This window comes from Micromonospora sp. H61 (assembly GCF_018070325.1).
GTDB lineage: Bacteria > Actinomycetota > Actinomycetes > Mycobacteriales > Micromonosporaceae > Micromonospora > Micromonospora salmantinae.
Window position 1 is genome coordinate 1 of sequence record NZ_JAGPXY010000012.1, and the last position, 57,671, is coordinate 57,671.

Sequence of the window (57,671 nt, forward strand, 5' to 3'; positions counted from 1 at the left end):
CGCCCAGGTGGTCGGTGTGGTCGACGGCGCCCACGGTGAGCGCGGAGTTGGCGGCACCCGGGCTGCCGATGCTGGCCGGGCCGCTGTTGCCGGCGGCGATCACGAAGAGGGCGCCGGTCTCGGCGCTGAGTCGCTCGACCGCCTGGCTCATCGGGTCGCTGCCGTCGGTGGCCTCACCGCCCAGGCTCATGCTGACCACCCGGGCCTTCTGCTCGCGGGCCGCCCACTCCATGCCGGCGATGATCCACGAGTTCTGTCCGCTGCCCTCGCTGTTGAGCACCTTGCCGATGTGCAGGCGGGCACCCGGGGCGACGCCCCGCTCGGCGCCACCGGACGCGGCGCCGGTGCCGGCGATCGTCGAGGCGACGTGCGTTCCGTGGCCCTTGTAGTCGAGGATGTCGGGCTCCTCGGGCACGAAGCTGCTGGACTCGGCGATCTGGCCGACGAGATCCGGGTGTTCGGCGTCCGCACCCGAGTCGAGAACCGCCACGTCGACACCGGTGGCGGTGTTGCCCTCGGCCCACAGCTTCGGCGCGCCGATCTGCGCGGTGGACTCGGCCAGGTCCGCGTGCACCCGACCGTCCAACCAGACCTTGGCGATGCCGTTGGCCAGGGTCGGGGCGTCACCCGTACGCCGGGTCGAACCGGCGGTCAGCGCGGTCCAGAACCGGTCGGCGGTGGCACGCTGGCGGGTCAGCGCCGCGCCCTGCACGCTGTCCAACGGTCGGACCAGTTCGGCGCCGTCGACGGCGGGGCGGGTGCGGTTGCGGGCCGCCGCGTCGGTCATCGTGACGATCAGCGGAAGCGCGTCGGTGTGCGCGTCGTCGTAGCCGTCGGCGATGAGGTCGGTGACGTTGAACAGTTGCCGGTCCAGCAGGCCGCTGGTCACATAGGACAGCGCGGCGTCCGGGTAGACGTAGGTGTCGCCGTCGCGAACGCCACCGTCTTCGCCACCCCGAGCGCCTACTCCGGCTTCCAGGCGTGGCCGCAGCAGCCGGGCACGACCGTCGACCGTACGGTCACGTACACCAACCTCGGCAGCGCGTCGATCGACCTGAAGCTGGCCCTCGACGCGGCGACCGCGCCGGCCGGACTGTTCGCGCTCTCCGCCGACCGGGTCACCGTGCCCGCCGGCGGTACCGCCACCGTGACGGTGACCGCCGCGTACGACAAGCTGCCGGTGGAGAAGCAGGTCAGCGGCATGATCGTCGCCACCGACGACACCGGTGCGGTGCGTGGGCGCACCCTGATCGGCGCCGGCAAGGAGGGCCAGCGGCAGAACCTGACGCTGGTCGCCAAGGACCGCGACGGCAAGCCGCTCGTCGGCAAGGTCATCCTCACCGCCGACACCCTGTTCACCGCCGTGGACCTGCCCGAGAGCGGCACCGCCACGCTGCGGCTGCCGGTGGGAAGCTGGAACGGTTGGATTTCCACGGACGTGCGCGGCGCGCACGGGCCGCATTCCAAGGGCATGGCGATGCTCAGCTTCACCGACGTGAACCTGGACCGCGACCGCACCGTCACCCTGGACGCGCGCGCCGCCCGACAGGTGCAGGCCCGGTTGCCGCAGGAGGCCACCGCCAGCGCGTTGCGGATGGACATCCACCGGTCCACGAAGAACGGTCTCACCGAGAGTCAGGTGCTGCCCGACGACTCGTACGACAGCATGTGGGCGTTGCCGACGAGCCGTCCGGTGACCGACGGCGAGTTCGAGTTCGGCGCCCGGTGGCGGCTGGAGCAGCCGGCGTTGACCGTTTCGGCGGGCGGTCGCTCGTACGACGATCTGTTGGTGAAGCGGGCGACCCCGGCGCTGCCGGCCGGTCGTCGCCAGCTGGACGCGGTCTACGTCGCCGACGCGTCGGCGGCGGGGCTGGCCAAGCGTCCGGTCCGGGACCGGGCCGTTGTGGTGCGCCGCAGTGACAGTGTGGACATCGCCACCCAGGCGCAGGCCGCCGCGGCGGCCGGAGCGAAGCTGCTGCTCGTGGTGAACGACGGCGTCGGTCGGCTCCAGCCGTGGGACGAGGCGGCGTGGAGCCCGGAGAGCCCGGCCCCGGTCACAGTGGCAACCCTCGGCGCCGACGAGGGTGGGCAGCTCATCGCCGCACTGGAGCGTGGTGCGGTGCGGCTCACCGTCGAGTCGCACCCGGAGACCACCTACCTGTACGACGTGGCGCACCACTGGACCGGCACGGTGCCGGCCGACCCCACCTACCGGCCCACCAAGCGGCAGTTGGCCCGGGTCGACGTGGAGTTCCGCAACTACCGGCAGGGCAAGGCGCTGGAGTTCCGCACCGACGTCTGGCGCGGCTGGGCGTCGAGCAACCAGGAGCCGGCCCCGGCGCAGGGCCGACGCACCGACTGGGTGAGCGCCGACCAGCGGTGGATCGACGACGCGTTCATCGCCGGCGAGACCGGTCAGCACCTGATGGCGGTGACCACGTACCCGGCCGGCAAGCCGAGCGCCGTCACCTGGTTCGGGCCGATCCAGCGCCCCCGGATGGGCGGCAGCTACGTGCCGGTCCGGTACCTGGACACCGTCTACCTGCCCGCGCCCGGGTGGGGCGACGGAGGCGGGCACATCGGTGAGGCGTACGCGAACTACGACATGGTCAACCGGACCACCCTCTACCAGGGCGACAAGGAGCTGAACTGGGGTAACGCCGAGTACCTCCAGGTCTCCGGGCTGGCGGGGCAGCGGCTGCCGTACCGGCTGGTGGTGGAGAACGACCGGGCCGCGTGGACCAACCCGTACTCCCGGCAGACCCGCACCGAGTGGGGCTTCCACTCGGCGGTCACCGGGGAGGAGTCGGCCGAGGTGCTGCCGATGATCCAGCTGGACTACCAGGTGGCCATCGACTCCGCCGGCAGGGCGTCGCGGCGGGCACCGCTGACCGTTGTCGCCTCCCACCTGCCCGACGTCACCGGCACGATCGGCGCGGTGACCGTCGAGGTGTCCTACGACGACGGGGCGACCTGGCAGAAGCAGCGGCTGACCCGGCACGGCGACGGCTGGCGTACCTCGCTGGCCGCACCGGCGAAGGCCGGCTTCGTGAGCCTGCGCACCACGGCGCGGGACAGCGCCGGCAACACCGTGAGCCAGCGCATCAGCCGGGCGTTCGGCCTGCGCTGACAGCACTGCGGCCGGCCGCCGTCCGGGGGTGCGCGAACACCCCGAGCGGCGGCCGGTGCCGTCAGTGGAGTTCCTCGGCGAGCCGGTCCCACTCCGTGACGACCGGCAGCAGGTCCCCGGCCAGCCAGGCGGCGCTCTGGTCGTCGTGGTGCGGGTCGCCGGGCACCCCGCAGGCGCCGAGGGGGACCACCCAGCGGCTGTCCGAGCGGCGGGCCAGGTCCCAGACGAAGCGCGCCGCCGGCCCCCGGAAGCACCAGTGGGTGACCCCGGGAACGCTGGAGGTGGCCAACACGCAGTCGTGGTCACCGTCGAGCCGGGGGCCGGGCCCGGTGTCCGGCCCGGGCAGGGCCCGCCACGGCGCCAGCCGGTGCAGGTCCCCCCAGGGCACCTGCCCGGCCGCCGCGTCGGCGACCTCCTCGGCCGCCTCGCGTACCAGCGCGGTGATGTCCACACCGGGCAGCGGGGTCGCGCCGAGCAGGTGCTCCAGCGCGTGACCGACGCGCGGCGTCAGCGCCAGCCAGGGCGCGAACACCTCGGGGTACGCGGGCGGCTCGGCCAGCGCCGCCAACGCCGGGTGGGCGGCCATCCGGCGTACGACAGCCGCCCGCAGGATGGCGTAGGCCGCCGCGTCAGTGCTGTCGGCGGCCATCCGGCGATCCCAGCGCAGCAGTCGTTCACGCAGCGCGGCGGCGGCCGGACCGAGCCCCGTCGACTCGGCGAGGACCGCCAGCAGCGGCCCGGCCGCGCCCAGGTACGTGTCGGTGTGCACCGAGGCCATCTCGTCGGCCGTCCAGGCCGAACGGGCGTCGAGCAGCTCGGCGATGCGATGCGCCCGGTGCGGTGGGGCGAACTCCACCCCGAGTGGCGCCGCCAGCCCGCGCTCGTTGGCCATCACCGACCGACCGATCACCTCGGCGCGGGGCATCGGCGCGTGCCAGCCCTGCCAGGCGTACTCGGCGTCCCATCCGGGGACCACCCGCCGGCCGTTCTCCGGGTGCCGTACCGGCACCGCCCCGGCGACCCGGTGCAACAGCCCTCCGGCGGTGTCCGCCGCCTGCACCACGTTGACCGGCTCCACCCAGTGCCGCAGCGCGTGGTCCACATCGGCCACGGTGCGGGCGCGCAGCAGCTCCGGCAGCGTCGCGAAACCGAGGTCACCCCGGACCCGGGGCGGGTAGCGCAGGCTGACGGCGGTCTCGTCGTCCGGCCCGCCGGCGATCACCGGACCACGATCGGTCTCCACCACCTCGACCTCGACCGGGTCGGCCCCGGCCACCTCGATCGTCTCGACGTGGCGGTGCGCCGGTCGCCAGCCGTCCGGGCCGAGCGCCTGCACCCGGGGGCCGTCGCGGCGCAGCCGCTCCGCGTACACGTCCTGGTAGTCGGCCATCGCGTTGGTGATCGCCCAGGCCACCGGACCGGTGTGCCCGAAGTGCGCGATGCCCGGCACACCCGGCACCGCCAACCCGAGCACGTCGTACTCCGGGCAGGCCAGCCGGATCTGCTGGTAGACGCCGGGATCCTCGATGAACCGGTGCGGATCACCGGCGAGCAGCGCGGCCCCGGTGCCGGTGCGCTCGGCGGCGAGCAGCCACCCGTTGCTGCCGGCCACGGCCGGCCCGTCGGTGGCGAACAGGTCGACCGCGTCCGGCCCGAGCCGCTGCGCCACGTGCTCGCGCCAGAGCTTGCCGGGGAACCCGGCGAACAGGATGTGGTGGCCCAGCCAGATTGCGAGCGGCGTCCACGGCTCCCACCGACCCGGTCGCAGCCCGGTGGCGGCGAACTCCGGTGACCGGGCCGCCCCGGCGGCGAGAGCGGCGTTGACGCCGTCCACGTAGGCGCCCACCCACTCGGCGGTCGCCGGGTCCAGTGCCGCGTGGCAGCGGCGTGCGGTGTCGTCGAGCCGGACCTGCCGGACGAACCGGTCCCAGTCGAGCGCGTCGGGGCCGAGGAACGCCGCGCTGGTGCCTTGGGCGCGGTGCCGTTCCACCTCGATCTGCCAGGCCCGGTCGTACGCGGTCACCCGGCCCTGCGCCGCCGCCAGCGCGATCGGGTCGTCGGCCCGCAGGTGCGGAACCCCCCACGGGTCGCGGAAACGCCGCTCGCCGTTGGCTCGCTCGCTCCGCTCGCTCACGCCGGCTCCGGGGCCAGTGTGGTGGCGCGGCGTCGGGCCGCGGGGACGACCAGCGGGGTGCCCGTCTCCGGGTCGTCGATCACCCGGCAGGGCAGCCCGAACACCTCCGCCACCAGGTCGGCGGTGACCACCGACGCCGGCTCCCCGGCGGCCACCACTCGGCCGTCGCGCATGGCGATCAGGTGGGTGGCGTAGCGGGCCGCGTGGTTCAGGTCGTGCAGCACCGCGACAAGGGTGCGGCCCTGCTCCTCGTGCAGCCGGGCGCAGAGGTCCAGGATCTCGATCTGGTGGGCGATGTCGAGGTACGTGGTCGGCTCGTCGAGCAGCAGCAGGGGCGTCTGCTGGGCCAGCGCCATGGCGATCCAGACCCGCTGCCGCTGCCCGCCGGACAGCTCGTCCACCGCCCGGTCGGCGAGGTCGTCGACCCCGGTCGCGGCCATCGACTCCTCGACCACCCGCTCGTCCTCGCGGGACCACTGCCGCAGCAGCCCCTGGTGGGGGTAGCGACCCCGGGCGACCAGCTCGGCGACGCTGATGCCGTCCGGTGCGATCGACGACTGCGGCAGCAGGCCGAGCGTACGGGCCACCTTGCGGGCCGGCAGATCGTGAATGTCCCGTCCGTCCAGCAGCACCGCACCGGCGCTGGGGCGCAGCATCCGGGACAGGGCGCGCAGCAGCGTCGACTTGCCGCACGCGTTCGGGCCGATGATCACCGTGAAGGACCTGTCAGGCACCGCCACTGTCAGGTTCTCGGCGATGGTGCGCTGGTCGTAGGCGAGGGTCAGCGCGGTGCCGCCGAGTCGGGAATCGCCGGGTCGCATGGGTGCTCCTTCGAGGGCGTCACGGGTGTTCACAGCCGGCCCGCCCGACGTTCCATCGCCAGCAGCCAGACCAGGTAACCGCCGCCGATCACGCCGGTCACCACGCCGACCGGGAGTTGGTGCCCGGCGAACGCGCGCTGCGCAACCAGGTCGGCCCCGACCAGCAGCGCCGCGCCGACGGCCATCGACGGCAGCAGGTTCGGACCCGGGGCCCGGGTCAGTCGTTTCGCCACGTGCGGGGCGACGAGCGCCACGAAGGACACCGGCCCGGCGGCGGCCGTCGCGAACGAGACCAGCAGCACGGCGGCAGCGAGCAGCACCAGCCGCAGCCGGCGTACCGGCACGCCCAGGGCGCTGGCCGCGTCGTCGCCCAACTCCATCATCCGCAGCGCCGGGGCGCAGCCGACGAGCACCAGCGGCGCCAACACGACCAGGACGGCGAGCAGCGGCCCGGCGTTGGCCCAGCCTCGCCCGTCCAGGCTGCCGGTGAGCCAGAGGACCGCGCGGGCGGCTTCCATCAGGGGCGCCCGGGTCAGCAGGTAGCCGTTGACACCGGTCAGGATCGCGGACACCCCGATACCGACCAGGATGAGCCGGAAGCCGTGCACCCCGCGCCGCCAGGCGAGCGTGTAGATCACCAGACCGGTGCCGAGACCACCGACGACCGCCGCGCCGGCCAACGCCAGGCTGCTGCCACCGAGGACGACCACCACCAGCGCCCCGGTCGACGCGCCCTGGGTGAAGCCCAGGATGTCCGGGCTGCCCAACGGGTTGCGGACCAGCGACTGGAACACCGTGCCGGCGAGAGCCAACGCCGCACCGACCAACAGGGCGGTGACCAGCCGGGGCAGGCGCAGCTCGAGCACGATGAACTGCTCCGCCACGGTGCCACCGCCGGTCAACGTGCGCAGCACGTCCGCCGGCCCCATCGGGTAGTCACCACTGCCCAGGGCCACCAGACCGAACCCGGCCGCGAGCACCGCCGCGCCGGCCCCGACGCCCAACGCGCGGGGCCGAAACCGCAGCGACAACCCCCATGAAGTACGCAGAACAGTCACGGCTGAGCCACCGGTCGGCGGGTGACCAGCCACAGGAAGAGCGGACCGCCCAGCACTGCGGTCACCATGCCGACCTGGAGTTCACCGGGGCGGCCCAGCACCCGGCCGAGCACGTCGGCGCCGAGCAGCAACGCGGGCGAGAGCACCGCGCAGTACGGCAGCAGCCAGCGCAGGTCCGGGCCGGTCAGGGCGCGGACCAGGTGCGGCACCAGCAGCCCGACGAAGACGATCGGGCCGCACGCGGCGGTCGCCGCACCGCAGAGCAGGGTGACGGCGACGATCACGGCGGCGCGGATCAGCGCGGGTCGAGCGCCCAGGGCTCGCGCCGCGTCGTCGCCGAGCGCCAGCGCGTTCAGCGGTCGGGCGGCACCGAGCGCGACCAGCAACCCGATGAGGATGAACGGCAGCACCCGGGTGACTGTCGCGGAGTCCGCGCTGGCCAGTGAGCCGACCGTCCAGAAACGCAGCCGCTCCAGCGACGCGGTGTCCAGCAGCATCACCGCGCTCACGTAGGAGTAGAGGGTGGCGTTGAGCGCCGCCCCGGCCAGCGCGAGTCGGGCCGGGGTGGCGCCGCGTCCGCCGCCGACGGCGTAGACGAGCGCGGTCACCGCCGCCGCGCCGAGCAGCGCGAACCAGACGTACCCGCCGACGGCGGTGACGCCCAGGAACGCGGCGGCGGTGGCGACGGCCGCGGACGCGCCGGCGTTGATGCCGAGCAGCCCGGGGTCGGCGAGTGGGTTGCGGGTGAGGGCCTGCATGACCGCGCCGGCCACACCGAGGGCGGTGCCGGCGAGCAGCCCGAGCAGGGTGCGGGGCAGGCGCATCCGGTGCACCACGGCGTACTCGGTGGCGTCGCGGTGCAGTAGTCCGGACCAGACGTCGGCGAGCGGCATGGCCTTCGCGCCGACCGCGATGCTGAGCACCACGATCACCGCGAGCAGTGCCACGGCGGTGACCAGGCCGGCGGCGCGGGCCGCCCGGCGGCCACGCCGGCTCGGGGGTGCTGCCGTTTGCCTGGCCGGCACGGGCGGTGCCGGTCGGGTGACGGTGGGTGTGGCGTCCAGTGTGGGCTCCGGGGTGGTGGCGACACGGCGTACCGCTGTTGACAATGACCGAGGTTAGGCTAACCTAACCCCGCTGCCCTGGTCGACCCCGGCCAACCCTTGATCGAAAGACAACACCATGCCCGATGCCCTGTCCGCCCGCCGCCTCTCCCGCCGTGGCCTGCTGGCCGCCGGTGGCGCTGCCACCCTGGCCACCCTGCTCGCCGCCTGCGGCAAGGACGACGCCGCGAAACCCGCCGCCGGCAACGGAAGCGGTCCCTGGTCGTTCACCGACGACCGCGGCACGAACGTCGAGGCGCCGGCCCGTCCGACTCGCGTGGTGGCCTTCACCGGCGTGGCGGCGGCCCTGATCGATTTCGGTCTCGACAAGCAGCTCGTGGGCGTGTTCGGTGAGACCAAGCGCGCCGACGGCACGGCCGAGCCGCAGGCCGGCGACCTGAACGTCGAGGGCGTCGAGATCCTCGGCAACGTGTGGGGCGAGTTCAGCCTGGAGAAGTACGCGGCGCTGCGCCCCGAACTGCTGGTCACCCACATGTACGACCCCGACGCGCTCTGGTACGTGCCGGACGAGAGCAAGGCCAAGATCCTCCCGCTGGCGCCCAGTGTGGCGATCACCACCGCCCGGGTGCCGATGACCAAGCCCATCGAGCGGTACGCGGCGCTGGCCGAGTCGCTCGGCGCGGACCTGTCCGCGAAGAAGGTCACCGACGCAAAGGCCCGCTTCGCCGCCGCCGCCGAGGCGGTCCGGCAGGCGGTCAAGGCCAACCCCGGGATCAAGGTGATGGCCTGCTCCGGCAGCCCCGACCTCTTCTACGTCTCCAACCCGAAGGTCAGCACCGACCTGATGTACTTCGCCGAGCTGGGCGTCGACATCGTGGTCCCCACCAAGCTCGAAGCCGGCGACTACTTCGAGGCGCTGAGCTGGGAGAGCGCCGGCAAGTTCCCGGCCGACCTGATCCTGCTGGACAACCGCAGCACCGCCTTGCAGGCCAAGGACCTCACCGCCAAGCCGACCTGGCAGCAACTGCCGGCGGTCAAGGCCAACCAGGTGAGCCCGTGGGACGCGGTACCCCGCTTCTCGTACGCCGGCTCCGCGCCGCTGCTGGAGAACCTCGCCACCGCCATCCGGAACGCGAAGAAGGTCAGCTGACGCCATGAGTACGAGCGCCGCCGCACCGATCGCCTCGCAGTACCGCTTCTACGCCGCGCACGTCGTCCGGGCCCACCGGGTCGGCGCCTCGCTGATCCGGGTCACCTTCGGTGGCGCGGAGCTGGCCGACTTCGCCGGCGGCGGCCGGGACCAGAGCGTCTCGCTGTTCCTGCCGCATCCCGGGCAGCACGCCCCGGTGGTCCCGGTCGAGCAGGGCGAGGACTGGTTCGGCGGCTGGCGGGCACTGCCGGCGGACGTGCGCGCGGTGCTGCGCTCGTACACCATCCGGGAGCACCGCCCGGCCGACACCGCTGTCGACATCGACTTCGTCAGCCACGGTGACACCGGCCCCGCCTCCCGCTGGGCGGCCCTGGCCGGCCCCGGCGACCGGGTGTTGCTGCTGGGCCCGGCGGTGCCCGACAACCGCAGCGTCTGCTTCCGCCCGCCGGACAGCACGGACCTCGTGCTGCTCGCCGCCGACGAGACCGCGCTGCCGGCCACCGAGGGCATCCTGGCCTGGCTGCCCGCCGGCACCCGGGTGCGCGCCTGGATCGAGGTGCCCGACGCCGCGGACATCACCGACCTGCCCACCGCTGCCGACGCCGAGATCAGGTGGATCGTGCGGGGCAGCACACCGCCCGGCAGTGACCTGCTGGTCAGCTCCGTTCGCGCCGCCCGGCTCCCCACCGGCGGCACCCCGTACGCCTGGATCGCCGGCGAGTCCGGCGTCGTGCGGGCGCTGCGCCGGCACCTCGTCGACGAGCGCGGCTTCGACCGCCGGAGGGTGACCTTCGCCGGCTACTGGCGACACGGACTGTCCGAAGAGGACCTGCGAGCCGAGGCGCTGGCCGGCGCCTCCGCCTGACTGACGACCCCAACCGATCGGCAGCACTGCCCCGAGGCGCACCGCCGCGCCGGGGAGGGTTCCGGCTGCCCCTCGTCGAGAACGTGGAAGGACATTCCGTGACCGTGCCGACGTACCCCGTCGAGACCACCACGCCGCCACCGGCGTCAACCGCCGCGCGGGCCCAGCTGCTGCACGCCGGCTCGGTCGAGCAGTACCGCCGGACGATCGCCGACGGCGTCGACCGGGTCGCCCGTCGGGTGGCCACAGTGGACCGTCCCGGCACCGGAATCACGCCGGCCGAGCTGGCCCCAGTGGTCGACCGGGTCGACCTGGACCGTCCGCTCGGCGACGCCGGAGCTGCCCTCGACGAGCTGGAGAACGTCTACCTGCGCGACGCCGTCTGGTTCCACCATCCCCGCTACCTGGCACACCTCAACTGCCCGGTGGCCATCCCGGCACTGCTCGGTGAGGCGGTGCTCACCGCCGTGAACTCCTCACTGGACACCTGGGACCAGAGCGCCGGGGCCACCCTCATCGAGCGCCGGCTGATCGACTGGACGGCCGAGCGGATCGGTCTCGGCCCCCGCGCCGACGGCATCTTCACCAGCGGCGGCAGCCAATCCAACCTGCAGGCGCTGCTGCTGGCCCGGGAGGAGGCGTGCGTCGACGCCATCGGCCCGGCAGAGCGCGCCGAACTGCTGCCCCGGTTGCGCGTGCTCACCTCCGTCGCCGGTCACTTCAGCGTGCAGAAGTCGGCCAAACTGCTCGGCCTCGCCCCGGACGCGGTGATCGCGGTACCCACCGACGCCCGGCGACGGATCCGGCCGGCCGCCGTCCGCGAGGAGATCGCCCGGTGCCGGCAGGCCGGGCTGGTGGTGATGGCCGTCGTCGGCACCGCCGGCACCACCGACTTCGGCTCGATCGACCCGCTCACGGACCTGGCCGGGATCTGCGCGGCAGCCGGCGTGTGGCTGCACGTCGACGCCGCGTACGGCTGCGGTCTGCTCGTCTCGCCGACGCGCCGGCACCTGCTCGACGGCATCGAGCGGGCCGACTCGGTGACCGTGGACTTCCACAAGTCGTTCTTCCAGCCGGTCAGCTCCAGCGCGCTGCTGGTCCGCGACCGGCGGACGCTGCGGCACGTCACCTACCACGCCGACTACCTCAACCCGGCCCGGATGGTGGAGCAGCGCATCCCCAACCAGGTCGACAAGAGCTTGCAGACCACCCGCCGTTTCGACGCGCTGAAGCTCTGGCTCACCCTGCGGGTGATGGGCCCGGACGCGCTCGGCGGGCTCTTCGACGAGGTCGTCGACCGGGCCGCCGACGCCTGGCTACTGGTCAGCGAGGACCCGCGCTTCGAGGTGGTGACGCGCTCGGAGCTGAGCACCGTGGTGTTCCGCTACCTGCCCACCGGCCCAGGCCGGGAGTTGGCCGACGCCGCCAACCTGCACGCCCGGGAGGCCCTCGCGGCGTCCGGTCTCGCCGTGGTCGCCGGGACCCGGGTGGACGGCCGGCATTTCCTGAAGTTCACGCTGCTCAACCCGGAAACCACAGTCGACGACGTCGGGTACGTCCTCGACCTGATCGCCACCCACGCCGGCCGGTACGTGCACGACCACGTCGACGCCGACCTGACCTGCACCGTCGGCTGACGCCGATGAGCCTGCCCCGTCGGCTGACGCCGGTGACCACGAACCCGCGCCTGGAGACCCCGATGTCCACCCACGACTTCATCGCCATCGGGTTGGGCCCGTACAACCTGGGCCTGGCCTGCCTCACCGCGCCGATCGACGAACTCGACGGGGTGTTCCTGGAGGCCCGGCCGAGCCTCGCCTGGCACCCCGGCATGCTGCTGGAGTCGGCCCGGTTGCAGACCCCGTTCATCGCCGACCTGGTCAGCCTCGCCGACCCGACGTCGCCGTACTCCTTCCTCAACTACCTCAAGGAGATCGGCCGGCTCTACCCGTTCTACATCCGGGAGAGCTTCTACCCACTGCGCAGCGAGTACGACGCGTACTGCCGGTGGGCGGCGGCGAAACTGCCGAACCTGCGCTTCGGTCAGAGCGTGACCACTGTGGAGTACGACGCCGCCGACGAGCGGTACGTGGTGCGGGCCAGCACCGGCACGGGGGAGACCGTGGAGTACCGGGCCCGGCATCTGGTGCTCGGCACCGGCACCCCGCCGCACCTGCCCCCGGCCGTGGCCGACCTGCCCGGCGACGCCGTGCACAACTCCCACTACCTGGAGCACCGCTCGGCGCTGCGCACCAAGCGCAGCATCACAGTGGTGGGCAGCGGGCAGAGCGCCGCCGAGATCTACCACGACCTGCTCGGCGACATCGACCGGTACGGCTACCAGCTCAACTGGGTGACCCGGTCGCCGCGGTTCTTCCCGCTCGAATACACCAAGCTGACGCTGGAGATGACCTCACCGGACTACGTGGACTACTTCCACGCGCTGCCCGAGGCGACCCGCTACCGGCTGGAGTCCGAGCAGAAGGGCCTGTTCAAGGGGATCAACGCCGACCTGATCAACGACATCTTCGACCTGCTCTACGCGCACAGCGTGGACGGGCCGGTGAACACCCGCCTGCTCACCAACACCGAGCTGGTCAGCGCCGAGCACCAGGACGGGCAGTACACGCTGGGGTTGCGTCAGGTGGAGCAGGAACGCGACTTCGCCCTGCGTACGGAGGGGTTGGTGCTGGCCACCGGCTACCACTACCGGGTGCCGGAGTTCCTCACGCCGGTGTCAGACCGGATCCGCTGGGACGCGCACGGCCGCTTCGACGTGGCCCGCAACTACAGCATCGACCACAGCGGGCGGGGCATCTTCCTGCAGAACGCGGGCACCCACACGCACAGCATCACCTCACCGGACCTGGGCATGGGCGCCTACCGCAACTCCTGGATCATCAGCGAGCTGCTCGGCCGGGAGCACTACCCGATCGAGAAGAGCATCACCTTCCAGCAGTTCGGGGTGTCGTCGTGACCACCGTCTTCACCCACGTCGACGACGGGCTCGGTGAGTTCGCGCTGCGGCCGCTCGATCCGGACGCCGACGCGGCGCCGCTGCACGCCTGGGTGACCCACCCGAAGGCGGCGTTCTGGATGATGCAGGACGCCGACCTGGCCCAGGTGACCGAGGAGTACCGGCGCATCGCCGAGCACCCGCACCACGACGCGTTCCTCGGCCTGTGGCGGGGGAGTCCCGCCTTCCTCGCGGAGCGCTACGACCCGGCCCACGTCGAGCTGGTCGGCCTGTACGACCACCAGCCCGGTGACGTGGGCATGCACTTCCTCTGCGCGCCGGTCGACGCACCAGTGCACGGCTTCACCCGGGCGGTGATCGGCACCGTCATGGCGTGGCTCTTCGACGACCCGACGACCAGGCGCGTGGTCGTCGAACCGGACGTGCGCAACACCGCCGTGCACGCGCTGAACGCCGCCGTCGGCTTCACCGTCGTCGGCCCGATCGCCAAGCCCGAGAAGGACGCGCTGCTCAGCGTCTGTACCCGAGCCCAGTTCCAGGCCGCTGCCGACCGCGCCACCGCCGACCGCGCCGTTGCCACCCGAACCGAAGGAGCCCCGGCGTGACCACCACCGCCGTCCCCACCCACCCGCCCGTCGCCACCGCGCACAACGCCTCCGGCGACCCGGTCGGGCACCTCACCCCGCAGCGCTGGGCCCGGGCCAACCGGCTGCTGGTCCGCAAGGCGCTCGCCGAGTTCACCCACGAGCGGCTGCTCGGCCCGGAGACCGTGGCCGGCCCCGACGACCGGCAGTGGTACGAGGTCCGCAGCGACGACGGCACCGTCACCTACCGGTTCGCGGCACGGGTGCTCGCCCTGGCGCACTGGCAGATCGACGCGGACAGCATCACCCGACACCGCGACGGCACCTCGCTGGCCCCGGACGCGGTGGACTTCATCGTCGAGCTGCGCGACACCCTCGGGCTCTCCGCGCGGGTGCTCCCGGTCTACCTGGAGGAGATCACCTCGACGCTGGCGGGTACGGCGTACAAGCTGGCCCAGGCCGCGCCGAGCGCCGCCGAGCTGGCCGAGGCGGACTTCCAGACCATCGAGACCTCGATGACCGAGGGCCATCCCTGCTTCGTGGCGAACAACGGCCGGCTCGGCTTCGGCGTCGACGAGTACCACCGGTACGCCCCGGAGGCCGCCGCGCCGGTGCGGCTGGAGTGGCTGGCCGCGCACCGGGACCACTCGACGTTCAGCAGCGCCGCCGACCTCGACTACGACACGCTCATCGAGAGCGAGCTGGACGCCGATACCCGGGCCCGGTTCGCGGCCACGATGGCCGATCTCGGGCTGGACCTCGCCGACTACCACCTGATCCCGGCGCACCCGTGGCAGTGGTGGAACAAGCTGGCGGTCACCTTCGCCGGGGAGTTGGCCGAGCGGCGACTGGTGCATCTCGGCCCCGGGCCGGACGTGTACCTCGCCCAGCAGTCCATCCGCACCTTCTTCAACGTCAGCCAGTCGGGTCGGCACTACGTCAAGACCGCGCTGTCGGTGCTGAACATGGGCTTCATGCGGGGGCTGTCGGCCGCGTACATGGAGGCCACCCCGGCGATCAACGACTGGCTGGCCGAGCTGATCGCCGCCGACGAGGTGCTGACCGGCACCGGCCTGACCGTCATCCGGGAGCGGGCCGCCGTGGGTTACCGGCACCGGCAGTACGAGGCGGCGACCGAGCGCACCTCCCCGTACCGCAAGATGTTGGCCGCCCTCTGGCGGGAGAGCCCGGTGCCCGAGTTGGCGCCGGGGCAGCGACTGTCCACGATGGCCGCGCTGCTGCACGTCGACGACGAGGGCGGCTCACTGGCGGCGGCGCTGATCGCCCGGTCCGGCCTGGCGCCCGAGGTGTGGCTGCGTCGCTACCTGGACGCCTACCTGACCCCGCTGCTGCACAGCTTCTACGCCCACGACCTCGCCTTCATGCCGCATGGCGAGAACGTCATCCTGGTCCTCGACGAGCAGGACACCGTCCAGCGGGTGATCTTCAAGGACATCGCCGAGGAGATCGCGGTGATGAGCGACAAGGTCGAGCTGCCGGCGGCGGTGGAGCGGATCCGCGTCGAGGTGCCCGACGACACCAAGCTGCTGACCATCTTCACCGACGTGGTGGACTGCTTCCTGCGGCACCTCAACGCCGTCCTGGTCGAGGCCGGCGTGCTCGCCGAGGACGACTTCTGGCGCACTGTCGCGGCCTGCGCCGCCGACTACTTCGACCGGGTGCCGCACCTGGCCGAGCGGGTCCGCCACTACGACCTGTTCGCCCCGGAGTTCACGCTGTCCTGCCTCAACCGGCTGCAACTGCGAAACAACCAGCAAATGATCGACCTGGCCGACCCGTCGGCGGCGCTCCAGTTCGTCGGCACCCTCACCAACCCGCTCGCCGCCCACGCTCCGGCCCGGTGACCGCTATCGCGTTTGGTCGGCGCGCACGCCAACGGGTGCAATAGGCGGATGGGAGTTCTGAGTACCGCCAGCCTGTTCGCCGCCACCCTCACCACCGGCCTGACCGCCGGGCTGTTCGCCGCCTTCGCGTACGCGGTCATGCCGGGTCTGGCCCGCACCGACGACCGGACGTTGGTGCTCGCCATGCGGCGGATCAACGAGTCGATCCTCAACGGGTGGTTCGCTGTGTGCTTCGGCGGCGCGCTGCTGTTCACGCTGCTGGCGGCGGCGCTGCACCTGGGGGCCGAGCGTCGGGCGGTGCTGCCGTGGATCGTCGCCGGGCTGGTGCTGTACCTGGTGGTGCTCGGCGTCACCGCCGTGGTCAACGTGCCGCTCAACAACGTGCTGGCCCGCGCCGGCGACGTCGACGACGCCACCGACCTCGCGGCGCTGCGGGCGCGCTTCGAGATCACCTGGGTACGCGGCAACGTGGTCCGCGCCGTCGCGTCGACCGGCGCCTTCGGATTGCTGGCGTGGGCGCTGGTCGCCGAGGGCCGGCTGCTCGGCTGAGACCGGATGGGCGAGCGACCGACCGGGCCGGCGTCGGCTCAGTCGGTCGGCTCTGCCGTGCCGGCCCGCTGGAACGCGCGGGCCAACTGGGCGAGGTCGAAGCCCTCGAAGTGCTGGAGGAACCGGCGGCGTACGGCGGCCAGGTGACTGGGCCAGGCTTCCTGCAGGCGGGCGTAGCCCGCGTCGGTGAGGACGGCGTTCCAGCCGCGCGCGTCCTCCTCGCACCGTTCCCGCCGGACCAGGCCCTGCGTCTCCAGCCGGATGATCGTGCGGGTCATGCCGCTCAGCGAGAGGTGGCAGAGCGCGGCGAGCTCGTTCATGCGCATCCGCCGCTCCGGTGTCTCGGAGAGGTTCATCAGCGCGGTGTACTCGGTGAGCGGTAGCTGACGGTCACCGACCATGTCCGCGTCGATCGCGCGGGGCAGGACGTGCATCACCTGGCCCAGGGCGCGGACCAGGGACTCCTCATCTGGGGTGAGGGGTTGCGGAGTCGCCGCAGAGGGGTTGGACATCCTCTTATCATACTTGTTTGACTGAGCAAGTGCTCACCCTCCGTGTGATCACGCCCATAGGTCGCATATTTGCTTGACCAATCAAGCGCCGGTTAGCGTTCCCGTCGTCAGGCAAGGACCTCTGAAAGGCGCCACACATGACCAGGATCGGGATCATCCTCGGAAGCACCCGCCCGGGGCGTAACGGCGAGGCCGTCGCCCGCTGGGTGCTGGAGATCGCCAAGCAGCGCTCCGACGCGGAATACGAGCTGATCGACCTGCTCGACTACCAACTGCCGCACCTCGACGAGGCGTACCCGCCCTCCATGGGCCAGTACAGCCAGCCGCACACCAAGCGGTGGGCCGAGACGATCGCATCGTTCGACGGGTTCGTCATCGTCACCCCCGAGTACAACCACTCGACCTCGGGCGCCCTGAAGAACGCGATCGACTTCCTCTACGCCGAGTGGAACAACAAGGCCGTCGGCTTCGTCAGCTACGGCTCGGTCGGCGGGACGCGCGCCGTGGAGCACCTGCGCCTGATCTCCGGTGAGCTCCAGATGGCCGACGTGCGCTCGCAGGTCGCGCTGTCGCTCTTCACCGACTTCGAGAACTTCAGCGTCTTCACGCCCAACCAGTTCCACCAGGACTCGCTGACCACCACGCTCGACCAGGTGGTCGCCTGGAGCATGGCGCTCGCTCCGCTGCGCAAGGGCTGAGCGTTTCGCGCCTTTCGGAAACGGCCGTGGGGGATCCCACGGTCGTTTCCGGGCGTTCAGGCACGCTCTGCGCCGGCGAGCAGATCCAGCGAGAGCTGCCACCGGCGCGCTGATGGCAGCAATCCACGGCCAACGTCGGAGGGGCGCGTTCACTAACCTTGGCGCGATGAGCCGATCCACCGCCGCTGGTCGGGCTCCGCTCTGGCGCGACCGGACCTTCGGCACGTACTGGGTGGCCCAGTCGCTCTCGGCGGCCGGCGACTCGTTCGCCTACCTGGCGGTGCCGCTGCTGGTGCTCCAGGCGACCGGGTCGGTGGCGCGGATGGGCCTGCTCACCGCCGTCGCGGGCGCGGCGTCCGTCGTCGCCGGGATCTTCGGTGGGGTGCTGGTCGACAGGTACGACCGCCGCACCCTGATGATCGTGGCGGATCTGACCCGGCTGGTGCTCTACGCCCTGGTGCCACTGGCGTGGCTCGCCGGCCCGCAGGTCTGGCTGCTCTTCGTCGTGCTGCCGATCTGCGAGGCGGCCGGCATGCTGTTCCAGGTCGCCGCGGTGACCGCGGTCCGCAACCTCGTGGCCTCCGACCGGATCACCGAGGCCAACGGCCGGTTGCAGGCGACGTACGCGGCGGCGGCCGTCCTCGGGCCGCTGCTCGCCGGTGTGGTGGCGGCGCGCTTCGGCCCGGCCACCGCCATCGCCGTCAACGCGGCGAGCTTCGCGCTCTCGGCGGCCGGCCTGTGGCTGATCCGACTGCGCCCCGTCACGACGGACGAGGGGGTGGCCCGGCAACGTCCGCTGGCCGAGTTCCTGGCCGGGGCGCGGTTCCTGTGGCGACAGCCCGTGCTGCGCGCGCTGACCGTCCTGCTGTCGGTCTTCATCTTCCTCACCTACGGCTTCGTCGACGTGCTGATCTACCACGTCACGCACGACCTCGGTGGCTCCGAGGGCGCCGTCGGTACGGTGCTCGGCCTGGCGGCGTTGGGCACTGTCGCCGGCGCGCTGCTGGTGGCGCCGCTGCGCCGCCGTCGCGGCTTCGGCCCCACCTGGATCGGCGCGCACGCGATCTGCGGTTTCGCCGTGGCAGGGGTCGGCATCGCCACCACGGTGCCCGCCGTCACCACGCTGACCGCCGTGTACCTGTGCTGTCTCAGCGTCGGCGGGATCTGTTCGATGTCCCTGCGCCAGGAGATCACCCCCGATCACCTGCTGGGCCGGGTCACGTCGGCGTTCTGGAGCACGCACTACGCCCTCGGTCCGGCCGGCGCTGTCGTGCTGACCTGGGCCGCCGGCCGCTACGGTGCTCCGGCGGTCACGCTCGCGGCGGGCGCGGGGTGCCTGTTGGTCGCGGTCGGCGCCCTCTTCACCCCGATCCGCCGAGCCGGCGCGGAGCCGGCCGCCGGGCAGCCCGGACTGCGCCCGGCCCCGGCCGGCGGCACCGTTGGTTGAGACGCTATGGAGCTGATGTCGTAAACGATTCAGGCTGCGGGGAGGCTCCAAGCGGTGGGGAAGGTGCGGACGGCCCGGCCAGCGGTCGATTCGTTTGTGACATCAACTCCAAAGGCGCCGACCACCACTGTGGCCTCCTGGGCGAGCGGAGCGGGCGCGGTCAGAACTCCTGGTACATCACGTGCAGGCCGACCCGGCCGAGGGTGGGGTGACGGAACGCGCCCGGCACGGTGCCGATCACCGCGAATCCCTCCCGCAGGTACAGCCGCACCGCAGACGTGTTGCTCTCCGCCACCGCGTTGAACTGCATGCCGGCGTACCCCTGCCGGCGGGCCCAGGTCAGGGCGTCACGGCACAGCGCGGTGCCCACGCCGCGGCCCCGCGCGTCGGCGGCGACCATGAAGCTGGCGGTGGACACATGCGCGCCCGGCCCGGGCCGGTTGGGGCCCATCTTGGCGGTGCCGAGCACCCGCTCGCCGTCGACCGCCACAACGGTCCGCCCCGGCGCCGCCTCGACCCACGTGCCGTACGACTGCTCGGCCGTCATCGCCGGGTCGTAGGGGAACGTCTCCTGTGCCCGGATCACCTCCTCGATGATCGGCCACACCTGCGACCAGTCCCGGTCGACGAACTCCCGAATCAGCACCCGGGGAGGTTAGGCCCGGGCAGGGGCCCCGGACAATCCGTTATCCGCTGGTGCATCTGTGCGGCCTACGTCCGACCACGCGCCCGGGCGGCACCCGCGCCGGGTCGTCAGCCCGAGGCGAGCGCGGCCAGCTCCTCGTCGAGCAGCGCCGCCAGCCGGGCGGACCGCCCGGGATGACTGCGCGCGGTCATCCCGCGGCTGGGCATCTCCACAGTCATCAGCAGGTACAGGTGCAACCGGTAGAGACCGAGCCGGCGGCGTGCCGAGGCGTTCAGCACCAGGGGTTCGGCTGCGTTGGCCTGATAGCCGCGCAGCAGGGGGTGCTCCGGCTCGTCCTCGACCCGTCGGAAGAGCAGCGGCGAGACCAGGTCCAGCAGCGGGTCGCCGTAGAGGAACCGCTCGCCGTCCACCAGGCCGCGCAGCCGCAACCGGCCGTCCCCGTCGGGCGCCGCCAGCACGTTGCCGTCCCAGCAGTCGAAGTGCAGCAGCGCCGGGCGGCGTACCTCGTCGAGCACGTCGGCGTGCCGCCCCACCAGCGCACGCAGGTGCTCCGGGGTCACCGGCAGTCGGACGTCCCAGTCGGCCGCGTCGGCCAGGAGGTCGTCGAGCATCGCGGTGAACGCTGCCCGCCAGGTCGGCCCGGCGGCCCGGTCGCCGTCGTACCCGAACCGCTCACCGGTCACCCGGTGCAACGCGGCGAGGGTCACCCCGAGGTCGTAGCGCGCCGGGCCGTCGTCGACCGCGACCCCGGCCTCGGCCAGGTCGGACAGCGACCGGCCGGGCAGCATCGCGGTGACCAACCACTCGCCGTACGCCGGGTCGGCGCCGCACCGCAGCACCGCGGGGACGGGCACCTGCGGCGCCCGCTGCGCGACGAGCCGGAAGTACCGCTCCTCGGCGGCGCAGAGCCCGCGCTCGTAGCGCAGCAGCGGCGTTCCGGCCGGCGGCGCCAGCTTCAGCACCACCCGACTGTCGTCGTCGAGCAGCGCCCACCAGACCGTGGCGTACCCGCCGCCGGTTAGCGGACCGGCGTCCCGGACCCGGGTGCCCGGCCCGAACGACGCACCGACCAGGTACGCCACATCGGCTCGCGTGAGGGGCCGCTGGGTCGGGCTGGCACCGGTCACGACGTGCTGTCACCTCGCCGTGCGCGTGGCGCGGAACCCGCTGTGGCGCGGGTGGACAGTGGGACGGGACCGGCGGTGTCGCGGCGGACCAGCTCGGCGGGGAGCACCTCGACCCGGGGCGTCGGGGCCCCGACGCCGAGCACCAGGGACATCGCCCGCACACCCATGTCGACAAGGGGCAGCCGCACGGTGGTCAAGGCTGGGGTCACGTCCCGGGCGATCGGCATGTCATCGAAACCCAGCACCGAGATCTGCTGCGGCACTGCCAACCCCCGCGCGCGCAGGGTGGCGAGCGCGCCGATGGCCATCGAGTCGTTGAGCGCCACGATCGCGGTCAGCTCCGGGTCGGCGTCGAGCAGTCGAGCGGTGGCCTCGGCGCCGCCGTCGCGGTCGAACTCGGCGTACCGGATGCGCCGTTCGGGCAGCTCGCGGCCCTGCTCGGTGAGAGCCTGCCGAAGCCCGGCGAGCCGGTCGGTGGTGGTGGTCAGGATGCGCGGGCCGGCGACCACGCCGATCGCCCGGTGCCCCAGACCGCACAACTCCTGCCCGGCGAGGTAGCCGCCGGTCCGGTTGTCCGGCATCACCGCGTCGCCGGAGTGCTCGTGCCGGCCGATCACCGCCACCCGCCCGCCGGTGGCCTCGTACGCGGCGAGCTTCTCGTTGAGCTGCCGGGTGAACGCCTCGTCGTGGTAGCCCGAGCCGGCCAGTATCAGCGCCGCCACCTGGTGGCCGCGCAGCAGCTCCACGTACTCCAGCTCGCGGTCCGGGTCCCGGTAGCTGTTGCAGATCATCAGCAGCCGGCCCTGGTCGGTGGCGACCCGTTGCAGCCCTCGGGTGATCTCGGCGAAGTACGGGTCGGAGACGTCGTGCACGATCACGCCGACCGCGCTGCGGTGCGAGCGGGCCAGCAGTTGGGCGTGCGCGTTCGGCACGTACTGCAGCTCGGCGACGGCGGCGAGCACCCGTTCGCGCAGCTCGTCGGTGACCGGCTTGCTGCTGCCGTTGATGACGCGGGAGGCGGTGGCGGGTGAGACGCCCGCCCGGCGGGCCACATCGGACAGGGTCGCCATGGCCCGCCCCCTCGATCTGTTGACGGCGTTTCGTCGTGCCGGCTAGCGTCACCGTACCGCAGAGAAAGCCCTTTCCCGCAGGGAGGCCCGGCCGTGTCCGAACGCTTCGCGGTACTTCAACTTGATGACCTTCCCGCCCGGCGCTGTTCGTGTGGGACCACCCGCCGGGGTTTCATCGCCGAGAGCGAGGGCCAGGCCAGCGTGCATCTGCTCCAGGTGCAGGACGCGGTGACGCACCACCACCGGATCGCCACCGAGTACTACGTCGTGCTCGCCGGTGAGGGCGAGATCGAGCTGGACGGGGTCCGTCACCCGGCTCGGCCGATGTCCGCGTTCCTGATCAAGCCGGGCTGCCGGCACCGGGCCATCGGCGACCTCACAGTGCTGCTGGTGTCATTGCCGGCCGCTGACGACACCGACGAGTACTTCGATGCGTGATCGGTCGGCGCCGCTGCCCGGCGGGGTCGGGGTGTCCCGGCTGCGCGTCTACGACACGGTGGCCCCGGACGGTCTGGTCGGCGGCACCCCGCACGTGCACCTGTGCTGCACCGAGGGGTACGTGGTGACCGGCGGCGAGGGTGCGGTGCAGACCCTCACCACTGCCGGGTACCGGGAGACGTCGCTGCGGCCGGGGGTGGTGGTCTGGTTCGAGCCGGGCACCGTGCACCGCCTGGTCAACACCGGCGGGCTGAGCATCGTGGTGCTGATGCAGAACAGCGGCCTGCCGGAGGCCGGCGACGCGGTGCTGACCTTCCCACCCGAGGTGCTGGCCGACCCGGCCGTGTACGCCGCCGCGGCGGCGTTGCCCGACGGGGGAGCGCCGGGTGCGGACGTGCACGCCGCGTACCGCCGTCGGGATCTGGCGGTGACCGGCTTCCAGGCGCTGCGCTCCGGTGGGCCGGCGGCGCTGGCCGCGTTCCACGCCGCCGCGGTAGCCCTGCGCCAGCCGCTGCTGGCGCGGTGGCGGCAGCGGTGGGAGGCCGGCGCGGGCCGTGCCGCCGCCGACACCGCCGCGCAGCTCGACGCCCTGGAGCGGGGGGATCCCGGCCACCTGGGCGACGCCGGCGTGTACGCGGTGAACGAGCCGGTCGAGCGGGGCCGGTTGGGCATGTGTGGCCTCCTCGACACCTACCCGGCGGCCGGCTGAGCGTCCCTTCGGGACACCCGTCGGGCGGTGAGGCATCGGTGGAAACAGATCGAGGAAAGGCCTTGCCCGGCGTGAGGGTGCCGCCTACGCTCCAGGAAAGCGTTTGCCTGATCCGCCGACCGGCCCGGTCCCTGGGCGTCGTGCCGGGCCCCGAGGAGGTTCCGCGTGACCGAGAACTCTTTGGACACGGCGGGCCGGCAGGCCGCCGCCGACGAGGCGAGCGGTGCGCAGGCAGCCGCTCCCACCCCCGGTGCCCCCCATGCCGTCGACGGCCGGTCTCCGTCCACTGTGGTTAAAGCGCCGCCCGACGGCGCGCGTCCACCACGTCGCACGCTCGGTCGCCGGGCGGTGACCTTCGCCGACTCGCTCTGGCGCCCGGCGCTTGTGCTCGCCGTCTTCTTCGCCGCCTGGTGGTTCGTGGCGGCCCGCGAGTACGTCCCGAACTACCTGGTGCCCACCCCCGGCCAGGTGTGGGAGACGATGACCACCCAGTGGTCCGAGCTGGCCCGGCACACCCTGGTGACCCTCTACGAGACGGTGCTCGGCTTCGTGCTGGCCGCCGCGTTGGGTCTGGTCACGGCGGTCGCCATCGCCTACTCCCGCACGCTGGACAAGGCGCTCTACCCGATCGTCCTGTTCGCACAGGTCATTCCGAAGATCGCCATCGCGCCGCTGCTGGTGGTCTGGTTCGGCCTCGGCCTCACCCCGAAGATCATCCTGGCGGTGCTCATCGCGTTCTTCCCGGTGGTCATCTCCGGCGTGGCCGGGCTGCGCTCCACCGACCCGGAGCTGCTCGACCTCGCCGCCACGATGGGCGCCGGGCCGTGGCGCACCTTCCGCAAGATCCGCTTCCCGAACGCGTTGCCGCACCTGATGGCCGGCCTGAAGGTGGCCGTCACCCTCGCCGTGGTCGGTGCCGTGGTCGGTGAGTTCGTCGGCGCCAGCGAAGGGCTCGGCTACGTCCTGTTGCTGGCCAACGGCAACCTCGACGCCCCACTGCTGTTCGCCGACCTGATCCTGATGTCGGCCATCGGCATCGTCCTGTTCGTCCTGGTCGAGATCGCCGAGGCACTGCTCATTCCGTGGCACGCCAGCCGCCGAGCCGGCGTGTCCCTCACCACCTCCTGACCGACCCCATCACGGAGGCACCGATGAAACGCACCGCCACCACCATCCTGGCCACCGCCGCCCTGCTCCTCGCCGCCACCGGCTGCGGTGGGGACGACCCCGGCGGCAGCACCAACGCCGACGGCAGCAAGCAGGTCACCCTCACCCTCAACTGGGTGCCCTACGGCGAGCACGCGCCCTTCTACTACGGCCTGCAGAAGGGTTACTACTCCGCCGAGGGCATCGACCTGAAGATCCTGCCCGGCAACGGCTCGGGCAACACCGTCAAGCAGGTCGCCCAGAAGCAGACCGACTTCGGTTGGGCGGACAGCCCGGTGCTGCTCAAGTCGGTGGCCAGCGGCATGCCGGTACGCAGCCTCGGCGCGTACCTGGAGAAGGGTCCCTCCTCGGTGGAGTTCTTCACCGAGGAGAACATCAAGACCCCGGCCGACCTCAAGGGCAAGACCGTCGGCGGCACTCCCGGCGACGCCCTCTACGCGACCTTCCCGGCCTGGCTGGAGAAGAACGGCCTCAAGAAGGACGACGTCAAGGTGGTCAACGTCGACGCCGCCGGCAAGATCGCCGCCCTGGCCGAGGGCAAGGTCGACGCCATCATGGGTTTCTTCCACGACCAGGCCCCCACCATCGAGAGCAAGACGGGCAAGAAGGTCGACGTGCTGCTCTTCGCCGACTACGGGATGAACCTGCTCGGCACCGGCCTGATCGCCAACACCCAGACCCTGCAGAAGGACCCGGAGCTGGTCCGCAAGTTCGTCCGGGCCACCCAAAAGTCCTGGGCCGACGCCGCCCGGGACCCGGCCGGCGCGGTGAGCGCGATGACGGCTCTGGCCGAGAACGAGCCGGCGCCCGAGGTGCTCACCAAGCAGCTCACGCTCAACATGCCGCTGATCGGCGCGGACGGCCCGCCCGGGGTGAACACCGAGGCCCAGTGGACCGAGACCATCGACCTGATGTCCCGCTACGCCGAGCTGAAGGACCCGGGAGCGCCCAGCGCGTACTGGGACTCCTCGTACGCGGCGCAGGGGTGACCCGGTGACCACCGCGCCGGCAGCCACCGGCACCGCCATCGGGATGTCCGGGCTGACCGTCCGGTTCACCACCCGACGGTCGCAGACCACAGCGTTGGACGACGTGTCGCTCGACATCGAGCCGGGCGAGTTCGTCACGATCGTCGGCCCGTCCGGCTGCGGCAAGTCCACCCTCCTGAAGATCGTCGCGGGATTGGTCAAGCCGACCAGCGGTGACGTGTCGCTGCTGGAGCGCCCGGTGCGCGGCCCGCAGAAGGAGATCGGCTTCGTCTTCCAGAAGGCCGCGTTGCTGGAGTGGCGCGGTGCGCGGGCCAACATCCTGCTCCAGGCCGAGATGCGCGGCATGGACCGGGCGCAGGCGGCCCGCCGCGCCGACGAGCTGATCGAGATGACCGGCCTGACCGGCTTCGAGAAGGCGCTGCCACACGAGCTGTCCGGCGGCATGCAGCAGCGGGTGGCGCTCTGCCGCGCGCTGCTGCACTCCCCGCCGGTGCTGCTCATGGACGAACCGTTCGGCGCCCTGGACGCACTGACCCGCGAGCAGATGAACGCCGAACTGCACCGGATCTGGCGGGAGACCGGGACCACAGTGGTGCTGGTCACCCACTCCATCGCCGAGGCGGTCTTCCTCGGCACCCGGGTCGTGGTGATGAGTCCCCGGCCCGGCCGGATCATCCGCACCTTCCCGGTCGAGCTGCCGGCGCACCGCGACTACGCGCAGGTGATGTCGGATCCCCGCTTCGACCGGCTCGCCACCGACCTGCGTGGGTTGCTCGGCAGCGCGGCCGCCAACCACTGAGCGCGGATCGGCACGACCAGCACGACGGAAGGAACACCATGACCCGCAGGTCGATCGGCATCATCGTCAACGGCGTGACCGGACGGATGGGCTACCGGCAGCACCTCGTCCGGTCGCTGCTGGCCATCCGCGAATCCGGCGGTGTGGCGTTGGCCGACGGCACCACCATCTGGCCGGAACCGGTTCTGGTCGGGCGCAACGAGACGAAGCTCCGGGAACTCGCCGAGCGGCACGGGCTGACCGACTGGACCACCGACCTGACCTCCGCGCTGGCCCGCGACGACGTCGAGATCTACTTCGACGCGCAGGTAACCCAGCAACGGGAGAAGGCGATCCGGCAGGCCATCGAGGCCGGCAAGCACATCTACACGGAGAAGCCGCTGGCCGAGGACACTGCGGCGGCCCTCGACCTGGCCCGGGCGGCGGACGCGGCCGGCGTCCGCACCGGTGTCGTGCAGGACAAGCTCTTCCTGCCCGGTCTGCGCAAGCTCAAGCGCCTCATCGACGGCGGCTTCTTCGGCCGGATCCTGTCGGTACGCGGCGAGTTCGGGTACTGGGTCTTCGAGGGCGACTGGCAAGCCGCTCAGCGGCCGTCGTGGAACTACCGGAGCGAGGACGGCGGCGGCATCGTGGTCGACATGTTCCCGCACTGGCACTACGTGCTGGAGGAGCTGTTCGGCCGGGTCACGGCCGTCTCCTGTGTGACCGCCACCCACGTGCCCGAACGGGTCGACGAGGCCGGTCGCCCGTACGCGGCCACCGCCGACGACGCCGCGTACGCCACTTTCGAACTCGACGGCGGGGTGATCGCGCAGATCAACTCGTCCTGGGCGGTGCGGGTCTACCGCGACGAGCTGGTGGAGTTCCAGGTCGACGGCACGGAGGGCAGCGCGATCGCCGGCCTGCGCAACTGCCGGGTGCAGCACCGGGCGGTCACCCCGAAGCCGGTGTGGAACCCGGACCTGCCGGCCACCGAGGACTTCCGCGCCCAGTGGGCCGAGGTGCCCGACAACGAGGAGTTCGACAACGGCTTCAAGGTGCAGTGGGAGGCGTACCTGCGGCACGTGGTGGCCGGCGAGCCGTTCCGGTGGGACTTCCTCGCCGGCGCGCGCGGCGTGCAGCTCGCCGAGCTGGGGCTGCGCTCCGCCCGCGAGGGTGGCCGCATCGAGGTGCCGGAGCTGCGCTCATGAGCGCCGAGGTGGTGCTGCCCGGTGGACGGCGGCACCGGATCGCCGGCGGGAGCGGCTTCACCCGACCGGCCGCGCCGGCGAGCAGCCGGATCGCGTACGCCGCCGCGCACGTCGTCGCCGATCCGGGCGCGGAGAACGTGCCGGGCGCCCCGGCGACGGTGGACTGGGACACCACCCTCGCCTTCCGGCGGCATCTCTGGTCGTACGGGCTGGGGGTCGCCGAGGCGATGGACACCGCCCAGCGGGGGATGGGGCTGGACTATCCGGCCACCCGGGAGCTGATCCGGCGCAGCGCCGCCGAGGCCCGCGCGGTCGGCGGGCGGATCGTCGCCGGGGTCGGCACCGACCAGATGCCGGTCGGCCCGGCCACGCTGGCGGCGGTCACCGCCGCGTACGCCGAGCAGCTCGACGACGTCCGCGCCGCCGGCGCCCGGCCGGTGCTGATGTGCAGCCGGCACCTGGCCGCCGCCGCACGCGGCCCGGAGGACTACCTGCGGGTGTACGACGAGCTGCTGAGCGCCGCCGACGAACCGGTGGTGCTGCACTGGCTGGGTCCGATGTTCGACCCGGCGTTGACCGGCTACTGGGGTGCTGTCGACCTCGACCTGGCCGCTGACACGGTGATCGAGCTGATCAAGGCGCACCAGTCCACAGTGGATGGAATCAAGGTGTCGCTGTTGGACGCCGACCGGGAGGTCGCGTTGCGCCGCCGCCTGCCGGCCGGGGTACGCCTCTACACCGGTGACGACTTCCACTACCCGGAGCTGATCCGGGGTGACGAGGTGGGCCACTCCGACGCGCTGCTCGGGGTGTTCGCGGCCATCGCGCCGGCCGCCGCCGCCGCGCTGGCCGCCCTGGATCGGGGCGACCTGACGGCGTACGACGAGATCTTCGGGCCCACCGTGCCGCTGGCCCGGCACCTGTTCGCGGCGCCGACCTGGCACTACAAGACGGGGATCGTGTTCCTGGCCTGGTTGGCCGGGCACCAGGACCATTTCACGATGGTCGGTGGCGCCCAGTCCGGTCGGTCCCCGGCGCACCTGGCCACGCTGCTCACCCTGGCCGACGCGGCCGGGCTGCTGCCCGACGCCGACCTGGCCGCCGCCCGCGCCCGAGCGCTGTTCACCGTGGCGGGGGTGGCCCAGTGAGCGGCGAACTCACGGTCGGCAGCGCCGACGGGCTGCGGCGCTTCTCGTTCAACCAGGCCACCGCCCAGCGCTGGCCGCTGCCCGAGGTGGTGGCCGGGTGCGTCGCGGCCGGTGTACCGGGCATCGGCCTGTGGCGGGAGCCGGTGGCCGAGTACGGGTTGGCCCGCTCGGCGAAACTGGTCCGCGACGCCGGTCTCGCCGTCACGTCGCTGTGCCGGGGCGGGTTCTTCTCCGCCGACGACTGGCGCGCGGAGAACCTGCGGGCCATCGAGGAGGCCGCCGCCCTCGGCGCTCCGGAGCTGGTGCTGGTCTCCGGTGGGCTGCCGGCCGGCAGCCGGGACGTCGACGGCGCGCGGCGTCGGGTCGCCGACGCGATCGGCGAGCTGGCCCCGCACGCCGAGGCGGCCGGGGTACGGCTGGCCATCGAGCCGCTGCACCCGATGTTCGCCGCCGACCGGTGCGTGATCGCCACCCTCAACCAGGCGCTGGACATCGCCGAGCGGTTCGACCCGGCGGTGGTCGGCGTGGTCGTCGACGCGTACCACGTCTGGTGGGACGACACGGTGTACGCGCAGATCGCGCGGGCCGCCGCCCGGATCGCCGCGTTCCAGGTCTGCGACTGGGTGACCCCGCTGCCCGAGGGGGTGCTGCTCGGCCGGGCGTTGCCCGGTGACGGCTGCATCGAGCTGCGTCGGCTGCGCGAGGCGGTGGACGCGGCTGGCTACGTCGGCCCGATCGAGGTGGAGGTCTTCTCCGCCGAGGTGTGGGCGCGTCCGGGCGCGGAGGTGCTCGACGCGGCGATCGCCGGCTACCTGCGCCACGTTGCCTGACGTCTCGGAACGGCGGTGGACGGCGGCGGTCGGCGCCTGGCTGGGCATCGGCACCGCACCCGCCACGCTGGTGCTCGGCGCGGCGATGGCCGCCCGACATGGCGGCGCGGTGCCGGTGGCCGGGCTGCTGGTCGGCGGGGCGCTGATGACGGCCCTGCTCTGGGGGCAGGGCCGGATCGGGCTGCGCCGGCCGCTCGGCGACGGCGGGACGTTGACCGCGGTGCTGCCCGCGTACCTGGGGGACACCTCGCGGCTGCTGCTGGCGGCGGTTCTGGCCGTGTCGATGATCGGTTGGAACGGGTTCAACGTCGGGCTCGGCGGGGCCTCGCTGGCCGCGTTGACCCACCTGCCGGGCTGGGCCGGGCCGGTACTGCTGGAGGTGGCGGTCCTCGCCGTCTCCTGGGCGCCGGCCCGGCTCGGCAACCGGGTCGCGGTGGTCACCACGCTCAGCGCGGTGGTGCTGGTCGGCTGGTGCCTGACAGTGCTGCCACCACCCGGTGCACCGGTCCGCCTCGGCGGCGGCGGGCTCGCCGACGCCGCCGCGCTGATCGGGTACGCGGCCGTGTTCGCGCTGCGCGCACCGGACTTCAGCGTGGGCCTGTCCCGAAGGCGGGACCTGGCCTGGTGCGTGGGGCTGCTGATCGGGCCGGCGCTGCTCGGGGTGCTCGCCGGGGCCGGCCTGTGGCTGCGGACCGGCTCGGCCGACGTGGTCGCGCTACTCGCCACCGGCTCGGGGCTGGCCGCGTACGCGAATCTGTTCGTCGCGGTGGCGGTCTTCGCGGCGGCGCTGACCACCACGTACTCCGGTTCCCTGGCGTTGCGTGGTCTGGCTCCCCGCCTGCCGGCGCGGGCGGCGATGCTGCTCGTCGCGGTGCTCGGCGGCATGTTGGCGGTGGCGCGGTTCGACCGCCTGGTGCTGCCCTGGCTGACCCTGCTGGCCGCCGCGTTACCGGTGCTGGTGGTGCCGATGGCAGTGGAAGCGGCGGCCCGTCGGCGCGGTCGTGTCCCGCGTACCGTGCCCGCCTGGTGCTGGATGCCGCCGGCGCTGCTCGCGGTGGCCTGCACGCTTGCCGGGGTGGGTGTCGCCCCGCTGCTCGGGCTGGCCCTGGCCGCGGCGTGCACTGTGCTCTGGCGGCGACGCGCAGACGTGCTCTAGCTAGTCGCTCCGGTTCGTGGCCACCCAGTCGCGGGAGGCGGTGAACTTCTCGACCGGGTCGCCGAGGACCGACCACGGCCACTCGGTGACCATCCCGTCGAGCAACGCGAACACGTGCGCGGCCGCATCGAACTCCTCGGCCAGTTCGAAGGTCAGCGCGAAGATCGCCAGCCGTGGCGCCCAGCCGGGACCGGCGGGAACGTAATCCGGGTGGAAGATCGAGTTTTCCGCGGCGGTGAGAAGCTCGGCGCGGACCTCGTCCGAGTCGAAGTACGCGTTGCCCTCTTCTACGTCGGTGGCCTCCCACCTCTCGAAGTGGGCGACGGCCACCAGTTCGTGCAGGAGGCTGTTGGGCCCGGCCGCCGCGGCGGCGCTCCGCGCGAAGTCGAACATCTCCTCGTGGCTGCCGGACCACTTCTTACACAGATACTGCAACCGCTGCTCGTGCGCGACCACGTGCCCCGGGTGGAGTCGCGTCACCGCCTCGAAGCGTTGCTGAGCCTCCGCCGCCCCGATGCCCAGGCCCCGGGCGCTGGTGACCAGCCAGGCTCGTGCGGTGACGTTGTCGGGTTCCTGGGCGAGCACCTTCTCCAACATCGCCTCGGCGTAGTGCAACCGCTCGTGGAACGCCTTGAACTGGGCAGCGGCGGTGTACTTGGCCCGCTTGCCGCCACGTGCCTCCCACGCCCAGTGCACCGCGTGACAACCGGCGACCAGCACGGGCAGCGTCGACTCGGGCTCGGCGTCGATCCAGTCGCCGATCCAGTCCTGGATCCCGTCGACCCCGCCGACCGCTTCCATGAGGAAGGCCATCTCGTCCGGATCGGCGGCCATGGTGAGCAGTTCCCGGGCGAACTTCCACCTGCGCTTCTCCAACGCCCGGATCAGGGCCTTCCGGTGCGGGTCACCGTAGGTCGGGTCCAGTGCCGGGGCCTTTGACCGCTTGATGAATGACCACATGCCACCGAACCCCCATGTCGTACGCCAGGTGGCCGCTGATACTAGATGATCACGCGGCCTGCGGCTGACCGGTGCGCGCGCCTCAGCGGTGGCGGAGCCGACTCGTGGGGCTGGGCGGCATCGCCGAGGCGTTGTGATCTTATACGCACCAGTGATCCGTAACACCGCGCAAATCTTCGATTAACCGTCGTGGACTTGGGTGGGGGAGCGCTCCCAGTGCGGGTCGCGATCGATGAGAAACGCTCCACAAGGGAGCAACCGAAAGGAGCCTCGTGGCTACAGGCACGAGCGGAAACAGGCTGCGAAGACTGGCGATACCTACGCTGGTCGTCGCGCTGATCACCGGCCCCACCGGTGTAGCGGGAACGGCGGCGGCGGCACCCGCGGGGTCGTCGGGTAACGGCAGTGGCGCCGGCTACTTCACCGCCGGGTCCGACAAGAAGGTCACCCTGACCGACGGGGCGGACCGCCGACCCGGCGGCGACCGTGCGGCCACGCCGAAGGCAGCCGTCGACGAGACCGGCTCCGGCATGTACGTCGTCGAGTTAGCCGAGGACCCGTTGACCACGTACACCGGTGGGGTGTCCGGTCTGGCCCGGACCCGCCCGGCGGCGGGTAACCGGCTGGACGTGACGTCGACGCCGTCGCAGGCGTACCGCCGGCACCTCGACACGCAGCGGGGCTCCGTCGCCGCCGCGGCCGGGGTCACTGTCAACGCCGTCTACACCACCGCCTTCAACGGGTTCTCGGCGAAGCTGACCACCCAGCAGGTGAGCACGTTGCGGGCGGACAGGCGCGTCCGAGCCGTCACCGCCTCGCGGGCCCTCGGCACTCCCTCGGCGCCGCCCACAGCGACCACGGCGACCGCCGCCAACCCGACGCCCGCCACCCCGAGTGACGCGGACCAGTCGGCGCCGACGGACCGCTCCGGCCGGCCGGCCAAGCCCGGCCCCGGCACGGGCGCGGGCATGGTGATCGGCGTCCTGGACACCGGCATCTGGCCGGAGAGCGCGTCGTTCGCCAAGAAGATGCCCGCTCCCGCGAACTGGCACGGCACCTGCCAGGCCGGTGTGGCCTTCGTGGCCGAGCACTGCAACGGCAAGATCGTCGGTGCCCGGTACTTCGCCGACTCGTGGCTCGCCGGCGGTGGCTCGGTGCCCGAGGGCGAGTTCCTGTCCCCCCGCGACGCGTCCGGGCACGGCACCCACACCGCCTCCACGGCGGCCGGCCTGCCGATCTCGAACGTCACGATCGACGGTCGCCGCTTCGGTCCCGTCACCGGGGTGGCGCCGGATGCCCAGATCGCCGTCTACAAGGTGCTCTGGGGTGGCATGGGCTACGACGCCGACATCATCGCCGGCATCGACGCGGCCGTCGCCGACGGCGTGCAGGTGCTGAACTTCTCGATCGGCTCGCAGCTCGGCGACTGGGAGGCCAACACCCCCATCGGCGTGGCGTTCCTCAACGCCTCGCTGGCCGGGGTCTTCGTCGCGGCGTCAGCCGGCAACACCGGCATCGTGAGTGGAGCCATCAGCAACGCGGCACCCTGGGTGACCACTGTCGGCGCGGCGGTGACCAAGCTCGACGAGGCCACCGCCAAGCTGGGCGACGGCACGAAGCTGGTCGGGGGCTCGCTGGACGCCCTGCCCGGCGGTGGCGCACGGTCGCTGGTCTTCGGCGAACAGGCCGGCTCGCCCGATCTGGGCGCGGTCTACTGCGAGCCCGGCAGCCTGGACCCCGCCAAGATCAAGGGCAAGGTGGTTGCCTGCGCGCTGTCCGACATGTTCGGCTCCGCCGCCGAGATCAAGGCCAAGGGCGGGGCGGCGATGGTGGTGTTCGACCCGGTCGGCAACTACCGGATCAACTCCATCTTCAACTTCCCGGTGGTCTACCTGCCGACCGAGAAGCAGGCCGGCACGCTGTTCAACTACCTGATGCGCCACCCCACCGACGCGACCGTGTCGTTGCGCACCGGCGGTGACGGCTCCAGCGTCCCGGGCATACCGAGCGTGGCGGACTTCTCCTCCACCGGCCCGGACAAGGTGACCCTCGGCGTCTTCAAGCCGGACCTGGTCGCGCCCGGGTCGAACATCATCGCCGCGGTCTCACCAGCGGGCAACTTCGGGCGACAGTACGACGCGTACTCCGGCACCTCGATGGCCTCGCCGTACGTGGCCGGGGCGGCGGCGATCCTGCGCGCCACCCACCCGGACTGGTCACCTGGCGCGGTCGCCTCCGCGCTGCGCACCACCGCCACCGACACCGTCGGCACCAGCAACCCCCTGGAACAGGGCAGCGGCTTCATCAATCTGCCCCGGGCCACCGACCCGGGACTGGTCATCGAGCCCACGGCGGCGGAGCTGATCGAGTTCAGCGAGACGACCGAGCCCGACGGCAAGGCACTCAACCTGCCGGCCATCTCGTTGCGCGAGTACGACGGGACCCGCCCGGTGACCCTCACCCGCACCCTGACCAACGTGGGCAAGGCGCGGGAGACCTACCGTTCGTCCGTGTCCGGTCTGCCCGGCATGAAGGTCACCGTGTCGCCGGCATCGGTGACCCTGGCGCCCGGCAAGTCCGCGACGGTCACCATCACGCTGCGTCGGGGCAGCGCCCCCTGGGACCGGTACGTGACCGGGTCGATCACCTGGCAGGGTAAGGCGCACAGCGCCCGGATACCGGTCGCCGCCCGTCCGTGGGGCATCGCGGCCCGGCCGTACGCAGACGACGGCGAGGAGTTCGCCCGGATGGCCAACGGCGCCTTCGGCATGGTCCAGCCGGGCTTCACCGGCCCGCTCGTCGGTCGCAGCACCGGTTACACCCCGATGCGGCGCACGTCGTACTCGATGCCGGCCGGCGTCTACGGAGGAGTGTTCGACCCGAGCGCCACCGGAGTGAAGAAGGTCGACTTCACGGTGCCGGCGAACACCGCCGGCATTGTCGTCGAGGCCAACACCGCCGATCCGAACACGAACCTCGATCTCTACCTGTACAAGGGCGACACCCTCGTCTACAGCAGTGACAGGTTCTGGACCAGCGCCGAGCAGGCGTACAAGTTCCTGCCCGAGCCGGGGCGCTACACCGCGTACGTGTTCGCACAGTACCCAGGTGGTCCCGTCGTCGACTTCGAGCTGGGCCACGCCATCATCGGCCGTAACGCCAAGTATTCGGGTGCCACCCTCACACTGCCCTCCACCTCGGAGCGCGGTCAAGGCTTCAACTTCACGCTGAAGCCGAACAAGCCGCTGGCCGAGGGTGACTTCTGGGCGTACACCGAGTACAGCACCAACGGCACTGTGGTCCCCGGCAACCTCGTCTACACCCAACAGAGTTCCTGGCAGTAACCGTTCATGATCGGTGGGGCGGTGCCGACGTGCACCGCCCCACCGTTGCTTCGTCACCCACGACGTTGCGGCGGCTGCCGGTCGTACCTGCCACCTTCCCATCTGAAGGGTGGCGCCGGTCAGGTAGCCGGAGACCGGGCTCGGACGGTGACGCCGTGGTCATGCCTTCAGGGCAGCGGGTAAGCGGTGAGGCGGTCGGCGAGTTGCTTCGGGTGGCTGAGTGACACGCAGTGCCCACCGTCGATCTCGTCCGGGACGACGCCGAGTCGGTCGGCGGCAACCCGGCGCTGGAAGTCCGCCGGGAAGAACTGGTCCTCGCGTGCGAGGAGCACCGTCGTCGGCACGTCTGGCCAGGCGTCCAGGGGCCACGGCTCGTCGCCCTCCGCGCTGACCTGGTCCCGGCTGTGTGATGCTGCATCCGCGATGATCTCGGCCGGGACACCGTTGTAGAACTGCTGCTCCTCAGCGAGCCCCTCGGCGCTGCGGTAACCGGTGTTGGCCCACCAGTCACCGGGCCTTTCACCGGGCTTGGGGACCATTGGTGTGAGCAGGACGAGTAGTCGCACCGGCAGCTTGTCGGCGATGAGCGGCGCGGTGAACGCACCGTAGGAGTGCCCGACGACCACGAGGTCGCCCCGGTCGCCGATCGCGTCGACGACCGTCTGGCAGAACTCGGCGAACCCTGCGGATCTGTCCTCGATCGGCAGTTCCGGTACGACCACGTCGTGGCCGCGGCTGGTCAGCTCGGGGACAAGGAGATGCCAGTCCCAGGCGCTGCCCCCGCCGCCATGGATCAGAACGAAAGTCGCCATGTCCCGAACCCTCACACACTGGTACGACAGCCATCGTCCACGGCTTTGTCGACCGGAGGTGGGCAGCACATGGCAGCCTTGCCGCAGCACCTGAGGCTGCGGCCGACTGATCGCCCTTGGCACCGGCGGTGGGCTCACATATTCATGATCGGGAGCTGCGTGTCGCCCGGCTCCAGCCTGGCGAGCAACTGTTCGGGTTGCCCGGTCACCCTCGACAACGCCTCCAGTGCCGCCGCCCGGTCGCCCTGGTCGCACCACACGACGGCCAGGGCGATCCCTAGTCCGTTGGCGACGTGTGGGCTGCGTTCCTTCGCCAACCGGGCGGCGTCGAGGATGTCCCGCAACGCGTCGTCGTGGCGGCCGATGCGGCTGCGCGCCATCGCCCGGTTGGCGAGCAGCATGACGCGCACGATCGGGGTGCACTCGCCGGTGAGCTGGCGGCCCATCAGCTCGGCGGCCCGCTCGTAGTCCCGCATCCGGAACGCGGCAGCCCAGCCGGTCAGGTCGGTGAGCTGGATCAGGTCGATCACCCGGCCCTCTTCCGGCCAGGTCTTGCGGTAGCTGAGCCGGAAGCTGATCCAGCCGTTCGAGTCCAGGGCGGGCAGCAGCGGGCGAATGTCGGTAGCGCACTGCTCCGGGCTCGGCGGGCAGTGGAGAAACGCCGGCCTCGGGTCGGCCACCAGCGCCCGGCCCTCGTGGTCGAACAGCCAGTTGCCGCGATGCGCGTCGCCGTGCAGGATCTTGAGGGAGTGCAGGCGCGCCAGGGTGTGGCCGATGGCGTAGCCGTCCGTGTCCGGCGTGAACCGGCCCGGCTCGGCCACCCACAGGTCCCGGAACTCGCGGTAGTCGGTCACCACCGGCCGGGCCTCGTACGGAAATGGCGGCGGCACCCGGTCGGCATAGGAGCACAGGTAACGGATGCTCTCGCGTTGCCCGATCACCAGCGGGTAGCGCGGCCCGCCCTCGCCGGTGAGACCAGACAGTGGCACCGCGGCGCACTCGCCGACCGACTCGACGATGTCCCGCGGCCACCGATCCGTTTTGTGGTCGGCGGGCACCTCGTCGCGGAGCAGGACGATCTGGCCGCCCGCCACCAGCTCGCGGACGGCGCAGAGATCTGTTCCGGCGAACTCGATCACCTCGACACCCGTCGATCCCAGCATCATGGGTCGATCCTAGAATGGGTGCCGTGGCCGGGAACGATCAGAATGTGGCGCTGGTGACGCAGACGCTGGTGGCCAACGCCAGTGGCGTCCTGTCCCGGCCGGAGGCACTGACCCTCCCCAGGTTCCTCGATCTCTGCTCGCTCTGCGAGGCCACGGTTCTCCTCGACCGCATGGAGGCACTGGGCGCCTCGGGCGAGTACGTCAGTGGCCTCAGCAGCCGGCTCGCTCGCGAGGGGCTGTACCGGACGTTTGCGCCGACTCTGTCGCGCGACGAACTCCGCCGGGTCGCGCTGCGACTGCCCGACGAACTCGCGAAGCGGGTCACTGACGGCGACGGCGACGACCCGTCGGCTGCCGGCGAGACCGGCGCGGTGGTCGGCCTGGACTACACGACCGGCCTGAACAACCTCCTCGCCCAGGTCGACGGGCTCGGCGGCTTTGCCAGCGCGGGTGACGCCTTGGTCAAGGACCGGATGCACCGGGGCAACGGCTACCTGGTCGTGGCCGCCGCGCACGGCCTCGACTACTTCCCGGACTTCGATCGCGTGCCGTTCGTCGCCGGCACCCTGCAGAAGACCTACCGGTCGCTGCCGCGCCAGCTGTACGACAAGATCGCCGAATCGCTCGAGGAGCCGCTCACCGGAGGCGACGTCGTCGCCGAGTGGACGGCCATGTCGACGATCCCGATCCCGCCGATCGCCGCGCTCGTGCTGTCCCGCGCGTCCCGTCTCAGGGACATTCCCGAGCAGTTGCTCCGGGTCCGAGACGAGTTCAGCGGTTACCGCCGCTACTTCGGTGACTTCAAGGCCGAGTTGCAGGCCGCCGACACGATCCGCGAGCGTCGCAGACTGCTGGCCCGCTACCGAACCCTGCTGGAGGAGGCGAGCGGCCCGCGACGCGAGGCGGTCTCGGTGACCGAGATGCTCAACCTGACGGAGAAGGCGGTCAAGGTGGCCGCCGCCCCGACCTTGCCGACCAGTTACGGCGCCCTGCTGGTGACGCAGCCGGTCGACTGGATCAGCCGTTGGTGGCGCCGCCGCCCGCTGGCCATCCTGTTCCGTCTGGACAGCAAGATGCCCAAGCTCCCGGAGTACCGGCAGTTGGCCGCCCGGCTGTGGGGCCCCGGGCCCGCCGCCCGCCTGCACGACCAGGCCGCCGCGCACGGCGCGAACGTGCGGAAGCTCCTGTCCGAGGCCGAGGTCACCCTCCCCTGAAGGCCCGGCTGCGACGCGGCACGCCCTGCCGAGCGGCGGCGGACGGGGTTGACCCCCGCCCGCCGTCGCCCGACGGTCAGGTGACAGTGATGGTGAGGTTGAGCGAGCGGGTCTCCCCGCTGGTGTAGGTGACCGTCACCCGGGCGGTGTAGGTCCCCTTGCGGGGGTAGCTGTGCGCCGTCGACCGTAGTGTCGATCCGTGCGTGATGGCGCTGTTGTCGCCGAAGTCCCACGCGTAGTCGGTGATGCTCTGCCCGGACGGCGCCGTCGCCGTGGCGGTGAGCGTGGTGGTCAGCGGTGCGGTGCCGCCGGTCGGGTTGGCGGCCAGGGACAACGTCCCGCTCGGCTCCTGTTTGACCCCGGCGCCGTTGAACCGCAGCCAGTCGAGGGCGAGCAGGTCCGGGGTGCCGTTGACCTGGGCGGCGTTGACGAACTTCGCGTACAGGGTGGTCGTGCCGGTGGGCTTGTTGGTCAGCGTGACGGTGGGGGAGACCAGGTTGTCCCACCCGCCGGTGGAGCCGATGGTGGCCGTGCCGATCAGCGTGCCGGTGGGCGAGCCGGTGCGCAGTTCGATGGTGCCGCCGAGCCCGCCGTTGGTCACCCCGAGCGTCACCGAGCCGACGTTGCGCAGGTCCGCCGGCCCGAACGCCACCCAGTCGTTGTGGTCGACTTCGCCGAGCCGCTTGCCGGCGCGGGCGGTGGCCCGGTCGTTGACGGTGACGCCGGACTGGGCGCTGAAGTGCTCGGCCTCCTTGCTCTTGGGCTGCAACTGGACGCGGGTCGAGCCGGTCAGCGCCGGTACGCCGCCGGCCGCGCCACCGTCGGTGTACTGCGCGGTGATCAGGGTGTAGAGGTTCTGCCCCGGCCCGTGGCCGTCACCGGCGTCCGCCTCGGTGGCGAGCAGCCCGGAGCAACCGGTGTAGACGTCCAGCGGGTGGGCGTGCGAGTCGTGGCCGAGCTGCGTCTGCACTGTCACCTTGGCGCAGTCGATGGCGCTCTCCTCCGGGTCGGTGACCGTCACCGTGTACGGGATCTTGTCGCCGAAGTCGAAGAACCCGCCGTCGGGCACTGTGATGGTCACCGTCGGTCGGGTGTTGCCGACCACCACGTCGGTGACCGCTGTGGCGGTCAACCCGTTGCCGCTGTTGCGCACTGTCAGCCGGGCGGTGTGCTTCCCGGCCGTGGAGTAGGTGTGGCTCGGGTTGGCGGCGGTGGAGTCGGTGCTGCCGTCGTTTGTGAAGTCCCAGGCGTAGCTGAGCGCCGACCCGTCACCGGCGGACGACCCGGCCGAGGAGAACGTCACAGCGAGCGGCGTACGTCCGGTGTCCGGGGTGGCGGCGATCTTCGCGGTCGGTGGCCGCCCGTTGGCGACGTAGTCGATCCGGTAGATGCCCGCGCCGGCGTTGCTGCCGCCGCGACCGCTGCCGGTGCCCTCGCCGAAGTCGATGACGTAGAGCGAACCGTCCGGGCCGAACTCCGCCTCGAAGGGCTGGATCCAGCTCATGTTGCCGAAGATCCCGTTGATCGACTGGAGGTCACCCACGGCGGTCGGGCCGAAGCGCGTGTTGCTGAAGGTCTGCGCCGTCTTGTGGATCGACAGCGTCTTGAACCACCTGCGGGTCAGCTCATAGGTGATCCACTTGCCCTCGAAGTACTCGGGGAACTTCGTGGTGCGGGTGTTGGCCGGGTCGTAGTCGTAGACCGGGCCGCTCATCGGCCCGCCACCGCCGGTGCCCAGCTCGGGGAACTGGGTGGAGGCGGAGTACGCGTACCAGACCAGCGCGGACTTCGCCGCCGGCAGGGTGGTCAGGCCGGTGTTGTTGGGTGAGTTGTTCACCGGTGCGGCGCAGTTGAACTTCGCCCCCGAGGTGTTGGCGGCGAAGTTGTAGTCGTTGAACGGGATGTTGTTGCCCACGCAGTACGGCCATCCGAAGTTGGCGGCGCTGGTGATCCGGTTGAACTCGACAGTCCCCTCCGGACCGCGGTTGGGGTCGGCGGCGCGGGCGTCCGGACCGTAGTCGGCCACCAGCACCGCGTTGGTCTGCGGTTCGACGGTGATCCGGAACGGGTTGCGCATGCCCATCGCGTAGATCTCCGGCCGGGTCCTCGCGGTGCCGGCCGGGAAGAGGTTGCCGCTGGGCACCGTGTACGTACCGTCGGACTGTGGGGTGATCCGCAGGATCTTGCCGCGTAGGTCGTTGGTGTTGCCGGCGGTGCCCTGGGCGTCCCAGGCCGCGCGGCCGGCGCGCTCGTCGACCGGGGTGTAGCCGCTGGAGGCGAACGGGTCGGTGTTGTCACCGATCGCCGCGTAGAGCCGACCGGCGGCGTCCATGGCCAGCGACCCGCCCATGTGCGAGTTGGCCCGGCCCTCACCCCGGTAGGTGGGGACGGTCAGCAGGCGTTTCTCCGAGGAGAGCGCGACGCTGTTGTTGGCGACAGTGAACCGGGACAGGTTGAGCTGTTTGAGGGTCTTGTCCGACCAGAGCAGGTAGATCCAGCCGTTGCTGGCGAAGTTGCGGTCCAGGGTCATCCCGAGCAGCCCGTCGGACTGGTCGGTCATCGCCGAGGTGTACGCGAAGTCCAGCAGCGTGGTGACCTGGAGGGTGTCGGAGTTGACCACCTTCAGCGCGCCGGTGCGTTGGATGTAGTAGACCTTCCGGTCCGGGCCGACGGCCAGCTCGAAGGGGTCGGCCAGGTTCTCGGTGACCAGCCCCACCCGTTCGAAGTTGCTGGTCTTGGTGGCCGAGCAGTCACCGGCGACCGCGCCGGCCGCCCACTCGATGCCGTAGCGCAGGTGCTCCAGGAAGGTCGGGGTGCTGAACTGGGAGCTGGCGTGCCCGCCTGCGGTGAACCAGGACCGGCCGCCGTCGTAGCGCTGACACCAGGAGTACGCGTGGTCGACGCCCTCGTCCAGGCCGTTGATCCCGTCGTGCACCTTGATCTGGGCGAGGGTGTGCACGTTGCCGGTCGGGTTGGTCCGCCAGTTGTACCACTCCTCGCTCTGCTCCCAGAGCTCCGGCAGGTTGCGCGTGGAGGGGTGCGCCCGGTCGAGCACCTTGACCCGGCCGGGGAAGGTGCCGCCGGTGGACGAGAAGTCGGGGTGGTAGTCGAAGATCGTGCCGACCAGGCCCTCGTACCAGGGCCAGTCACGTTCGCTGGCCGACGCGGCGTGCAGGCCGGCCCAACCACCGCCGTTGCGGATGAACGTCTGCAACGCGGCCCGCTGGCTGGCGTTGAGCAGGGCACCCGAGGTCGGGAGACTGTTGGTGTTGTTGAACACGAGAGCGTCGAAGGTGGCGAGGTTGGCGTCGGTGAAGGCCGCCGCGTCGGTGGTGGCGACGACCTCGAAGTTGTGGGCGGCGCCGAGCTGCTGGATCGCTGCGATGCCGGCCGGGATCGAGTCGTGGTAGAAGTTGGTGATCTTGGAGAAGACCAACACCCGGAAGCGCGGGGCGGCCTCGGCGGGCAGGGCGGTGGTGGTGCTCACCACTGTGGCGATGGCGAGCAGGATCAGGCAGAACGCACGGAGGTGTCGGGGCATGGGGGCGCTCCCTGTCGGACGGTGAGGGGTCGGAAAGCGCTTTCTCGCTGCCCGCACCACGGTACTGACAGCCAGTGACGACCGTCAATAGCTTGCTGGTAAGCGGTTTCCCGCCCCGGCGACGTCCGCGCCTCGGTGACCCCACGAACCGATGGGTACGGCCTAAGCTGTCCTCTGGATACGTCCGGTGACGCTGTGGATGCTGCGTGTTCCACCGACCTGGGGAGGTCTCATGACGGCGCCGTCCACGTCGGAATTGCCCGAGGGTCGCGGTGCCGACCGGATCGACACCACGACCGTGCATCCGGCTCGCCGCTACAACTACTGGCTCGGCGGCAAGGACAACTTCGCCGTCGACCGGGAGTCCGGCGACCAGATCGCGGCCGTCTACCCAGGGGTGCGCACGCTCGCCCGGGAAAACCGAGCCTTCCTCGGCCGGGCGGTCCGGTTCCTCGCCGACGAGGTCGGCGTCCGGCAGTTTCTCGACATCGGCACCGGCATCCCGAGCGCCGACAACACCCACGAGGTGGCCCAGTCCGTCGCCCCCGACTCCCGGGTGGTCTACGTCGACAACGACCCGATGGTGCTGGTCCACGCCCGGGCGCTGCTGACCAGCGACCCGGCCGGCGCCACCGCCTACCTGGACGCCGACCTGCGCGACCCGGAGAAGATCCTCGCCGACCCGCAGCTGCACACCACAGTGGACCTGTCCCGACCGGTGGCGCTGGTGCTCATCGCCGTGACGCACTTCCTCACCGACGACGACCGCCCACACGAGCAGGTTGCCCGCTTGCTCGACGCGCTGCCGTCGGGAAGCTGGCTGGCGCTGACCCACTTCACCACCGACCACATCCCCGCCGAGATCGTCAGGCGGATGGAGGCCGAGTTCGCCGCCGGCCGGATGAAGCAGGACGCCGTCCCCCGCGACCGCGCCGAGTTCGCCCGCTTCTTCACCGGTCTGGAGCTGGCCGAACCGGGCATCGTCCCGGTCACCGAGTGGCGGCCTCAGGTGCCACCTGAGCAGCGCCCGCCCCTAACCGACGCCTCCATCTACGGCGCGGTGGCCCGCAAGCCCTAACCGGCCCGATCAGGACTTCGTCGCTAGGCACGGCCTGACCAGCTGGTGCTCTGACCACGAACGTTCACGGTGTTGGATGACACGCCGCTCAGCCTCCGAGGTGGGCGCCGTGTCCGCGTTGAGGCTGTGCCGGTGGCACAGCCCGTGCGTGTGCGGCGGCTGTCCGACTAGGAAGGTCAGCAGCGGCTGCGAATTACGAACGCCAACGACGATGGGGCCAGCCCGCCGTACGAACGGCAGCCTGACCCACACCGTGAACGTTCGTGGTCAGAGCACTAGCAGGGCTTGGCGTACCAGTACGGGTCGAACTCCACCCAGCTTGCGCCGGCTCCGTCGACGAAGCCGTGGGCTTCATTGCCGTTCTGGTCCAGCAGATAGGCCCAGTAGCTCGGAGTCTGGTTGTTGTAGACGGACCCCCAGCCGTTCCAGTTGAACAGCGCGTAGCTGCCACAGGCGTAGATCACGAACATGCGGCCGCGGAAATCGCCCTCGGTGTAGAGGCACAGGGCGGTGTAGGGGCAGGAGCCAGCGGTCTGCGAGGAGATCCCGGAAACGCTTGCGTTGTTGTTGTCGTCGGGGCCGGACTGGATGGCCTGCGCGGAGATTCCGGCAACGCTCGCGCGGTTGCTGTCGTCGGGGTTGGCGTGGGCGGCCGAGGGCACCGTGAGGGTGGCGACGACAGCGGCGAGTGCGGCGATGAGGAACAGCCGTGGTTTCATGCGACCACAGTGATCAATGTATGGCACTGCGTCAATAGACTCGATATGTGGGGAAAATAACGCATGCGTCCCATTCTCGTGAAACCCCAGAGGGATGCCGCGGCCGGATCCTCGCCGGCAGTGGCGCCGAGCGTGGGGAGACGGGTGGTCCGCACACCGTCGGCGGTGAGCGACAGCGGGTTTCGCCGCCACCGCTGGGGCGTCGGGCCGGGCCCTTGCCGGTCAGGCAAACGGCTTCGGGTCGAAGCTGATGCCGCCCCGTTCGGCCATCCGGAGCACCCGAGCGCCGTAACGCGGGGGTTGGCGCAGGTAGAGGGTGTAGCCCGTCGCCTGGAACCTCAGGTCCAGGTCGCGCCCTTCCAGGTGCCAGCAGGGCTCCCCTGGCTGTGAGGGAGCCTCCTGGCGCAGGCTCTTCAACTCGAACGGCAGACAGATGGAGTCCAAGCTGCCGACGATGTCCCACACGCTGTGGAAGATCAACGTGGCCGGCGCGACCCAGAAGTGAATCTGCCCAATCGGCCCCGGATCGATCCGGCGCACGATGTAGTCGAGGTCGAGATGCAGTTTCGTGGCCGACGGCGCGGTGGGGTCGAGGTCGTCGTCCTCCCGGTAGTCCAGTGTCGAGTCTTCCGGTGGGCCCTCGTCGTCAGTGACGGCGAGCGCGTGAATTCGGCAGTAGTCCCACGATGTTTCCACAAGGTCCCGATCGGTCAAGGTGGCCTTACGGAGACCAGATTCGGGGTGCACATCCGTCGTCATGAAACGATTATCGCCAGCCGCGTCGACAGCGCCAGATGTCATTCTGCGCGTGCGGGCTCCGTCGGCCGGGCGAAGAAGCGAACGATGTCCTCCGCAGCGGTAGGGGACAGCGTCATCGCCTGGACCCGTGCGGACATGTCGGCGATCGGGTGAATCCTGCTGAACATCGACTCTTCGTACGTCCGAATCGCCGAATTCGGGTCGGCCGGGTTGGCGGCGAGCCGGCTGGCGAGTTCTGCGGCGTCGAGCATGGCCTGGTTCGCGCCCTCGCCGACCGGTGGCATGAGGTGCGCGGCGTCGCCGATGAGGGTGACGCCCGGCCGGCTGGTCCAACGCGTGTCGGTGGGCATCGCCTCGATCAGGCGTGGCGTCGGCGCGCACTCGGCGGCCTCGATGAGTGCGGTGAGGCGGGGGTTCCAGCCAGCGAACAGGTCCAGCAGGGCGCGCTTACTGCGGTACGTATCCAGGGACCGGTCCTTTGCGCGCAGCGAGATCCCGACCCGGAGGTTGCCGTCGCCGAGACGTTGCGCTGCCAGGATCTGGTTCACCCCGACGCACCACAGGTTGCCGGGGCCGACCAGCTCGGCGAGATCGGGATGACGCCGGTCGACGTCGTCGACGCTCAACTCCACCAGAGTGGCCACATAGGACAATCCGACGTCGGTCAGCAGCGACCGGACGACTGAGCGCGCGCCGTCCGCGCCGACGAGGATGTCGCAGCTGGCTCGGTGGCCGTCGTGGAACGTCAGCTCCCAGCCCTCGTCGGGTCGTGGGGTCGCCGCGACGAGCCGGTGCCGCCAGGCAACCATGTCGTCGGGGAGGGAGTCGAGCAGGAGATCACGCAGTGCGCTCCGGTCGATCTCGGGACGTCCGGAGAATGAGCCAGGTTGCGGCTCGTGGTGCACCAGGATGCGTCCGGTCGGGTCGAGGATGCGATGTTCCTCGCCCTCGGGTCGTGCCTCCGACCGAAACCGGTCGGCGAGACCCGCCTCGGCAAGGGCCAGTTGCCCGGACTCCGGGTGCAGATCGAGGGCACCGCCCTGGGGCCGCGCGGATCGGCTTGCTTCCCGGTCGTACACCACCGCGTCGATGCCGTGTCGGTGCAGGATCCGAGCCAGCGTCAACCCGCCGAGTCCACCACCGGCGATCGCAATTCGCGTTCTCACGGCGCTACCGTACACTGTATTGGTGGATACACCGTACGGTAGCGAGCCGTTGCCCGTTTGGGAACGGCCCGAACCGCAGCCGCGGGCGGTGCCGGTGCCGTTGAGCCGCGAGAAGATCGCCGCTACGGCGATCCGGCTTGCCGACGCGCACGGCCTCGACGGGCTGTCACTGCGCAAGATCGCCAAAGAGCTCGGTGTCGGCCCGATGCGGCTCTACGACTACGTGATCAACAAGTCGGAGTTGCTCGATCTCATGGTCGACGTCGTCTACGCCCGGATCGCCGAGGTGGGCCAGCGCTCCGGGTGGCGCGACACGGTGCTGGCCATCGCCCACGCGACCCGCGCTGCCGCCCTCGACCACGAGTGGTTCTCCGACGTGCTCGGCGGACGGCCACACCTGGGACCACACGCGCTCGCCGTGGGCGAAGCGACCGCCGCGGCGCTCAGTGCGGCCCCCGGTGTGCGTGACATCGACGATCTCCAGCGAGCGGTGGGCGCCCTCAACGCCTTCATCATCGGATCGGTCCGCAGAGAGGTCACCGAACGACGCACCGCACGTTCCACCGGCACCGACGAAGCCGCCTTCCAGGCCAGCCTCGGCCCTTACCTCACGCGCATGTTGAGAACCGGCAGGTACCCCACAGTGGCCCGGCTCGTCATCGACGGCGCCCACCTCAACGTCGAGGAGACCTTCAACCACAACCTGACCACCATCCTGGACGGCATCACCCGCCGACGCTCGACGTGATCCGTTGCGCTGCGGCCAGCGCCTCCCGAGCCCAGACAGGAGCCCACGAGTGGACGTCAGCCTGGCGACGAGCGCCGGCAGGGCCGATCGGCCGAACGAGGACTTCGTCGGTGCGGTTCCCGGCGCTGTCGTCCTGCTCGACGGCGCCGGCATTCCGGGAGCCGAATCGCTCTGCTCCCACGGCGTCGCCTGGTACACGCACCGCCTCGGCGGCGCGCTGCTCGGCCACCTGTCGCGCGGCGACGGGCGAGAACTCGCCGCGATCCTCGCCACCGCCATCGACGAGATCGCCGCCGAGCACGGCCACACCTGAGACATCGCGGACCCCAGCAGCCCGCAGGCCACCGTCGCGATGGTCCGCGCCCACCAGTTCCGCTTGGACTGGCTCCTGCTCGCGGACTCCTTCCTCGTCATCGACCAGGTCGACGACGGCCCGCTGGTGATCACCGATGAGCGCGAGATGACTGCCCGGCGGGAATGCGCGGCGCCGCTCGCCGGCATTACCCGAGGAACGCCAGAGTACGACCGGGTGCGGGCCTCCTGCGCCAGGGCGCTGCGTGCCCGCCGGAACCAGCCGGGCGGCTACTGGATCGCCAAGGATGACCCGCGCGCGGCGCGGGAAGCGGTGACCGGAAGCCGGTCCCTCGCCGACCTGAACGGTGTCGCGTTGCTCAGCAACGGTGCCAGCCGCATCGTCAGCCCGTACGGTCGGACCGACTGGCCGGGCGTGCTGGACCTGCTTCGCGCCAGCGGGCCGGCCGGCGTCATCGCCCGCGTCCGGCAGGCCGAGGCGCAGATTACCGGTGGCGCGGATGCGTACCGCCCGGACGACGCCACAGTGGCCCGCTGCACGCACCTGCCGCGGTAAGCACCTGCCCGTGCCGCGAGCGTGCTCGGCTCAGGCGTGAGACGGGGGAGCTGCGACAGGGGCTCGGTCGTCGGACCCCTCCGGCAGGGTGATGGGGGCCGCGATGATCCGGCTGGGCACCACCGGCGCGTCCCGGCCGGTGCCCCGCCGGCTGTCGCCGTCGGAGGATTCCTCGTGGTAGTCCTGCTCCACGTTGACCGACCAGACGTCGTGCCTACTCCCGGTGGCGATGTTCTCGGCGGTGAGCATCGCGGTCAGCATCGAGTGGTCCTGGTTGTTGTAGCGGTGCATGCCGTTGCGCCCCACCGGGTGCACGTTCGGCACCGCCTCGGTCAGCCAGGCCCGGATCACGTCCACGTTGTGCTGGTAGCGCTCGTCGTACACCGGGTAGGCCTTGGGCATGCGCACGACGTAGCCGGCCTCCACCACGCCCTGTCGAACCAACCCCAACCGCTCCAGCTCCGCGGTGGCGAGCGCCACGAGGTCGGCATCCGGGGTACGCCACATCTCGTCGTCCTCGAACACGAAGTACTCCAGGCCCAGGCAGGTGCGGCCGTCCTTGACGAGGTACGGCGACCAGGAGCCGAAGTTCTGGATCCGGCCCACCCGTACCCCCGGGTCGTGCACGTAGATCCAGTTGTCCGGGAACGAGAACTCCGCCGGCACGACCAGGGCGACCGTCAGGAAGTCGCGGTAGCGCAGGTCGGCCGCGCAGGCCAGCACCTCCGGCGGCGCCGGCGGGTGCAGCGCGGTCACCAGCTCCGAGATCGGCATGGAGGAGATCACGTGGTCGGCAGCTTCGGTACGCTGCCCGCCCGCGCCGTTGATCGTCACGCTGATCGCCCGTCGGCGGGCCGGGTCGCGGTGCACGGCCGTTACCCAACTACCGGTGGACAGTTGCCCGCCCCGCTCGCGAACCTGCTCGGCGCAGCGCTCCCACATCATCCCGGGCCCGTACTTCGGGTACTGGAACTCCTCGATCAGGCTGGTCACGTCCGTGCGTCGACGCCGGGGCAGCAGCGCGTTGCGGATGGCCGTGGCCAGCGACAGGTTTTTGATCCGTTGCGCCGCCCAGTCGGCCTGCAACCGGTCCGCCGGCATACCCCAGACCTTCTCGGTGTACGTCTTGAAGAAGATCGAGTACAGCCGCCAGCCGAACCGGGCCGACACCCAGCCCTCGAAGTGTGACTGGTCCCGTGGCGGCCGCAGCCGGGCGCGGGCGTACGAGCCGAGGCAGCGGACGGCCTCCGGCAGACCCAGGTTGCGCAGCGCGTTCACGGCACTGAGCGGGTAGTTGAACAGGGCGCCCCGGTAGAAGATGCGGCTCATCCGGGGCCGGGTCAGGAAGTCCTCGTCCGGCAGGATCTCGTGCCAGAACGCCTCCACCCGGGGCACCTTTGTGAAGAACCGGTGCCCGCCGATGTCGAACCGCCACCCGTCGCGCTCCACTGTTCGACTGATCCCGCCGACCACCTCGTCGGCCTCGAACACCTGCACCGAGCGGCCGTGCCGGAGCAGCTCGTACGCCGCGGTGAGCCCGGCCGGCCCCGCACCGATGACGACAGTGCCGTTCTGCTCGCTCATGCTGACGCGCTCCCTGCTCACCGCCGTGGTTGAGGCGCGGCGTCTACCCGCTCTGCGCAGAATGTCACACTTAGTGGTAGCTGGTCCCCGCTTCGGCGGGGCACGCTGCGGCGTACCACGAGAAGAGCGACTTCCCCGCGCGGCCGGCGGACCGGGGGAGCGGGGAAGCGGGGCAGATGGACCGGTGGCGCAGCGGCGCGGCGACGCTGGCCGCCCGGGCCGTCGCGGCCGGCCGCGGCGGAGCGCGTCTGGCCCGTCGGGTGCCGGCGCCCTGGCCGTACATCATCGGCCTGTTCCTCGGCGCGAAGCTGCTGCTCACCCTGCTCGGGCTCCTGGTCCTGCACGCCTGGGACGGCGTCCCCGGTGCCCCGCCGCCGGATGAGGCGTTGATGTGGGCGCAACAGCGGGAGATCTCCGGGCACCGGTGGATCTCCTTCTGGTTCGCCTGGGACTCGCTGCTCTACCTACGGCTGAGCGAGCTGCCCCTGAGCGGGCCGTGGCGAGACTTCGGCTTCCCCCTGCTGTACCCGTTCCTGGCCCGGCCGGTCGGCGTGCTGCTCGGCGGCGACACCGCACTGGCCCTGTTGCTGATCAGCAACGTCGCGTTCCTGCTGGCGCTCTGGTACGGCTACCGGCTGGCGGAGCTGCTGCTCGGCGACGCGTACGCGGCCCGCCGGTTCACCCGGTACCTGGTGCTGCTGCCGACCGCGTTCCTGTTCCAGGCCGCGTTGACCGAGTCGCTCTTCGTCTGCCTCGCGTTGGCCACCTTCTACTACGCCGAGCGACACCGGTGGCTACTGGTCGGCGTGATCGGCTACTTCCTGGCGATGAGCCGCTCCGTCGGCCTGCTCGTGGCGCTGCCGCTGGCCCTGGTGCTGCTGCGGCAGCACGACTGGCGGCTCGGGCCGCGCGCCCTGCTCGGCTACCTCCGGATCGGCTGGCCGTTGCTGCTGCTCCCCGCCGGGTGGTTCACCTTCATGGTGTACTGCCGGTGGCGGGGCGGGGACTGGTTCGCCTACCAGCACGCCCAGGAGACCGGATGGGGCATCGAGGTGCAGAACCCCGTTCCGGTGCTGCTGAACGGGTTGACCGGGGAGCTGCGCGACGCCGCTCGGGCGTGGTTCGCCGTGGCCGTCCTCGCCGTGCTGGTCGCCGGGTTCCGCCGCCGGGACCTGGCCTACCTGGTGTACGGCGTCCTCATGGTGCTGGTGCCGCTGTCGATGGGCCCGCCGGTGTACAAGAGCCTGCTGCGCTATCTGCTCGCCGCTTTCCCGGTCGCGCTGGTGCTGGCCCGCTGGGCCCGCCACGCCAGCGTCGACGTGTGGCTGACAGCGACGCTCGCCGTGGTGCAGGGCGTGCTGTTCGTCCTCTGGCTCACCTACTGGACCCACATGATCATCTGATCGGCGCCGCCAACCCCTCCTACCTGACCGTGGCCCAGTTCGCCGCGCTGCAGACCCACCTGCCGCAGTGAGCGGAGGGCGGCCGTGCCTCGACGAGGTGCCTGTGCGAGCCTCCTACGGACCTGAGAATCGCACTGAGTGGAGGCCCGGTGTTCGCCCTGCCGCTGACCGAGGACGTCGAGCTGCGCCCGTTGAACCCGTGGCTGGCCGAGGAGTTCCTCACCCACCTCGACCGGGCCCGCGAGCACATCCAACCCTGGGTGTCGCCGTCGTTCGTCGCCACCGACCTGCCGTCGGCCCGTGCGGTGTTGCAGCGGTACGCCGACCTCTGGGCCAGCGACAGCGGTGGCATCTGGGGGCTGTGGTGGCGGGGCACGCTCGTCGGCGGGGTCATGTTCGTGTCGTTCGACGTGACCCGTGGCGTCTGCGAGGTCGGTTGCTGGGTGGAGCCGGCGGCGCAGGGCAGGGGCCTGGTCGCCCCGGCGGTGCGCCGGATCGTCGACTGGGCGGTGCGCGAGCGCGGCATCCAGCGGGTGGAGTGGCGGACCAACGCCGACAACACCCGCAGCAAGGCCCTCGCCGACCGGCTCGGGCTGCGCCTCGACGGCACGCTGCGCCAGGTCAGCCCGGGTCCGCACGGTCGGATCGACCTTGAGGTCTGGTCGGTGCTGGCCGACGAGTGGTCCGCCCGCCACGCACCGTCCACTGACGACAGCGAATAGTTGTCATACCCGCGCGGCACCATGCATCCATGGCCGTCCCCGCGCTCACCCCTCATTCCGACCCGCCGCGTTCCGTGCCGCTGCGTGAGGCGCGCACCCGGTTCAGCCAGCTCGTCGCGCTGGCCGAGCTGACCGACGCGGTCACCGTCGTCACCCGCGACGGCGATCCCCGCCCGGTCGCCGCGATCGTCCCCGCCGCAGCCGCCCGCAGCGGCGCCCAGGCCCGCGCCGACGCCGACCGGCTCGCGACGGTCACCGCCGGCTGGGCCCGTCGCCTCGAGGAGCAGCACCGACGCAGCACACAGCGGCACGCCGCCGAGCTTGGCGCGGTCCGCGCGGCGCTGGCCGAGGCGTGGGCCGAGCTGGACAGCCGGGTCGTCCCGGGCAGCGACCCGACGCTGGCCCGGCTGCGCGCCGCACACGCCGACCTGCTCGCCGGCTGACCCGCGTCCGCGCGGCGTTGGCTGCACCCGCGCGGGTGACGATGTGGCCGGCGTCGGGTCAGCCCGTGGCCGGGTACGCGTGGGTCTCGGTCGCCTTGACCGCCACCCAGACCCGCTGGCCGGGGATCAGCCGTAGCTGTGCGGCGGCGGCCGGCGTGACGTCGGCGGCCACCCCGATCGGTCCGTCCAGTTGCACCCGCACGTTGTCACCGTGGCGCTGGACGCCGGTCACTGTGCCCGCCCAGGTGTTCCGTGGGCTGCCCTCCGGCCGGGCCGGGTGCAGAGCCACCGCGGCCGGACGGAACGCCACGAACGCTTCGCCGTCCAACCGGTCGGCGACAGTGAGGGTCAGCTCCGGCGACACCCGCACCCCGTGCCCGTCGGCGCGACCCCGGTACAGGTTCAGCCCGACCAGCCGGGCGACGTAGTCGGTGCGGGGGCGGGCGGTGACGCTCGGCCCGTCGCCCTCCTGTACCACCCGGCCACCCTCGACGATGACCAGCCGGTCGGCCAACGCCAGCGCGTCCAGCGGGTCGTGGGTGACCAGCACCGTCGCGCCCGCGTGCGCCGACAGGTGCCGGTGCAGCTCCGCGCGGGTGTCCAGCCGGGTGCGGGCGTCCAGCGCGGCGAGCGGCTCGTCCAACAGCAGCAGCGACGGGGCCACGGCCAGCGCGCGGGCCAGCGCCACCCGCTGCGCCTGACCGCCGGAGAGCTGCCGCGGCTTGCGCTGCGCCTGCGCGTCAAGCCCCACCCGGCCCAGCCACTCCCGGGCCGTGGCGCGGGCGGCCCGCCGCTCGACGCCGTGCCGGCGCGGCCCGAAGGCCACGTTGTCCAATGCGCTGAGGTGCGGAAACAGCAGGTAGTCCTGGAAGACGACGCCGATCGACCGGCGTTCGGTGGGCACCCAGCCACCGGTCGCCGGGCGGTCCAGGTCGACGTCGTCGAGGGTGACGTGCCCGTCGGTGAGGGGATGCAGCCCGGCCAGCGCCCGCAGCGCTGTGGTCTTGCCGGCACCGTTCGGGCCGAGCAGCGCCACCACCTCGCCCGGCGCGACCCGCAGCGGCACGTCGAGCCGAAAGACGCCCCGGTCGACGACGAGCCGCGCGTCGAGAAGCCGGTCGCTCATGCGGTGGTCATCCACCGGTCCCGCAACGCCACCAGGATGCCCACCGACACGACGAGCAGCACCAGGCTGAGCACGATCGCGGACTCCAGGTCCGTCTCCAACGCCAGGTAGACGGCGAGCGGCATGGTCTGCGTCCGACCGGGGTAGTTGCCGGCGAAGGTGATGGTGGCACCGAACTCGCCGAGCGCCCGCGCCCAGCAGAGCACCGCCCCGGCGGCCAGACCGGGCGCCACCAGCGGCAGCGTGACGTGGGTGAAGGTGGTCCACCGGCTGGCGCCCAACGTCGCAGCGGCCTCCTCGAAGCGGTGGTCGGCGGCACGTAGCGCACCCTCCACGGCGATCACCAGGAACGGCATGGCGACGAACGCCTCGGCCAGCACGACACCCGTGGTCGTGAAGGGCAGGGTGATGCCGAACGTGCTGTCGAGCCAGCCGCCGAGCAGGCCCCGCCGACCGAAGACCAGCAACAGCGCCACCCCACCGACCACCGGCGGCAGCACGAGCGGCACGGTGACCAGCGCGCGTACCAGCCGACGGCCGGGAAACTCGATCCGGGCCAGGACCCAGGCGAGCGGCACCCCGAGCAGCAGACAGAGCGCGGTGGCCAGGGTGGCGGTCTGCACCGACAGCCGCAGGGCGGTCAACGCGCCCGGCTCGGTGAGCCGCTCGGGCAGGGTCGTCCACGGTGTCCGGATCAGCAGCCCCGCCAACGGCAGGACGAGGAACAGCAACCCCAGCCCGGCGGGGATCACCAACGCCGCCGGCACCCGCCCCCGCCGTCGAGACGTGGCCGGGCGACCGCGGCGTGCGTCGTGGGTGTGGACCTGCCTCACGGAGCCTGGAACCCCGCCTCGGCGAGGACCGCCTGCGCCGGCGCCGAACGGACGTACGCGACGAAGGCCCGTGCGCCGTTCGGATTCGGCGCGTCCTTCAACGCGACGATCGGATAGTCGTTGACCGCCCGCGCCGACTCGGGAAACTCCACGCCGGTCACGTCGGCGCTCGCCTCCCGCGTGTCCGTGCGGTAGACCAGTGCCGCGTCGACCTCGCCGAGCTTGACCTTGGCGAGCGCACCCTTGACGTCCCGTTCCAGGGTGACCGGCGTCAGCGCGACGCCGGCCGCGTCCAGGGCGGTGCGGGCCGCCGCGCCGCAGGGAACCTGACTGGCGCAGAGCGCCACCTTCACACCCGGGCCGGTCAGGTCGGCCAGGCCGGCCACTGCCGTCGGGTTGCCCCGAGGCACCGCGATCACCAGCTGGTTTCGGGCGAAGACGCTCGGCGCGCCGTCGGCGTCGCCGGCCTCGACGACAGTGGTCATGTTCGCCGGGGCGGCCGAGGCGAACACGTCCGCCGGCGCCCCCTGGGTGATCTGGTTGGCCAGGGCGGAACTGCCGGCGACGTTGAGGGTCAGGCGACTGCCCGGGTTGGCGGCCTCGAAGTCCTTCCCGATGCGGGTGAACGACTCGGTCAGCGAGGCCGCCGCGAACACGGTCACCGGGCCGGTCACCCGCCCGTCCCCACCGCTGCCGGTTGCCCGGCCGTCGCCGCCCGCGCCGCAGCCGGCCACCGCCAGGCCCGCCGCCACCAGGACAGCCACCGCCGTACGCCTGCTCCGCGCGACCGTCCCCGCGTTCATCTGGCCGACCGTCCGCGAGCCGGGGCGGGTGCGGCCCGCTCCACCACGACCGTTGTCGACTTGATCACCGCAACGGCCACCGAACCGACCCGCAGGTCTAGCTCGTCGACGGCCTCCCGGCTCATCAGCGACACGACCCGGAACGGGCCCGCCTGGATGTCGACCTGGGCCATCACCGTGTCCTTGCGGACGTCGACCACGATGCCGCGCAACCTGTTGCGGGCCGAGGAGAACTCGGCGCCCGCATCCGGGTCGGTGGCCTGAGCGCGAGCGAACGACGCCAGGTCGACGCCGTCGACGACCCGGTGGCCGTGCTCGTCGCGCCCGGCCGTCAGGCGCCCGGCGTCCACCCAGCGGCGAATGGTGTCGGCGCTGACGCCGAGCAGGTCGGCCGCCTCCCCGATCCGGTACGTCGTCACCCGCTCACCCTAACGGCCGCATTTGCCATGGCGAAAGCCCGGCATGGGCAGCAACCGCGTGAACGAGGGGGTAGCAGGGCCAGCAGTTGCGTCTGACTTCTCGGTCTCACGACGCCTGCGGCTCCCTGGGGCGCGTGCGGACGACCCGTTGCGGCGTCAGGGCCGGCGGGGGTGGCCCTTGAGGTGCCGGCCCAGCTCGCGGGCGATCTCCCGGTTGGCGTCGCGCTCGGCCAGCGTCTGCCGCTTGTCGTAGGAGCGCTTGCCCTTGGCGAGGGCCAACTCGACCTTGGCGTAGCCGTTCTCGAAGTACATCGACAGCGGAACGAGGGTCACCCCGCCCTCGCGGACCTTGTCCAGGATCCGGTCGATCTCGGCGCGGTGCAGCAGCAGCTTGCGGTTGCGACGCGGGGCGTGGTTGGTCCACGTGCCGTAGGTGTACTCGGCGATGTGCAGGCCGTACAGCACGATCTCGCCGTCGCGCTCGTGCGCGAACGCGTCCACCAGCGAGGCCCGCCCCTCGCGCAGTGACTTGACCTCGGTGCCGACCAGCACGATGCCCGCCTCGTACGTGCGCAGCACCGTGTACTCGTGCCGGGCCTTCTTGTTCGAGGCGATCAACCGGCGGGCGGATGGCTTGGACGGGGTCACCAGGCGACGATATCCGGCCGCCGGAGTAGTCGTACCGGCCGGCTCAGTCGCGTGCCGGGCGCGCGCGGCGTAGTCGCGCGGTGAGGTCCCGTACCGCGTCCCCGAACGCCTCCTGCGACTCACACGGCCAGTGCCCGAGGATCGGTGGGGGAACGCTGTCGCTGGGTGCCGGCACCACGTCCTGCGGGTCGGTCAACCGCCGGTCCACAGTCGCCGGCGGACCGGTCAGCGTCTCGGCCTCCCCGGGACGGTGGGAGGCGAAGATCCAGCCGCCGATCGGGTCGGTGTCGCGCCACAGGTTGATCCAGCGCCAGCCGATCCGTTCGCCAATCTCCCGCAGCGCCGGCTCGTCGGCGTAGGCGGGGAACAGGCGGGAGTACAGGCGGCCCAGCGGCGACCCGTAGGTCAGCAGGGCTACCCGCTCGGTGATCCGGGTGGGCAGTTGCAGGACCGTGGCGGCGAGCAGCACCGAGCCGTGGCTGTGTCCGGCAAGCAGCACACCGTGCCCCTGTTCCACCAGGTAGGTGATCCGCTTGGCCAACTCCGGCACGGCCCGCTCGGCGTAGCAGGGCGGCGCGAACGGGTGCGCCGCGCGGGGCCAGAAGGTGCCCAGATCCCAGAGGACCCCCACGTACCGACGGAACTGCGCCGTCCGGTACGCGAAGATGCCGCCCACCACCAGGCCGAGCAGGATCGCGGCGATCACGTAGCTACCCGACCCGATCAGGAAGTTGACCATGTTTTCCGGCACTCCGACGTAGCGCTGCGCCACGTCGCCGGGTAGGAGCTGGAGCAGGCCGAGCACGCTGGTGGCCAGGCCGAGCGCCGCCAGGCCGGCGTACACCACGGAGAGCGGCTCCAACCGTTCGGTGAAGCGGGCCCGCGCCACCGCCTGCTCCACCCGCCGCAGCCGGTCCGCCGCCTGCGGCGGCGCGTCCGGGAAGTCGGCGGCCACGATCGCGCGCGCGGCCCGCCGCCGCCCGCGCCGGGTCAGCCTGGTGACCAGGCCGGCCACCAGCAGCGCGGTCACCACTGCCAGGAAAAACCCGAAGATCGCCCATTTGTACGCCAGGGGAGGGCTGGTCTCCAGGCCGTCCGCGGTCGTCCCCTCGCGGTCGAGCAGGTCCGCCACCCGGTAGACCAGCTCGGCCGAGAACGCCACGGCGAGGCCGGCCGAGATCGTGATGAAGACCGGCGCTCCCAACGCGCGGATGGGTGACCGGCTCTGCCCGCCGCCCCGTCGCCAGATCACCAGCGCGGCGAGCGCGATCACCAGCACCGTCTGGCTGACGAACAGCCAGGCCACGATCGCGCCGTAACCGGGCAGCGCACCGCCTTGCGGCCACGGTGCCGGGCTGATGACGACGTGCACGATCACCAGCATCGTCAGGCCGCAGGCGATGATGCGCAGCCCGCGGAAGACGCCGTCCACCCGGGGCGACGGGTCGGTGCGGTCCATGCTCGGCACCACGGTGACCAGGATCAGACAGGCCAGCAGCGCCGCCCCGGTGGCCGTCAGCAGGGTCACCATCACCCACGAGCGGTGCTGGCTGGCCCGCGCGGCCAGCAGGCTGGCGCTCAGCGTGGTGAACGCCGCCGCGACGTGGACCGAGCGCAGCCGACCCACCAGCGGCTCGCCGTCCCATTGGCCGACGGCGCTCAACTGGTGTTTCGACGTCGGCGTCGACGGCGTCCGGAACGCGTCGAACGAATGGCCCGGGCGGGCGCCCAGCCACCAGACCAGCCCGATGGCGGCGACCGGCACGAGCGCCAGCACCCCCAGGCGCAGCCCGGGCGGGCGCCCACCGAGCCAGGACAGCCAGCTCCGGCCGGCCAGGCACGACGGGCTGTCCATGCAGCGCCACGCGACCAGGTCCAGCGCCACCCCGACGATGGAGAGCACGTAGAGCACGGTGAGGGTGAGGGCGAGCACCCGGCACAGCGCCATGAAGCCGCGCTTCGAGACGGTGTTCGCCGGGCGCATCCAGAGCGCCACGTTGCAGAGCATGAACGGCAGCAGGAAGACCAGCGACAGCGTCCGCACGGCCGTGCCGGACGGCAGGTCACTCCAGCGGTACGCCTCCAACGTCACCCCGTCCGTCCCGGTGGAGTCCGGATAGCCGGGGCGCGGTCGGTAGAAACCGCCGCTGCGGTCCCCGGCGACCTGGTGCACGTACGGCCGGTCCAACACCTGGTCCGCGCCCGCGCCGGAGACACCGTGCACCCGCAGCTCCACGATCCCGCCCGACGTCGTCGGTCCGGTCGGTGTCGCGTCCGCCATGGGCCCCCCGAGGTGTGCGCGGCAACCGGGCGGGTCGTCGATGTCCGGCCACCCGCGCGGCTTCCCGGCTTACCCGTCTGCCGGGCGGTCAACCGTGGGCCGGGCCTCGGCGATGGTGCGGTCGACCCTCGACAGGTGATTTCATGGCGCCATGGCGAACCCGGTGATCCTGACCGTCGACGACGACCCCGTGGTGTCCCGGGCGGTGGCCCGGGACATCCGGCGCCGCTACGGCGACCGCTACCGGGTGTTGCGGGCGTCCTCCGGGCCGGAGGCGCTGGACGCGCTACGCGAGGTCAAACTGCGCGGCGAACAGGTGGCGCTGCTGCTGGCCGACCACCGGATGCCGGAGATGACCGGTGTCGAGTTCCTGGAAGCGGCCATGGACATCTTCCCGGCGGCCCGCCGGGTGCTGCTCACCGCGTACGCGGACACCGACGCCGCGATCGAGGCCATCAACGTGGTCGACCTGGACCACTACCTGCTCAAGCCCTGGCACCCGCCGGAGGAGAAGCTGTACCCGGTGGTCGACGGGCTGCTGGAGGCGTGGGCGCTCACCCCGGACGCTGGTCCGCGACGACCGTGGTTTCATCGTGACCGGTCCGGATCTGCTCGCCGGGGGGCGGCGACCGGCCGGCTGGTCGTTGTCGCGCGACCCGTACCACCTGGAGACCAGCGTGCCGGGCGTGTTCGCTGCCGGGGACGTGCGGGCCGAGTCGGTCAAGCGGGTCGCCTCGGCCGTCGGCGAGGGTGCGATGGCGGTGTCGCTGGTGCACCGCTACCTGGAGGCCCAGTGAGCCGGGTTTGCGAGCCCCGCAGTCGCGAGCGAAGGAGGCCCAGTGACCACCGAGTCTGATCGGCTGACATCTGCGCAGTTGCGCACTCTGTTCCTGTTCGAGGCGCTCGACGAC

General features: G+C 71.7%; 53 protein-coding genes (1 of these 53 running past the window's edge). 30 read left to right on the top strand and 23 right to left on the bottom strand.

Annotation, left to right across the window (positions count from 1 at the left end; genetic code table 11):
• The coding region (locus KBX08_RS08665; protein ID WP_307850483.1) for a S8 family serine peptidase at positions 1–889 on the bottom strand (889 nt) is incomplete at its 3' end.
• Between KBX08_RS08665 and KBX08_RS08670 the strand changes: the two genes are divergently transcribed.
• Complete coding sequence (locus tag KBX08_RS08670) at positions 863–3,130, top strand: hypothetical protein (RefSeq protein ID WP_210782398.1); 2,268 nt, start codon at positions 863–865, stop codon at positions 3,128–3,130. The two genes, KBX08_RS08665 and KBX08_RS08670, sit on opposite strands and share 27 nt — an antisense overlap.
• Positions 3,131–3,191: 61 nt before the next feature.
• Here KBX08_RS08670 and KBX08_RS08675 read toward each other — a convergent pair whose 3' ends face one another.
• Genes KBX08_RS08675 through KBX08_RS08690 form a run of 4 tightly spaced genes read right to left on the bottom strand, consistent with a single transcriptional unit; the run spans position 3,192 to position 8,252 of the window.
• Positions 3,192–5,264 carry a penicillin acylase family protein gene (locus tag KBX08_RS08675; protein ID WP_210782200.1) on the bottom strand — a complete coding sequence of 691 codons (2,073 nt, stop codon included), beginning with the start codon at positions 5,262–5,264 and terminating at the stop codon, positions 3,192–3,194.
• The gene (locus KBX08_RS08680; protein ID WP_091398778.1) at positions 5,261–6,085 is read right to left on the bottom strand and encodes an ABC transporter ATP-binding protein; all 825 of its coding nucleotides are present in this window, start codon (positions 6,083–6,085) and stop codon (positions 5,261–5,263) included. Before KBX08_RS08680 ends, KBX08_RS08675 begins: the two co-directional genes overlap by 4 nt.
• A gap of 29 nt (positions 6,086–6,114) precedes the next feature.
• A complete protein-coding gene (locus KBX08_RS08685) occupies positions 6,115–7,143 on the bottom strand; it encodes an iron chelate uptake ABC transporter family permease subunit (protein WP_210782202.1) in 1,029 nt (342 codons plus the stop codon).
• A complete protein-coding gene (locus tag KBX08_RS08690; protein WP_372494716.1) occupies positions 7,140–8,252 on the bottom strand; it encodes a FecCD family ABC transporter permease in 1,113 nt (370 codons plus the stop codon). The genes KBX08_RS08685 and KBX08_RS08690 overlap by 4 nt, the downstream gene beginning before the upstream one ends.
• A 73-nt stretch (positions 8,253–8,325) precedes the next feature.
• On the opposite strand from KBX08_RS08690, the gene KBX08_RS08695 reads away from it, so the two are divergent.
• The 7 genes from KBX08_RS08695 (at position 8,326) to KBX08_RS08725 (ending at position 16,197) form a co-directional block, all read left to right on the top strand.
• Entirely contained in the window at positions 8,326–9,357 is a 1,032-nt protein-coding gene (locus KBX08_RS08695; RefSeq protein WP_210782208.1) for an ABC transporter substrate-binding protein, read from the top strand.
• A 4-nt stretch (positions 9,358–9,361) separates the two neighbouring features.
• Positions 9,362–10,222, top strand: a complete 861-nt coding sequence (locus tag KBX08_RS08700) for a siderophore-interacting protein (RefSeq protein WP_210782210.1) — start codon at positions 9,362–9,364, stop codon at positions 10,220–10,222.
• Between the two features lie 98 nt (positions 10,223–10,320).
• Complete coding sequence (locus tag KBX08_RS08705; protein WP_307850484.1) at positions 10,321–11,859, top strand: aspartate aminotransferase family protein; 1,539 nt, start codon at positions 10,321–10,323, stop codon at positions 11,857–11,859.
• A 62-nt stretch (positions 11,860–11,921) separates the two neighbouring features.
• Positions 11,922–13,199 carry a lysine N(6)-hydroxylase/L-ornithine N(5)-oxygenase family protein gene (locus tag KBX08_RS08710; RefSeq protein ID WP_210782381.1) on the top strand — a complete coding sequence of 426 codons (1,278 nt, stop codon included), beginning with the start codon at positions 11,922–11,924 and terminating at the stop codon, positions 13,197–13,199.
• Positions 13,196–13,804 (top strand): GNAT family N-acetyltransferase, encoded by a 609-nt coding sequence (locus KBX08_RS08715; protein WP_210782212.1) that lies wholly within the window; start codon positions 13,196–13,198, stop codon positions 13,802–13,804. The genes KBX08_RS08710 and KBX08_RS08715 overlap by 4 nt, the downstream gene beginning before the upstream one ends.
• Complete coding sequence (locus KBX08_RS08720; RefSeq protein ID WP_210782214.1) at positions 13,801–15,648, top strand: IucA/IucC family siderophore biosynthesis protein; 1,848 nt, start codon at positions 13,801–13,803, stop codon at positions 15,646–15,648. The genes KBX08_RS08715 and KBX08_RS08720 overlap by 4 nt, the downstream gene beginning before the upstream one ends.
• A 48-nt stretch (positions 15,649–15,696) precedes the next feature.
• A complete protein-coding gene (locus tag KBX08_RS08725; protein WP_210782215.1) occupies positions 15,697–16,197 on the top strand; it encodes a DUF1772 domain-containing protein in 501 nt (166 codons plus the stop codon).
• Between the two features lie 38 nt (positions 16,198–16,235).
• On the opposite strand, the gene KBX08_RS08730 is transcribed toward KBX08_RS08725, so the two are convergent.
• Positions 16,236–16,709: a MarR family winged helix-turn-helix transcriptional regulator gene (locus KBX08_RS08730; RefSeq protein WP_210782216.1), complete on the bottom strand. Its 474-nt coding sequence runs from the start codon at positions 16,707–16,709 to the stop codon at positions 16,236–16,238.
• 137 nt (positions 16,710–16,846) lie between these two features.
• On the opposite strand from KBX08_RS08730, the gene KBX08_RS08735 reads away from it, so the two are divergent.
• A complete protein-coding gene (locus KBX08_RS08735) occupies positions 16,847–17,407 on the top strand; it encodes an NADPH-dependent FMN reductase (RefSeq protein ID WP_210782218.1) in 561 nt (186 codons plus the stop codon).
• Between the two features lie 166 nt (positions 17,408–17,573).
• Positions 17,574–18,854, top strand: a complete 1,281-nt coding sequence (locus KBX08_RS08740; protein ID WP_210782220.1) for an MFS transporter — start codon at positions 17,574–17,576, stop codon at positions 18,852–18,854.
• A gap of 160 nt (positions 18,855–19,014) precedes the next feature.
• Here the strand turns inward: KBX08_RS08740 and KBX08_RS08745 are convergent, their stop codons facing one another.
• The 3 genes from KBX08_RS08745 to KBX08_RS08755 all read right to left on the bottom strand — a co-directional run bounded on the left by KBX08_RS08745 (position 19,015) and on the right by KBX08_RS08755 (position 21,697).
• Positions 19,015–19,500, bottom strand: a complete 486-nt coding sequence (locus KBX08_RS08745) for a GNAT family N-acetyltransferase (protein ID WP_210782222.1) — start codon at positions 19,498–19,500, stop codon at positions 19,015–19,017.
• Between the two features lie 107 nt (positions 19,501–19,607).
• Positions 19,608–20,627, bottom strand: coding sequence for a phosphotransferase family protein (locus tag KBX08_RS08750; RefSeq protein WP_210782224.1), 1,020 nt, complete (start codon positions 20,625–20,627; stop codon positions 19,608–19,610).
• Complete coding sequence (locus tag KBX08_RS08755) at positions 20,624–21,697, bottom strand: LacI family DNA-binding transcriptional regulator (RefSeq protein WP_210782226.1); 1,074 nt, start codon at positions 21,695–21,697, stop codon at positions 20,624–20,626. The genes KBX08_RS08750 and KBX08_RS08755 overlap by 4 nt, the downstream gene beginning before the upstream one ends.
• A 93-nt stretch (positions 21,698–21,790) precedes the next feature.
• Between KBX08_RS08755 and KBX08_RS08760 the strand changes: the two genes are divergently transcribed.
• The 9 genes from KBX08_RS08760 to KBX08_RS08800 all read left to right on the top strand — a co-directional run bounded on the left by KBX08_RS08760 (position 21,791) and on the right by KBX08_RS08800 (position 30,123).
• Positions 21,791–22,135: a cupin domain-containing protein gene (locus tag KBX08_RS08760; RefSeq protein ID WP_210782228.1), complete on the top strand. Its 345-nt coding sequence runs from the start codon at positions 21,791–21,793 to the stop codon at positions 22,133–22,135.
• Positions 22,128–22,844 (top strand): cupin domain-containing protein, encoded by a 717-nt coding sequence (locus tag KBX08_RS08765; protein WP_210782230.1) that lies wholly within the window; start codon positions 22,128–22,130, stop codon positions 22,842–22,844. Before KBX08_RS08760 ends, KBX08_RS08765 begins: the two co-directional genes overlap by 8 nt.
• Positions 22,845–23,009: 165 nt before the next feature.
• Positions 23,010–23,972, top strand: a complete 963-nt coding sequence (locus KBX08_RS08770) for an ABC transporter permease (protein WP_210782232.1) — start codon at positions 23,010–23,012, stop codon at positions 23,970–23,972.
• Between the two features lie 23 nt (positions 23,973–23,995).
• Entirely contained in the window at positions 23,996–25,000 is a 1,005-nt protein-coding gene (locus KBX08_RS08775; protein ID WP_210782234.1) for an ABC transporter substrate-binding protein, read from the top strand.
• Between the two features lie 43 nt (positions 25,001–25,043).
• Entirely contained in the window at positions 25,044–25,799 is a 756-nt protein-coding gene (locus KBX08_RS08780; protein ID WP_247669117.1) for an ABC transporter ATP-binding protein, read from the top strand.
• A 38-nt stretch (positions 25,800–25,837) separates the two neighbouring features.
• A complete protein-coding gene (locus tag KBX08_RS08785) occupies positions 25,838–26,989 on the top strand; it encodes a Gfo/Idh/MocA family protein (protein ID WP_210782239.1) in 1,152 nt (383 codons plus the stop codon).
• On the top strand, positions 26,986–28,137 hold the full coding sequence (locus tag KBX08_RS08790) for a dihydrodipicolinate synthase family protein (protein ID WP_210782241.1): 1,152 nt from the start codon (positions 26,986–26,988) through the stop codon (positions 28,135–28,137). Before KBX08_RS08785 ends, KBX08_RS08790 begins: the two co-directional genes overlap by 4 nt.
• Entirely contained in the window at positions 28,134–28,967 is an 834-nt protein-coding gene (locus tag KBX08_RS08795) for a sugar phosphate isomerase/epimerase (protein ID WP_238688743.1), read from the top strand. Before KBX08_RS08790 ends, KBX08_RS08795 begins: the two co-directional genes overlap by 4 nt.
• Entirely contained in the window at positions 28,960–30,123 is a 1,164-nt protein-coding gene (locus KBX08_RS08800; protein WP_210782245.1) for a hypothetical protein, read from the top strand. Before KBX08_RS08795 ends, KBX08_RS08800 begins: the two co-directional genes overlap by 8 nt.
• On the opposite strand, the gene KBX08_RS08805 is transcribed toward KBX08_RS08800, so the two are convergent.
• Positions 30,124–31,083 carry a DUF4034 domain-containing protein gene (locus KBX08_RS08805; protein ID WP_210782247.1) on the bottom strand — a complete coding sequence of 320 codons (960 nt, stop codon included), beginning with the start codon at positions 31,081–31,083 and terminating at the stop codon, positions 30,124–30,126.
• A 272-nt stretch (positions 31,084–31,355) separates the two neighbouring features.
• Here KBX08_RS08805 and KBX08_RS34390 point away from each other — a divergent pair, with 272 nt between their 5' ends.
• A complete protein-coding gene (locus KBX08_RS34390) occupies positions 31,356–34,427 on the top strand; it encodes a S8 family serine peptidase (RefSeq protein ID WP_210782250.1) in 3,072 nt (1,023 codons plus the stop codon).
• Positions 34,428–34,594: 167 nt separating this feature from the next.
• Here KBX08_RS34390 and KBX08_RS08815 read toward each other — a convergent pair whose 3' ends face one another.
• Both KBX08_RS08815 and KBX08_RS08820 read right to left on the bottom strand, forming a co-directional pair.
• Complete coding sequence (locus KBX08_RS08815) at positions 34,595–35,239, bottom strand: alpha/beta fold hydrolase (RefSeq protein WP_210782252.1); 645 nt, start codon at positions 35,237–35,239, stop codon at positions 34,595–34,597.
• A 134-nt stretch (positions 35,240–35,373) separates the two neighbouring features.
• Positions 35,374–36,405 (bottom strand): hypothetical protein, encoded by a 1,032-nt coding sequence (locus KBX08_RS08820; protein WP_210782254.1) that lies wholly within the window; start codon positions 36,403–36,405, stop codon positions 35,374–35,376.
• 23 nt (positions 36,406–36,428) lie between these two features.
• Between KBX08_RS08820 and KBX08_RS08825 the strand changes: the two genes are divergently transcribed.
• Positions 36,429–37,619, top strand: coding sequence for a hypothetical protein (locus KBX08_RS08825; protein ID WP_210782256.1), 1,191 nt, complete (start codon positions 36,429–36,431; stop codon positions 37,617–37,619).
• Between the two features lie 76 nt (positions 37,620–37,695).
• Here KBX08_RS08825 and KBX08_RS08830 read toward each other — a convergent pair whose 3' ends face one another.
• The gene (locus KBX08_RS08830) at positions 37,696–41,160 is read right to left on the bottom strand and encodes a ThuA domain-containing protein (protein WP_210782258.1); all 3,465 of its coding nucleotides are present in this window, start codon (positions 41,158–41,160) and stop codon (positions 37,696–37,698) included.
• 232 nt (positions 41,161–41,392) lie between these two features.
• Here KBX08_RS08830 and KBX08_RS08835 point away from each other — a divergent pair, with 232 nt between their 5' ends.
• Positions 41,393–42,238 (top strand): SAM-dependent methyltransferase, encoded by an 846-nt coding sequence (locus tag KBX08_RS08835; RefSeq protein WP_210782260.1) that lies wholly within the window; start codon positions 41,393–41,395, stop codon positions 42,236–42,238.
• Positions 42,239–42,513: 275 nt separating this feature from the next.
• Here the strand turns inward: KBX08_RS08835 and KBX08_RS08840 are convergent, their stop codons facing one another.
• The 3 genes from KBX08_RS08840 to KBX08_RS34645 form a co-directional block, all read right to left on the bottom strand.
• Positions 42,514–42,957 (bottom strand): peptidase inhibitor family I36 protein, encoded by a 444-nt coding sequence (locus tag KBX08_RS08840; protein ID WP_210782262.1) that lies wholly within the window; start codon positions 42,955–42,957, stop codon positions 42,514–42,516.
• A gap of 222 nt (positions 42,958–43,179) precedes the next feature.
• On the bottom strand, positions 43,180–43,758 hold the full coding sequence (locus KBX08_RS08845; RefSeq protein ID WP_210782264.1) for a hypothetical protein: 579 nt from the start codon (positions 43,756–43,758) through the stop codon (positions 43,180–43,182).
• Positions 43,755–44,882 (bottom strand): FAD-dependent monooxygenase, encoded by a 1,128-nt coding sequence (locus KBX08_RS34645; protein WP_210782266.1) that lies wholly within the window; start codon positions 44,880–44,882, stop codon positions 43,755–43,757. Before KBX08_RS34645 ends, KBX08_RS08845 begins: the two co-directional genes overlap by 4 nt.
• A gap of 22 nt (positions 44,883–44,904) precedes the next feature.
• Between KBX08_RS34645 and KBX08_RS08855 the strand changes: the two genes are divergently transcribed.
• The 3 genes from KBX08_RS08855 to KBX08_RS33700 are packed head-to-tail and all read left to right on the top strand — an operon-like array spanning position 44,905 to position 46,498.
• Entirely contained in the window at positions 44,905–45,630 is a 726-nt protein-coding gene (locus KBX08_RS08855) for a TetR/AcrR family transcriptional regulator (RefSeq protein WP_307850485.1), read from the top strand.
• A gap of 49 nt (positions 45,631–45,679) precedes the next feature.
• A complete protein-coding gene (locus KBX08_RS33695) occupies positions 45,680–45,943 on the top strand; it encodes a hypothetical protein (RefSeq protein ID WP_247669098.1) in 264 nt (87 codons plus the stop codon).
• 39 nt (positions 45,944–45,982) lie between these two features.
• A complete protein-coding gene (locus tag KBX08_RS33700) occupies positions 45,983–46,498 on the top strand; it encodes a hypothetical protein (RefSeq protein ID WP_247669099.1) in 516 nt (171 codons plus the stop codon).
• Positions 46,499–46,528: 30 nt separating this feature from the next.
• Here the strand turns inward: KBX08_RS33700 and KBX08_RS08865 are convergent, their stop codons facing one another.
• Positions 46,529–48,082, bottom strand: a complete 1,554-nt coding sequence (locus KBX08_RS08865; protein ID WP_210782270.1) for an NAD(P)/FAD-dependent oxidoreductase — start codon at positions 48,080–48,082, stop codon at positions 46,529–46,531.
• Between the two features lie 176 nt (positions 48,083–48,258).
• Here KBX08_RS08865 and KBX08_RS08870 point away from each other — a divergent pair, with 176 nt between their 5' ends.
• From KBX08_RS08870 to KBX08_RS08880, 3 genes are all read left to right on the top strand, one after another.
• Complete coding sequence (locus KBX08_RS08870; RefSeq protein WP_210782272.1) at positions 48,259–49,485, top strand: hypothetical protein; 1,227 nt, start codon at positions 48,259–48,261, stop codon at positions 49,483–49,485.
• A gap of 149 nt (positions 49,486–49,634) precedes the next feature.
• Positions 49,635–50,207, top strand: a complete 573-nt coding sequence (locus KBX08_RS08875) for a GNAT family N-acetyltransferase (protein ID WP_210782274.1) — start codon at positions 49,635–49,637, stop codon at positions 50,205–50,207.
• 29 nt (positions 50,208–50,236) lie between these two features.
• On the top strand, positions 50,237–50,650 hold the full coding sequence (locus KBX08_RS08880) for a type II toxin-antitoxin system Phd/YefM family antitoxin (protein ID WP_112590058.1): 414 nt from the start codon (positions 50,237–50,239) through the stop codon (positions 50,648–50,650).
• Positions 50,651–50,708: 58 nt separating this feature from the next.
• On the opposite strand, the gene KBX08_RS08885 is transcribed toward KBX08_RS08880, so the two are convergent.
• From KBX08_RS08885 to KBX08_RS08910, 6 genes are all read right to left on the bottom strand, one after another.
• Entirely contained in the window at positions 50,709–51,776 is a 1,068-nt protein-coding gene (locus KBX08_RS08885) for an ABC transporter ATP-binding protein (protein ID WP_210782276.1), read from the bottom strand.
• Complete coding sequence (modB, locus tag KBX08_RS08890; RefSeq protein ID WP_210782280.1) at positions 51,773–52,609, bottom strand: molybdate ABC transporter permease subunit; 837 nt, start codon at positions 52,607–52,609, stop codon at positions 51,773–51,775. Before modB ends, KBX08_RS08885 begins: the two co-directional genes overlap by 4 nt.
• Complete coding sequence (gene modA / locus KBX08_RS08895) at positions 52,606–53,412, bottom strand: molybdate ABC transporter substrate-binding protein (RefSeq protein WP_210782282.1); 807 nt, start codon at positions 53,410–53,412, stop codon at positions 52,606–52,608. Before modA ends, modB begins: the two co-directional genes overlap by 4 nt.
• Entirely contained in the window at positions 53,409–53,831 is a 423-nt protein-coding gene (locus tag KBX08_RS08900) for a molybdopterin-binding protein (protein ID WP_210782284.1), read from the bottom strand. The genes modA and KBX08_RS08900 overlap by 4 nt, the downstream gene beginning before the upstream one ends.
• A 156-nt stretch (positions 53,832–53,987) precedes the next feature.
• Complete coding sequence (gene smpB, locus KBX08_RS08905) at positions 53,988–54,479, bottom strand: SsrA-binding protein SmpB (RefSeq protein ID WP_210782286.1); 492 nt, start codon at positions 54,477–54,479, stop codon at positions 53,988–53,990.
• 43 nt (positions 54,480–54,522) lie between these two features.
• Entirely contained in the window at positions 54,523–56,760 is a 2,238-nt protein-coding gene (locus KBX08_RS08910) for a hypothetical protein (protein WP_210782288.1), read from the bottom strand.
• Between the two features lie 151 nt (positions 56,761–56,911).
• Here KBX08_RS08910 and KBX08_RS08915 point away from each other — a divergent pair, with 151 nt between their 5' ends.
• Positions 56,912–57,616 carry a response regulator gene (locus KBX08_RS08915; RefSeq protein WP_307850486.1) on the top strand — a complete coding sequence of 235 codons (705 nt, stop codon included), beginning with the start codon at positions 56,912–56,914 and terminating at the stop codon, positions 57,614–57,616.
• Positions 57,600–57,671: the 5' portion of an ATP-binding protein gene (locus KBX08_RS08920; RefSeq protein WP_210782290.1), read on the top strand. The gene runs 1,362 nt beyond the window's last position; the window shows 72 of its 1,434 coding nt (coding positions 1–72); it begins with the start codon at positions 57,600–57,602; its stop codon lies off the right edge, out of view. Before KBX08_RS08915 ends, KBX08_RS08920 begins: the two co-directional genes overlap by 17 nt.

Bases quoted from the DNA above. Each gene is read 5' to 3' on its own strand.
- KBX08_RS08680 (WP_091398778.1), bottom strand. From the start codon at position 6,085: ATGCGACCCGGCGATTCCCGACTCGGCGGCACCGCGCTGACCCTCGCC.
- KBX08_RS08695 (WP_210782208.1), top strand. From the start codon at position 8,326: ATGCCCGATGCCCTGTCCGCCCGCCGCCTCTCCCGCCGTGGCCTGCTG.
- KBX08_RS08700 (WP_210782210.1), top strand. From the start codon at position 9,362: ATGAGTACGAGCGCCGCCGCACCGATCGCCTCGCAGTACCGCTTCTAC.
- KBX08_RS08710 (WP_210782381.1), top strand. From the start codon at position 11,922: ATGTCCACCCACGACTTCATCGCCATCGGGTTGGGCCCGTACAACCTG.
- KBX08_RS08725 (WP_210782215.1), top strand. From the start codon at position 15,697: ATGGGAGTTCTGAGTACCGCCAGCCTGTTCGCCGCCACCCTCACCACC.
- KBX08_RS08730 (WP_210782216.1), bottom strand. From the start codon at position 16,709: ATGTCCAACCCCTCTGCGGCGACTCCGCAACCCCTCACCCCAGATGAG.
- KBX08_RS08735 (WP_210782218.1), top strand. From the start codon at position 16,847: ATGACCAGGATCGGGATCATCCTCGGAAGCACCCGCCCGGGGCGTAAC.
- KBX08_RS08740 (WP_210782220.1), top strand. From the start codon at position 17,574: ATGAGCCGATCCACCGCCGCTGGTCGGGCTCCGCTCTGGCGCGACCGG.
- KBX08_RS08755 (WP_210782226.1), bottom strand. From the start codon at position 21,697: ATGGCGACCCTGTCCGATGTGGCCCGCCGGGCGGGCGTCTCACCCGCC.
- KBX08_RS08765 (WP_210782230.1), top strand. From the start codon at position 22,128: ATGCGTGATCGGTCGGCGCCGCTGCCCGGCGGGGTCGGGGTGTCCCGG.
- KBX08_RS08775 (WP_210782234.1), top strand. From the start codon at position 23,996: ATGAAACGCACCGCCACCACCATCCTGGCCACCGCCGCCCTGCTCCTC.
- KBX08_RS08780 (WP_247669117.1), top strand. From the start codon at position 25,044: ATGTCCGGGCTGACCGTCCGGTTCACCACCCGACGGTCGCAGACCACA.
- KBX08_RS08785 (WP_210782239.1), top strand. From the start codon at position 25,838: ATGACCCGCAGGTCGATCGGCATCATCGTCAACGGCGTGACCGGACGG.
- KBX08_RS08790 (WP_210782241.1), top strand. From the start codon at position 26,986: ATGAGCGCCGAGGTGGTGCTGCCCGGTGGACGGCGGCACCGGATCGCC.
- KBX08_RS08805 (WP_210782247.1), bottom strand. From the start codon at position 31,083: ATGTGGTCATTCATCAAGCGGTCAAAGGCCCCGGCACTGGACCCGACC.
- KBX08_RS08815 (WP_210782252.1), bottom strand. From the start codon at position 35,239: ATGGCGACTTTCGTTCTGATCCATGGCGGCGGGGGCAGCGCCTGGGAC.
- KBX08_RS08820 (WP_210782254.1), bottom strand. From the start codon at position 36,405: ATGATGCTGGGATCGACGGGTGTCGAGGTGATCGAGTTCGCCGGAACA.
- KBX08_RS08830 (WP_210782258.1), bottom strand. From the start codon at position 41,160: ATGCCCCGACACCTCCGTGCGTTCTGCCTGATCCTGCTCGCCATCGCC.
- KBX08_RS08835 (WP_210782260.1), top strand. From the start codon at position 41,393: ATGACGGCGCCGTCCACGTCGGAATTGCCCGAGGGTCGCGGTGCCGAC.
- KBX08_RS08840 (WP_210782262.1), bottom strand. From the start codon at position 42,957: ATGAAACCACGGCTGTTCCTCATCGCCGCACTCGCCGCTGTCGTCGCC.
- KBX08_RS08845 (WP_210782264.1), bottom strand. From the start codon at position 43,758: ATGACATCTGGCGCTGTCGACGCGGCTGGCGATAATCGTTTCATGACG.
- KBX08_RS33700 (WP_247669099.1), top strand. From the start codon at position 45,983: ATGGTCCGCGCCCACCAGTTCCGCTTGGACTGGCTCCTGCTCGCGGAC.
- KBX08_RS08865 (WP_210782270.1), bottom strand. From the start codon at position 48,082: ATGAGCGAGCAGAACGGCACTGTCGTCATCGGTGCGGGGCCGGCCGGG.
- KBX08_RS08870 (WP_210782272.1), top strand. From the start codon at position 48,259: ATGGACCGGTGGCGCAGCGGCGCGGCGACGCTGGCCGCCCGGGCCGTC.
- KBX08_RS08880 (WP_112590058.1), top strand. From the start codon at position 50,237: ATGGCCGTCCCCGCGCTCACCCCTCATTCCGACCCGCCGCGTTCCGTG.
- KBX08_RS08885 (WP_210782276.1), bottom strand. From the start codon at position 51,776: ATGAGCGACCGGCTTCTCGACGCGCGGCTCGTCGTCGACCGGGGCGTC.
- modA (WP_210782282.1), bottom strand. From the start codon at position 53,412: ATGAACGCGGGGACGGTCGCGCGGAGCAGGCGTACGGCGGTGGCTGTC.
- KBX08_RS08910 (WP_210782288.1), bottom strand. From the start codon at position 56,760: ATGGCGGACGCGACACCGACCGGACCGACGACGTCGGGCGGGATCGTG.
- KBX08_RS08915 (WP_307850486.1), top strand. From the start codon at position 56,912: ATGGCGAACCCGGTGATCCTGACCGTCGACGACGACCCCGTGGTGTCC.